Below are 53314 nucleotides of genomic sequence, written 5' to 3'. Positions count from 1 at the left end.
GCGAGGGCGCAGGCCGACGGCCTCAGCCTCAGCGCCTGGCTGTCGCTGCAGGCGCAAAGCCGCAATGGGGCAGCGGCCACGCCGGCGCTGGTCGGCGGCATCCATGTCGTGCCGGAATTCATCGGCAACCGCGCGCCATTCGCCGATCCGGACGCACGCGCGCTGATCGCCGGGCTCGATCTCGACACCAGCCTCGACAGCCTGGTCGGGCTCTATGTCGCCGGTGTTTGCGGGCTCGGCTACGGCGCGCGCCAGATCGTGCGGGCCGAGCATGAGAAGGGCATCCCGGTGGACACCATCGTCGTCAGCGGCGGCGCCGGGCAAAGCCCGCTGGTGCGCCAGCTGCTGGCCGACACGACTGGCATGGTGGTGGTCGCGTCGACCTCGCCGGAGCCGGTGCTGCTCGGCTCGGCGATGCTGGGCGCTGTCGCCGCCGGAACCTACAAGGATGTCGCGACGGCCATGGCCGGCATGTCGGAACTCGGCGAGGTCTATCATCCCGACGCTACGCTGGCCGGCTGGCATGCCAAGCGCTTCGCCGCGTTCGAGCTGCTGCAGCAAGCCGGCAAGGCGATCAGGGGTTAAACGGGCAGCTTCTGTCCGGCTTTGTCAGGAGCCTGGCGAACACCGCTTGGCGATGATGCCTGAAGCTGGCAGCTTTGTACTGTCGTAGACCCTCCTGCGGCTTGCGATGAGAGCAGGGCGACAGGATCAGGAGGCCCCCAATGGCAGACGAGAAAGCGCCCGTGCCATTCGCATCGGATGAGGTACCGTGGACGGAATGGTCCGATGTGCCGCGCTTCGGCGTGCGCTATCGGCATTTGTCGCTGGCCGCCCTTGGCGAAAACTATCATGTCGGCGTGGCGATCGAGGAACTGCCGCCGGGCAAGCAGACCTCGCCGGCGCATTACCATATTCTCGAGGAAGAGCATGTCTTCATCCTCGAAGGGATGCCCACCGCTTATGTCGGCGACGTCGCCTATGCCATGAAGTCCGGCGACTATATCTGCTTTCCGGCGGGCGCGGCGGCGGGGCATTGCCTGATCAACACCAGCGACGCGCCGTGCCGCTACATCATCGTCGGCGAGCGCAACCCGAATGAAGTTGTCGTCTACACCGCCTCCAACAAGGTGCTGGTGCGCGCGCTAGGCAGCCGCGCGATCTTCGACCTCGCGGCAATCCGAACCTACTGGGACGGCGAGAACACCGGCCTTGCCGCCGGCGATCCGTTGCCGTCGGATGTGACGGCCGGTGTCACCAAGGCCCCGGTTGCGCCGATCCCGCCGATCGCTAGCGATGCTGTCGAGTGGAAGGTCGAAGGCGAAGGCCCGCGGTTCGGCGGCCGGTCCAGGCATCTGACCTATGCCGCTCTGGGCCGGTCCGATTATCACGTCGGCATGCTGATCGAGGCGCCGGCGTCCGGCATGCGCCTGGCGCCCCGGCACTACCACATGCTGGAAGAAGAGCACGCGCTGATCCTGGAAGGGCAGGTGACGCTGCTGCTTGGCGAGGAGCGCCACGAGATGAAAGCTGGCGACTATGTCTGCTTTCCCGCCGGCCGGCCGGTTGGCCATTCCTTCCTCAACAGCGGTAGCGGACAATGCCGCTATTTGATGATCGGCGAAAGAAATCCCAATGAAGTCTGCGTCTATCCCGATTCCAACAAGATGGCGGTGGACGCCTTGCGCCGGCGCGACGGTATTTTCGATATGGCGGCGGTGAGGCTTTACTGGGACGGTGAAGAGACGCAATAGCGCCTCGCTGTCTCCCGCTCACAATTGCTTCTCGGCCAGTTCCCTGAATTCATCCGGAACCGAGCGCGCCGCTTCCAGCGCCACCGTGCCGTAGCCGACCGCCTGTTTGCCGAAGCGTTCGCGGATCTTGTCGATGGCGCGGTCGGCGTCGAAGCGTGCCAGGCCTTTCCTGGTACCGGGCCTGCGTTTCTCATCGGCGAGGCCGAAGGGCAGTTCGAGCTGCAGCTCGAAGCTTTCCTCGAGATGCGAGACCGAGATCGCCAGCAGCGAGATCGTTTTGTCGTGCGGGTGGTCGGCGAGCACGCCGCGCACCAGGTCGCCGGCGATCTCGGCCAGCATCGTTGTCGCCGAGATCGGCTGTTCAAGCGTGATCGAGCGCGTAACGGCGCTCAGATCGGCAAAGCGCACGCGCACCGTCACCGTGCGGCCGGGACGTGACTTGGCGCGCAACCGGCTGGCTACGCGGTCGGCCAGATGCAGCAGAGTGGGCACGATGACCCGCGATACCGCCGGCTTCAGGCCGAGCGCCGATTGCGCGCCGGCCGAGTGCGCGCGGCGCTTCGTCTCCAGTTTTCGCGGGTCGCGGTTCCATGACAGGGCGGCGAGCTTTTCGCCGACGGCGGGACCCAGCAGCCGTGTCAGCGCGCCGCTGTGGGTCCTGGCCAGCTGGCCGATGGTCTCGACGCCGATTTCGGCCAGCCGCGCCCTGGTCGCCGGGCCGACGCCCCACATCAGCCCGACGGGCAGATCGTGCAGGAAAGCAAGCTCGCTGCCGGGCTCGACCACCACCAACCCGTCGGGCTTGGCCACCTGCGAGGCGATCTTGGCCAGATGCTTGGTGCGGGCGACGCCGATCGAGATCGGCAGGCCGAGTTCGGCGCGTACCCGGCGGCGGATGATCGTTGCGATCTCTTGTGGAGAGCCGAACAGATGCGTGCAGCCGGCGACATCGGCAAAGGCCTCGTCGATGGAGATGCGCTCGACCAGCGGGGTGAAATCGTCGAGCACTTTGATCGCAGCATCGCCCAGCCGCTGGTAGTGGCTGAAATTGCCGCCGACGAAGATCAGCTGCGGGCAGAGTTCGCGCGCCTTGCGCCCCGGCATGCCGCCGCGCACGCCGAAGGCGCGCGCCTCGTAGGAGGCGGCGAGCACCACGCCGCCGCCCACCGCGATCGGCTTGCCGCGCAGCGACGGGTCGAGCAATTGCTCGACGGAGGCATAGAAGGCGTCGAGATCGGCATGCAGGATGGTGGCTGTCGTTTCCATCCCGAAGGCACATCCGCAGTTGCTGATAGACGCGAACGAATAGAGAACAAAAGGGGGTGATTGTCAAGATGGACATGATCACGCCACCCAAAATCGCGGCGGCAGCGCTGCCCCTCACCTGCCTGCCGGCATCCTCTCCCCGTAAACGGGGCGAGGGACGCTGTCATCGACCGTTTCGCCAATTGGCGGCGTCGCAGGAAAGGGATCGGCGCCGCGACAGCTTCTTTCTCCCCGTTTACGGGGAGAAATGCCCGGCAGGGCAATGAGGGGCGGCACTCACCTTGCAGAAGAGAATAATGCTGCTCTCGGAATTCGCCACTGTCTAGACAATATGCTCCGCCCGCAGCGCCGCCTTCATGGCCTCCAGAGCGGGCTCGCCGCCCGCCGCCAGCTCTTCGGCGATCCGCGCCAGATGATCGTCGGCCTTGCGGTGTTTGCTGCCCCAGGCGCCGAGCGTCGCCAGTACGGGCAGCAGGTCGATGCCGGCCTCGGTCAGCCGGTAGACCGTCTTCAGCCCATGCGTCGGGTCGTCGCTGCGGGTGAGGATGCCTTCGTCCTGAAGGGTCTGCAGCCGCTCGGCCAGCGTGCGCGATGAGATGCCTTCGTCGGATTGCAGGAATTCGCGAAAGTGCCTTTTCCCGGCGAAGACCAGGTCGCGGATGATGAGCAGCGTCCAGCGGTCGCCGACGAGTTCGAGCGACAGGTTGATCGGGCAGCCGGATTTTTCGCGCGTCGACATCTATGGTTCCATTTTTAAATCACTTTCCTATTGACATCATTTTTGGCTTGGCGTCAATGGTTCCAAATGTAAACCAATGGCGAAGCCGTAGCGAACCATGGTTTCGCCCGCATCCGCACAAACCCGAGGAGAATGACGATGAGAAAATTGATCCTTCAGATGCAGATGTCGGTCGACGGCTTTGTCGGCGCCAATGAGGACCATGCCTGGCAGCTCTGGGAATGGGGTGACGAGAGCGCCTGGGACGACGAGCTGAAGCAGGACTTCAACGCCGTCTTCGCCGGCATCGACACCATCCTGCTCAGCCGCAAGATGGCGCAGGAGGGCTATCTAGCCCATTGGGGTAGTGCGGCGAAGAAATTTCCGCGCGATCCCTTCTATGCGTTCGCGCAGCGCGTCGTCGACGCCCGGAAGGTGGTGCTGAGCGACAAGCTCAAGCAATCCGCCTGGGAGCGCACGACAGTGGCCAGCGGCGACCTGCCGCGCGAAATCGGTGCGCTGAAGGCTGGCGAGGGCGGTGACATGGCCGTCTTCGGCGGTGCCGGTTTCGCCTCCTCGCTGATCGCGGCCGGGCTGGTCGACGAGTTCCAGCTGTTCATCAACCCGGCGGTGCTGGGCGCCGGACGCCGGATCTTCGACCAGGGCGGTTTCCAGACCCTGCGGCTGCTCGGCTCGAAGGCCTATGCCTGCGGCATGGTGGTCAACCGTTACGCACGGGCAAGGTGAGGCAGCCCTTCTCTAACAAGGAGAAGAGAGCGCCTCACAACACTCACTTTGCATCATGAAAAATGATGCCGACCGTGTGGCGCATGCCTGAGCGCAGGCGGCTGACGCCGTGGCGCAGATTGACGCGGTAATTGCCCTTGGTTCCCTGCACCGGCCGGTTGTGGACGGCGAAGACGACGGCGTCGCCCTGGCGCAGCGGCACCACCTCGACCCGGCTCTGCATGCGCGGCCGCTGTTCGGTCAGCACAAACTCGCCGCCGGTGAAATCCCGGTCCGGCTCGGAGAGCAGGATCGCCACCTGCAGCGGGAAGGCGAGGTCGCCATAGAGGTCCTGATGCAGGCAGTTGAAGTCGCCGGGCACATATTGCAGCAGCAGCGGCGTCGGCCGCGTCTGGCCTGCGGCATGGCATTGTTCGAGAAACGCCGCATGCGTAGCGGGGTAGCGCATGGCTTGCCCCATGCGCTCATTCCAGCGGTTGGCGACCTCGGCCAGCCTGGGATAGAGCGCGCTGCGCAGGCCGCCCAAGAGGTCGGGCAAGGGGTAGCGGAAGTAGCGGTACTCGCCCTTGCCGAAGCCGTGCCTAGCCATATGGATGTGGCTGCGGAAATGCCGTTCCTCGGGATAGAGGCCGGCGATCCGGCGGCACTCGTCAGGCGACAGCAGCTTTTCGATCACCGCACAGCCGAAGCCGTCGAGTTCGGCGGCTAGGGCCGGCCAGTCGTAACCGGCGACGCGTGTCTTGGCGGCTTCGACCACCGATGTGGCAACCTTGGCGTGGGCGTTCATATCGTAGCCTCCTTGTCGAGCAGGGCGCGCTTGCGCTCGACGCCCCAGCGATAGCCCGACAGCGTGCCGTCGGCGCGGACAACGCGGTGGCAGGGAATGCCGAGCGCGATCGCGTTGGCGGCACAGGCGGTCGCCACGGCGCGGGCGCCATTCGGTTGGCCGAGGCGGCCTGCCAGTGCGGTGTAGGTGATGGTGGCGCCGCACGGGATAGCGCGCAACGCGGCCCAGACCTGTTGCTGGAATGGCGTGCCGTGGCGCATGTCAAGCGCCAGGTCGAGGCCGGTGGCAGGCGCTTCGATGAAGCGCGCTATTGCCGCGAGATCATCGCGCAAGGCGGGCCCGTCTTCGATCCGCATCTTGCCGGGGAAGCAATGGCCAAGGTCCTGCTCCAGGGCGTCGGAATCCGAGCCGATCAGGATGGCGCAGACGCCGATATCGCTGCGCGCCACCAGGATGTTGCCGATTGCGGATTGCCCGATTGCGTAGGTTATGGTGTCGAGGGCGGCATGGACGGTCGCCGGTGCGGCCATTTGAGTTTGCATGAGGTTCATTGCGTTCACTCCTTTGTCTGTGCCTGAACCTAGCCGTGTGCCTTCCGTCTCTCACTCCGGTGCTTGCTTTCAAATTCGAATCTCCAAGGTAGGTGCTCTACGGCGCCCCCCTCTGTCCTGCCGGACATCTCCCCCACAAGGAGGGAGATTGGCAGTTCCGGCGCCGGCTCTCGTCCTGAAACGTTGGAGATTGGCGAAGGCCGCGATGACAGCCAATCTCCCCACAAGTGGGGGAGATGTCCGGCAGGACAGAGGGGGGCGCCGTAGAGCGCTGATGGTGCTCATTCGACGCGTGTGACGAATATCTCGCCAAGCACGAACACCTCGCCGGTCAAAAGTCGCAACTCGATCTCGCCGGTCGCGGTGCGGCTCCACTCGGCTTTGCCGCCATCGACAAGCTCGCCGATGGCGGCCATCACCCGTGATTTCGCGTCTTGGATGCTGCGGCTGGCGGCAGCTTGGGTTTGGCTGTTCGCATCGGGAGAGCTTGCCATCGCGCGCATCGCGGGTCCTCGTCAGGCCCGCGAAGACCGGTACGTGGGTGTCCTCACCACGCTCGATCCGACGGCCGCCTCACGGTCGAGCAACGCGCGCTTGCGCTCTGCGCCCCAGGCGTAGCCGGATAGCGCGCCATCCCTGCGGATCACACGATGGCAAGGAATGGCGACGGCGAGATTGTTGGCGGCGCAGGCGGCGGCGATGGCGCGGGCCGCCTTTGGCGTGCCGATGCGCTGCGCGATCTCGGCATAGGAAACCGTGCGGCCGATGGGGATGTCCTGCAGGGCCTGCCAGACGCGCTGCTGGAAGGCGGTGCCGCGCACGTCGAGCGGCAGGTCGAGGCCGAGTGCCGGCGCTTCCACGAAACCGACGACGCGGGCGACCAGCGCCTCGTAGTCACGGTCGCCGCCGATCAGGCGCGCCTTGGGGAAACGGTCCTGCAGGTCGCGCACCAGCGCGTCGGGATCGTCGCCGAGCAGGATCGAAGCGACGCCCTTTTGGCTCGAGGCGACCAGGATGGTGCCGAGCGAGGATTCGCCGACGGCGAAGCGGATCTTCTCATGGGTGCCGCCGGCGCGATAGCGCGTCGGCGTCATGCCGAGCATGCCGGTCGATTTCTCGTAGAAACGCCCGCTCGAATTGAAGCCGGCATCGTAGATCGCCGTCGTCACGCTGGCGCCGTCTTCCAGGCCCCGGCGGACCCTGGCGGCGCGGTGCGCGGCGGCATACTCCTTCGGCGTCAGCCCGGTGACGGCCTTGAAGATGCGGTGGAAATAGCCGGCGCTGCGGCCGGCGGCGTCCGCCAGCTCACCGAGCGACGGTTCTTCCTCGCTCTGCTCGATCCTGCGGCAGGCGTCGGCGACCATCGCGGCGTTGCCGGCCTCGAGCGAAGGGCCGTCCGGATTGCAGCGCCGGCACGGGCGGAAACCGGTCGCCCTGGCCTGTTCCAGCGTGCCGTGCAACTGCACATTCCTGGGGTTGGCGCGCCGCGACGGGCAGGAAGGCCGGCAATAGACGCCGGTCGTCGCCACCGAATACCAGAACTCGCCGTCGGCAGACTTGTCGCGGGCGACAATGCGCGCCCAGCGCGGATCGTCGGCGACCGGCAGCGGCGCGGATTTCAGATTCTTGGCCAGGGTGATGAACATGGCCGCATTGAAGCCGCCAAAAGCCGGCCCCGCCACCCGTTTCCTGCCAACTGTCAGGAGGATGCAGCCCTATTCGTCGGGATGCACAAAGAGTATGACGAGATTGATCTGGAGAAGGTGTGATGGAAAACATTCGACCCGTTGAGACCGAAGCCGACTACGATTGGGCGCTCGCCGAAATCACATTGGCGATTATCCCTTTGACAAACCCGGATGACCGCTGACCGAAGTTCTGCTACGAACTGTCCATGATGCCAGCGCCCTTTAGCAGTTTCATAGGAACCATGATCCTCTGCTTTGTCGGGGTTTTAGCTTACCGGTGGTTTGGCCGAATCGCGCTGTTTGTTGTCGGCGGCATCGGTTTTCCAGCATTGCTGGCCTTGACCTTTTACTGGGGCGATTTGAAAGCCCGGAAGGTCTTTAACCCGACAGACAAGGACCTATAGCCACTCGCAGGTCTTGTCGCGCTACTAATTCGAGAATGAGCCGGAGGTCGGCTCTCTCGATGGTGATCGCTTCGATGTTCTCGCAACTCTGATCGAGGCTTATGAGGACAAGTACTATCCGATTGAAGCATCCGTTCCTACGCCGCCCGCTTGGGTTCGATCGCGAACGGGCTGAGCCCGAGCCAGGTTTGCATCTTCCTGCCGATGGCCTGGTCGCCGGTCAGGGCGACCTTCGCGCCGGCCTTCTCGACGGTCAGCAATCCCATCCAGATCGCCGTCATCGTGTGCAGGTCGGTCGAGACGTAGAGGTCGACGTCGAAGCCCGGATCGTACCAGCACAGATCGACCTCGCCGTGCTTCTCGACGATCAGCCACCACGACCGTTTGGACGCCGGCAGGTCCTGATACAGAAATTGTATCACCGTGCGCCCCTCGGGCAGCGGCGAGGGGTTCAAATTGCGCCGCATGTCCCACATCAGCAACGACGGATCGAGGTTCTTGAGCGACAGCCGGGACTCGACCCATTTCTGCCCCCAGAAGCCCATCGCCTCGACGACCGGGCGCAGGTCCCGGCCGGCCTCCGTCAACCGATAATCGAAGATCCCCTTCTCGCCCTGAACCTCGCCGCGTTCGACGATACCGGCGATCTCAAGCTCCTTCAGCCGTTGCGACAGAAGGGTTGGCGACATTTTGGGGACGCCGCGGCGCAGGTCGTTGAAGCGGGTCGAACCCGCCACCAGTTCGCGCATCAGCACCATCGTCCAGCGGGTGCACAGCACCTCGGCGGCCATCGATAGCGGGCAGAACTGTTTGTATCCGTGCTGGGTCATTATTGCGCCTCTCCTTCCAACTTGGGCCGAACATTAGGCCCTCATGAATGAGGCGGCCAGTACGGAAACTGTACTACCCCAGTACAGATCGCGGACTGGTTGGCGAGCGCCTTGCCATGCGAGCCCTTTGGCAGGTTGCACGGGATGCTCCTGTGCACCGCAACCAGGAGACTATCATGACCGCTTACGTTATCGCAGACATCAAGATTAACGACCCGCAGTGGGTGCCGGCCTATGCCGCGTCGGTGCATGACCTCGTCCACAAGCATGGCGGCAGATATCTGTCGCGCAGCGGCAATGTGAAAACGCTCGAAGGCAAGCCGCTCGACACCACGCTGATCGCCCTCATGGCATTCCCGTCGGAAGCGGCGGCCCGAGCCTTCACCAACGATCCGGCCTATGCGCCCTTCGTTTCGGCCCGTCAGGGCGGCAGCGACAGCCGTTTCCAGATGATCGACAACACCGATCTGGCCGGAACGATCCCGTATCTGCCGAAGGGATGACCGGCATCCCTGGCATCGTTTTCGGGATCTCCAAGCAACAACAGCCACAGCGCTTGCCCGCCGGGCCTCCGTATTTTCGGCGGCCGGCCAGCTGGGCTTTTTCAAGAAGAATGGAATGAAGATGATATCGAACTTTCGCAACAGACTTCTCATGGCAGGGGCCATGCTGGCCGTCTGCACCAGCTTCGCACAGGCGCATCAGCAAGCGGCCGCGCTTGCGTCCGTCCCCAATCCGCTGGCCGACAAGGTGCGGGCCGCCAACAGCCGGTTTCTCGACGTCAAGGCCGCTACATCGGAGGGCTATGCGCCCATTCCCTGCGCCAGCGGCGTCACCGGCGGCGCCATGGGCATTCACTATGTCAACGGCCAGTATCTGAAGGACGACAAGATCGACATCGCCCGTCCCGAAGCCGTGATGTACGAGCCGATGGCCGACGGAACGATGCAACTGGTGGCGGTCGAATACATCTCCTCGAAGGGGCCGGCATCGTTGGACGGCCAGCTGTTCAACTTCAACAGCGCGCCCAACCGCTATGGGCTGGGTGAATTCTACGAACTGCATGTCTGGGCCTGGAAGGGCAACCCGACCGGCACTTTCGCCGACATGAACCCGAAAGTGTCATGCGAGCACGCGACGGCGCCGAGCCAGTAAGCGCCGAGCCAGTAAGCGCCGGGCCAGCAAGCTATGAAGCCAGGCGGCGCCAATGCCGCCTGGCCGCTCTCCCGCGAAAGTCGGGATGCTCCGGCTTCCAACGATTGCAGGCTGCTTGTCGTCAAGCTCCGATCACGATCCAAAAAGGGGCCGTCCCCTGGGCGGCGATGGCCCCTTTTCAATCATGCGGCTCGATCAGGCGGTTTTGATCAGGCCGAGCTGGGTGAGAGCGGCGACGCCGTCGTCGAGGCCGATCTCCTCGACGATCCTGCCGTCGACCACCTTCAGCACGGTGGTTCCGGTGAAGCGCATGGTGCGGCCGGTGGCGGCGGGCAGCGAACCGACGAGGAAATCGCTGAAGGCCGGGCCGGTGTGCGTGCCGCCGCCCTCCCACTGGCCAACGACATAGTCGCCCTCGGCGATCAGGTCGGCCGTGGCCCAGAAATTGAGGTCCGGGAAGGCGGCGCGGAAGTCGGTCATGAAGGCCTTGATGTCGTCGCGGCCGCGGCGCGGCTCGTGCAGCGAATATTTCAGCAGCATGTCGGGCGCGGCAATGTCGTCGACGACGGACAGGTCGCAGGTTTCACCCCAGAAGTCGGTGAACCATCTGACGACGACGGCCTTATTGTCTTCTTGGCTAGTCATTGGGAGGTCCTCTTTGTCTCTGCAACGCGATCATCGGATTGGCCGACGACCTGGAGCCATGACTAGGACGATCCGGCGCGGGCAAAACTCCGGTTCTTGCCGGCCAATCGAAAAGCGAGAGGGCAGAGGTGGCAGGTCAGGAGGCACGGAACCGCCTGTCTCAGCCCAAGTAACGCTTTCTTCTCTGGTTTTGCCGCAGATTGCCCCGCAGTGGGGATGAGCGAAACAGACGATGGCTGGTCGGGATAAGAAAAGTCGCAATGGAACGTTCTGGGCCAAGGCCCTGGAACGCGCCCATCTTGGCGTCTGGGACTGGGATCTCCGCACCGGCGACTGCTTCTATTCGGCGACCTGGGCGCGGATGCTGGGCTATGACGAGAGCGAACTGGCCAACACCAGCGACCTGTGGCTGCAGTTGACCCATCCCGACGATCGCGAGCGGGCGCTGGCCAGCGGCGACCGCCACATTGCTGGCCAAACCGATGCCATCGAGACCGAACTCCGGCTGAAGCACAAGCAGGGCCACTGGGTGTGGGTGCTCGATCGCGGCGGCATCGTCGAGCGCGACGCCACCGGAAAACCGCTCAGGCTGATGGGTGTGCAGACAGACATCACCAAGCAGAAGGCGGCCGAAGCCCAGCTCGAGCAGGTCAATGTGCGTTTTCGCCTGGCGCTCGCCGCCAGCGGCACCGGCATCTGGCACTACGATATCGCCACCAACAGGAGCTATTGGGACGCCCGCACCAGGGACATATTCGGCCTCGTTGCCGACACCGACGAGGTGACGGCCGGCCTCTGGCACAGTTATCTGCACCCCGACGACAAGGAGGCCACCGAGCAGGCCCACCTGCCGCCGCCCGGCTCGGACGGTGTCACGGCCTCGCAATACCGTATCATCCGGCGGGACGGCCAGGTCCGGCATGTCGAATCGCTGGTGCGCTTCATCACCGGTGCGGGTGCTGCCGGCCAGATCCTCGGTACGGTGCGCGACATCACCGAGGACAAGGAGCGCGAGCAGGAACTCGCCTATGCCGCCCGCCACGACGCGCTGACCGGCCTGTGGAACCGCTCCGCCTTCGACCGGCTGCTCGCCGACCATATCACGGCGGGTGCGCCGCTGGCGGTGTTCTATGTCGATCTCGACTACTTCAAGGCGCTCAACGACTTTGCCGGCCACGCCGCCGGCGACCTGGCGCTGAAGAGCGTTGCAGCCGGCATTCGCGGCTGCCTGCCGGCGACAGCACACGCGGCGCGGCTGGGCGGCGACGAATTCGCACTGCTGGTGCCACATTGCGATGCCGTACAGGCCGAGAGGATCGCCGCTGCCGTGCTTGGCGCCGTGCGCGAGGCGGATCTCGGCCTGGCCGCGTCGACCCGCAAGCTGGCGGCCTCGATCGGCATCGCCTTCATCGACGATGCCAGCACCACCGTCGCCGACGCGCTCGCCTGCGCCGACGACGCCTGTTACGCGGCTAAGGCTGCCGGACGCAACCGTTTCGCGGTGTTCTCCGCGGCAGCGGAAGCGGGATCGGGCGGGCTGAATGCCGCGCGCGTCGCCGCCGACACCGTCGATGCCATGGAAGACGGACGGTTGAAACTGTTCGGCCAGGAAATCCATCTGCTGGGCCGGCCCTGGCAGGAAAGCCGCCATGTCGAAGTGTTGGCCAGGCTCATCGCACGCAACGGCCGGCTGGTGCCGCCCGGCGAGTTCATTCCGGTGGCCGAGCGCTTTGGTATCGCGTCGCGGCTCGACCGCTGGATCATCCGCACCGCGCTGTCGCGCCATGGCGCCGCCTTGCGCTCGGGCGCGCTGACGCTTGGCTTCAACTTGTCGGCGCAGACGTTGAGCGATCCGCAGCTGTGGGCGTTCGTCGACAGCATCATCGAGGAGACCGGAGCGCCGCATTCGGGCATCGGCTTCGAGATCACCGAAACCGCCGCCGTCACCAATTTCGACGCCGCCGAACAATTCGTTCGCAAGGCGCGTGAGCGGCACTGTCGGGTCAGCCTGGACGATTTCGGCGCCGGCATGAGTTCGTTCGAATATCTCAGGCGCTTCCCCGTCGACACAATCAAGATCGACGGTTCCTTCATCGAGCACATCACGCAAAGTCGCTTCGACCGAGAAATCGTGCTGGCCATCACCAGCATCGCGCGCAGCCTCGGCTGCGACGTAGTCGGCGAGAAGATCGAACGGCAGGAAACGCTGACGATGCTCGGCGACATGGGCGTCGCCTACGGTCAGGGGTTTTTGCTGCACCGGCCGGAGCCGCTGGAGGCGATTGTTTCGCGCGCGACCGAGCCGGCTCGCAAGGCATCGTGATCCCGCTGCGCCGCGTTTCAGGTCAGGCCGGCCCAACCTGAAACGCAACACATCCTAACCGGTTCGCCGCGCCGTCGATCGCGGAAACTCCAGCACGCCAGCCTCGGGTCGCCTATGCTGTGCTTCCGCCACCGCTTCGATCAACAGATCCAAGGCGTCACAGGCTGCGCGGCTCGTCTCGTCATTGCCTTGCAGATAGTGATAGGCACGTTCGAGGTGGATGCGGGCGGCTGAAAAATCGCTGGTCAATGGTCCCTCCATGATCCCGCCCTAATTTGCATCTTGCCGGGCCTGGCGGAACGCGAAGTAAATATCCACAGGTGGCTTTTATTCAAATGCCACAGAAGGAGGGCGCGGCGGTGATGCTGCGATCTCCCCCCTCGTGGGGGAGATGTCCGGCAGGACAGAGGGGGGCGCTGTCCCGCTGACCCGAGTAGTCAAATCTTTTCTTTGACCTGCCTCGCAGTAGGTAGCAGTTATGAAGTTAGATCAGAGGGGCTGGCGATCCGTCACGCCCCCCTCTGCCCTGCCGGGCATCTCCCCCACGAGGGGGGAGATTGGCAGTTCTACCGCCGCGCGATTAGATTGCCGCTTCCCTTGTCCGAGGTGAGGCGCACGGCATCGCCGCCGTGCTCGAACGCGCCGGGGTGCGGCGGCCGATCCTGCTGCACGGCGCCGACGTCACCGTCTGGCCGTTCGTCGGGCTTGCGCATCGCAAGCGCTGGTCGACGCGGGTCGGGCTGGAAGACGGCAAGACGCTCGCCGACGGAACTGTGGCGCAGGACAATGCGGAAATCGTCGCTGCTGCCGTAGCAATTTTTCGCGGTGCGCCCGCGGGCTGAGCAGCGGAGAGGCGCCTCAGGTCTGCCCGGCCGGTGCTGTCCAGCTGCGCAAAATGTGTTTCTGGATCTTGCCGGATGCGGTGCGCGGCAGTGCATCGGTGAGCAGGAATTCCTTCGGCACCTTGTAGCGGGCGATGCGCTCGCCGCAGTAGCTTGCCAGATCACCCGGATCGAGAACGCAACCTGACTTCAGCACGACAAAGGCGCGCCCGACTTCGCCCCAGCGCTCGTCGGCGATGCCGATTACTGCTGCTTCGGTGATGTCGGGATGGTCGAGCAGCGCCATTTCGATTTCGACCGGATAGACGTTCTCACCCCCGGAGATGAACATGTCCTTGAGGCGGTCGACGAGGGTGACGAAACCTTCCTCATCGCGCCTGGCAATGTCGCCGGTGCGGAACCAGCCGTCGGCGGTGAAGGCGCGGGCAGTCTCTTCCGGCCGGTTCCAGTAGCCCGGCGTGATGCTGGGGCCGGACAGCCATATCTCGCCTGGCTCGTCGGTGGCGACGTCGCGGCCATCGCCATCGACGATGCGCAGGCCGATCATCGGAGCCGGCAGACCGGCCGAGCCCGGCTTGCCTGTGATCCGGTCGGCCTCGACCGGCATGCCGAGCACGGTGCCGGCCTCGGTCATGCCGAAACCATCGGCCATGCGTACGCCTTGTGCCAGCCACCAGAGGATGTCGGCAGCAGGATTGGGCGCGCCGCCGGTGAAGATAGCAGTGAGCGAGGTCCAGTGCGCAGGCGCGAAATCGGGATGGTCGCGCAGCATCCTGGCCATCTGCGGCACGCAGAAATAATGGGTGATGCCAAGCGCAGGATCGGCGAGGCGGCGGTTGGTAACGCCGGCGTCGAAGCCGGACGAGATCAGCACCGTGCCGCCCTGCAACAGCGGTGGACGCAGGCTGGTGATGAGGCCGATGACATGGAACATCGGCGCGTCGCAGAGGAAGACGCTGGCATTGCCGACCCGCCCCAGCACGCCGAAATTGACCGCGGTGGCGAAGGCGTTGGCCTCGGTGATAACAACCCCTTTCGGCCGGCCTGATGTGCCCGACGTGTAGAGGATGATCGATGGCGCATCGCTGGCCGGCAACGGACGGCGCGCTGCCGGCACCTGCGCCTCGACCGCCGCCGCGAAGGCAGTGACTTCGATTGGCGTGCGGCCCGTGGGCAGCACCGTTTCAAGGACGGTGTCATGCAGCAGCAGGACCGGATCGCAATCGGCCAGGATCGCCTGCCGTTCGGCACTGGCGAGCCGCCAGCTGAGCGGCACGAAGATGGCGCCGAGCCGCATCGCTGCCTGCTGCAGGATGAGGAGGTCGGCGCTGTTGCGCGCAAGCGTGGCGATCCGTTGTCCCTGTTCGATATCATAGCCGGTTTCGAGGACCCGGACGGCGCGCTGGATGGTCTCGTCGAGAGCGGCGTAGGTCCAGCGCCGGCCGGTTGCCAGATCAACGCAGGCAATACGATCCGGCTGCGTCCCGGCGTGCAGGGCCACGGGATCTGGCGTCGTCCAGGCCGGCATTCGCATCTCCTCCCAGATTGCGTCGGTGGGTTATCGCGCCTTGTCGTAGGCGCCGAGACCCGGCTTGTAGCTCTTTTCGTCGATAAACTGGCGGATGCCTTCCTTGCGGCCGTCATTGTCGTGGGAATTGGCCGCCTCCTGTGCCCGCACCAGATAATCCTCGGCATTGTCGTAGGTCATCTCGGCGACGCGGCGGATGGCGTCCTTGGTTGCCTTCAGGGCAATCGGGTTCTTCTTCAGCAGCACATTCGCAACCTCGGTGACGCGCGCCTTGAGATCGGCCAGCGGCAGGCTTTCGTTGACCAGCTTCCAGGCGGCGGCCTTCCTGCCGTCGATGAGCTCGCCGGTCAGCGCGTGGTACATGGCGTCGCGCATCGACAAGAGGTCGACCACCACCTTGGTCGCGCCGCCGCCGGGCAGGATGCCCCAGTTGATCTCCGACAGAGCGAACTGCGCCTCGTCGGCGGCGAAGGCGAGGTCGCAGGCGAAGAGGGGGCCATAGCCGCCGCCGAAACACCAGCCATTGACCATGGCAATGGTCGGCTTGCCGTACCAGCGCAAGCGCCGCCACCACCCATAAGCTTCGGACTGCGCCTTGCGGATGGCCCCAAGCCCCTTGGCTTCGGTCTCGCGAAAATACTCCTTGAGGTCCATGCCCGCCGACCAGGCGCTGCCTTCGCCGGACAGAACCAGCACGCCGACGTCGTCGCGGAATTCAAGCTCGTCGAGAACCTCCATCATTTGCCGGTTGAGCGCCGGGTTCATGCAGTTGCGCTTGTCCGGCCGGTTGAAGCGCACCCAGGCGATGCCGTTCTCGACGTCGAAGGCAACGGTCTCTTCGGTCATGGTCATGTCCTCCCATTCCGCCTTTAATATTAGTAGAAATTGCTATGCTGCATAGCTATCGTGTTTGCTATGTCGCATAGTCTTTTTCGCTTGACAAGGTCTTTGATCGCGGTGATCGCTTGCAGCATGGACGATAAAAAGGTTCACACCAGCCGCAGCGCGCCAGGCGCTATGGCCGAAGACGCACTCGATGCGCAGATCGGCTACAATCTCAGGCGCGCCTCGGCCTTTGCCTTGAATGATTTCGCGGTCGAACTGACTGACGCGGCGCTGCGTCCGGTCACCTATGCCATGCTGGCGCTGATCGACGAGAAGCCCGGCATCCGCGCCGCAGAACTGTGTCGGCTGCTCGGCATGAAGAGCGCCAACATGGCGCCGTTGCTCGCTGAACTGGAAGAACGCGGACTGGTCGAACGCGACGACCATGCGGGGGACAAACGCGTGCAGGTGCTTGCCCTGACGAAGGCCGCCAGAGCGGCCATGCCCGGATGGCGGCAACAGGTTCGCCGGCACGAGGACCGGTTCCTGCACAGGCTGACGAAAAAGGAGCGGGCAACGCTGCTGCGGTTGCTACGCCTGATCTGGACGGACGACGACTGAGGGGGGGCTGCCTCAGCGGTGCGGGATAGTCACTGCGTTATCTCTCACCCAGAACAATCCGGATCGCCTCGTCCACCACCGGGTGCAGCCCACTCGCCTGAAAGGACAGGCGGTTGCCGGAGCCGACATTGCTGGTCATGGCGATGGTCAGGCTTGAGAGCGGGTCATGCAGCATGACGGCGACGTAGCCGGGGATGCTGCCCTGATGGCCGTAGAAGGCGCGGTCGGCGTAGGCGCTCTGGAACATGCCGGCACCGGTCTCGCGCATGCGGGTGCCGGGGAAGCTTGCCGGCACGCGATGTTCGAACATCTCGGCGAAGAAAGGCTGCGACAGCAGTTTTCCGGAAAACAGGCCGCGCATGAAAGCCACCATGTCCGAGGGTGTCGACACCATGTCGCCGCAGCCATAGGCGGCGCCGAACGGGAAGGAATCGGAAGAATCCTGCAATTCGTCGGAGTAGGGCAGAACGCCGTCCATGCGCCACATCTCGCCGCCCGAGGCGATGTCGGTGGGTGCATTCGCCGGCGGCGGCGGCCGGTGGTAATAGCCGCGCACCATCGATTTTTCCGGGAAGGCTTCGGTGGCCGGCGACCAGGTGTTCTTCAGGCCGAGCGGCTGCAGCACGGCGCTCCTGACATAGCCGCCCAGCGACTGGCCGGAGGCGGCCTCGATCACCATGCCGGCCAGCACATAACCGGTGTTGTTGTAAACGGCAGGTCCGTCAGGCGCTTTCTGCTTGTCGGAGGCGAAGGCGATGTCGACCAGTTGCTGCGGCGTCCACTGCCGGCTCGGGTCCATCGGAATGTAATATTCGAACTCCGGCAGGCCGCTGCGGTGGTTGATCAGCTGTCGCACCGAAATGTCGTTGGCGCCGGGCAGATCCGGGAACCAGGAAGAGATCGGCGCGCCGAGATCGAGCTTGCCGTCCTGGGCGAGTTTGACCAAAGCGGCGGCAACGAAGGTCTTGGTGCAGCTGCCGATCTTGAACAACCGGTCGGGCAGGATGGAAACGCCGTGCTCCCGGTCGGCCAGGCCTGCGGTTACGGCGGTCGGTGCGGCGCCGTTCAGGGCGTATGCCAGCGAGGCGCCCACCGCGCCGTCCGCGAGATAGGCATTGAGGAGGGCGTTCAGGTCTTTACGCATGGATTCTGCTTTCGCCGCTAAACTGCTGGTTTCATACATGTCGGTGCGCCCTCGGGCCGAGCCCGAGGGCAGGGTCGCCAAGCTTCACTCAGCCATGTCGACCGCGGCAAAATTCTGCCGGCCAAACGGATCGAGCACGTAGTTGAGCACGCTCTTGCGGATCGGGATCGCCACCACCGAATGCGCGATCGGCGCCACCGGTACCTCGACCTTCAGGATCGCCTGCGCCCTGGCGTAGATGTCGGCGCGCTGCTTGGGATCGGCGGCGACGCGGCCTTCCTGCAGCAGCTTCTCGAAGGCCTGATCGCACCAGCGTGAGCGGTTGGAGCCGCCCTTCACGCCGTCGCAGGAGAGCAAATAACTCAGCATGTTGTCGGGGTCGCCATTGTCGCTGCTGCCGCCGAGCAGGTAGGCGTCCTGTTCGCCCGCGGCGGTGCGCTTGAGATACTCGCCCCATTCGAAGCTGACGATCTCGGCCTTGACGCCGACTTTCGCCCAGTCGGCCTGGATCATCTCGGCCATGCGCTTGGCATTGGGGTTGTAGGGGCGCGACACCGGCATCGCCCACAGGCTGATTTTCAGGTCGCTTTCGTGGCCGGCGTCCTTCAGCAGCTTCTTCGCGCCGTCCGGATCATAGTCGATGCCGGCGTCGGTGACGGCGCCGATCTGCGCCGGCGGCACGACGCTGCCGGCCACCGTGCCGGCGCCGGCATAGACGGCATCGACGATCGCCTTGCGGTCGACGGCCTTGGCCAGCGCCATGCGCACGCGGACATCGCCGAGCGGCTGGTGCTCGACATTGAAGCCGAGGATGCCGATGTTCTGGCCCTTGAGGTCGAGCACGGTGATGTCGGGATCGGTGCGTAGATCGGCGACGGCGCTTGGCGGAGGCGGTGCGGCGACCTGGCACTCATTGGCCTTGAGGCGCTCGACGCGGGTGGTCGGCTCGGGCGTGACGGCGAAGACCAGCGTGTCGATCTTCGGCGCGCCGCGCCAGTAATCCTTGTTGGCGGCGTAGCGGATCTGGCTGTCGGGGACATAGGCTTGCAGCACGAACGGGCCGGTGCCGACGGGTTCAGAATCGATCAGTTCCGGCGTGCCGGCAGCGACCATCTTTTCGGTCTGTTCCAGCGACAGGATGGAGAGATAGTCGAGCGCGATGCCGGGCAGGAAGGTGACGTTGGCCGCCGTCAGAGTGAAGCGCACCGTGTGGTCGTCGACCTTGTCTATCTTGTCGATGAGCGTGCCCATGCCCAGCGCATTAAAGTACTCGTACGCGCCGCCGCCGAGCTTGTGGTAGGGATTGTTGGCGTCGCGCTGGCGATTGAACGTGTAGAGCACGTCGTCGGCGTTGAAATCGCGCGAGGGCGTGAAATGGTCGTTTGACTGGAATTTCACGCCGTGGCGCAGGTGGAACGTGTAGGTTTTGCCGTCGGCTGAGACCTCCCAGCTTTCGGCCAGCGCCGGCCCGACTTCCGTGGAACCCGGCTTGAACTCGACCAGCCTGTTGAAGATCGTCTTGGCGGCGGCATCCATGGTGGAATCGGCGGTGCCGATCGCCGGATTGAAGGTCTCGGGATTGGCTTCCGAGCAATAGACCAGGGTTTTGGCGTAGGCCTGCCCGCCGAGAAGGACGGATGAGGCCAGCAGGGACGAGGTAAGCACTGCGCGCAGAACGGATTTCATCGCAAACGCTCCTGATGACACTTTACGGGTTGAGGAAGGGAAGGTCGGTGGACTTCATGGCGTCGCCGCCGGGGTGATGAAACGGTCGGGCGCCAGCGCCGCCGTGCTGACGCCGCGTGCCGCGAGATCGTCGGGCAGGGGCTGGCCGCGCAGCAGCGCCGAGCCCAGCCGCGCCAGCGTCAGCGAGACCTGGAAACCGTAGCCACCCTGGCCGCCGAGCCAGAAGAAACCGGGCAGGCGCGGGTCGAAGCCGACGACCGGACTGCGGTCGGGTGAAAAGGTGCGGAGGCCGGCCCAGGGCGTCGAGGGACGGCCGATGCGCAGTGATGTCGCCCGCTCGATGCGGTCGACGGCGATGGCGACGTCGATGTCTTCCGGCCAGGCGTCGCAGGGTTCGGAATCGGTTTCGTCGGCCAGCGAGCCGATCAGCCTGCCGGCGTCCGGCTTGAAGTAGAACTGTTCGTGCAGGTCGACCACCAGCGGCCAGTTGGCTATGTCCGTGCCAGCGGGCGGATCGAACAGGAAGGCGGTACGGCGCTTCGGCCGGAAGCCGAGGCCGGGAAGGCCGGCCAGCCCCGCGACGACATCGACCCAGGCGCCGGCGGCGTTGACGACGATGTCTGCCTGATAGGCGCCGGCATTGGTGGCGACGCGGAAGCCGGCCGCCGTGCGAGTGATCTCGCGAACCGCTTCGCCGGTGCGAATAATACCGCCGCCCGCCTTCACCACCGAGGCTGAGGCCGCCAGCATTTTTGCCGTGTCGACATCGAGCGCGCCGGGTTCATGCACGCCGCCGCAGGTTGTTTCGGTGGCGATGACCGGCACCAGCGCGTTGACTTGCGCCGCCGACAGGCGCCGCACACTCGGCACCAGCGCCTGCATCTCGGTCGCCATGCGGTCGACCGCTGCACTGTCCTGGACACCGCCGACATGCAGCGCGCCGCGCCGGTGCGCGGCAAAGCCGCCATCGACGATCGCTTGCCGGCTGGCCAGCGACAACGCCCGCACCAGCGCGTTGCCGTAGGTTTCGGAAAACAGCGCCGCCGAGCGGCCGCTGGCGTGGTAGCCGAGATGCGGCTCGCGCTCGAGCTCGGTGACCTCGGCCCAGGGCTGCACGGCCGCCGCCAGCGAGAGGCCGGCGATACCGCCGCCGATGATGACGATTTTCTGGGAGGACTTCGACTGCATTCGATAGGCGTAGAAATAATTTCGTATCCAGTCAATATTTAGCGTATAAGAAAATTGTTAGCGTTGTTGATAGCGGCAGGGAGTTGAACTACGTAGGGTAGATCAGCGGCGAGAGCGAAGCCGCGCCATGGAGTTGACGATGTCGGAGCAACCCAACCTCGGTGATTGCCTGCGCGGCCTCAGGAAAACGCATGGCTGGACCTTGCAGGAGGTCAGCACGCTGACCGGGGTCGCGGTGTCGACGCTGTCCAAGGTCGAGAACGACCAGATGTCGCTGAGCTACGACAAGCTGCTGCAGATCTGCGAGGGGCTGGGCATCCATGTCACCGAGCTGCTCAGCGGCGACCGCAAGCAGCCGTCGGCGCGCACGCGGCGATCGGTGACCTCGCAGTCCAACACGCTGCGCCAGCTGACCCGCAACTACGACTACCGCTATCTGGCCACCGATCTGGTGCGCAAGCGCATGGTGCCGATCCACGCCTATGCGCGCGCCCGCACGCCGCAGGAATTCGGCCCGCTGACCAGGCATGCCGGCGAGGAATTCCTGATCGTGCTCAAGGGCGAGATCGAACTCCATACCGACCAGTACGCGCCGGTGCGTCTGAAAGAGGGCGAAAGCGTCTACATCGATTCCACCATGGGCCACGCCTATTTGTCTGTCGGCGAGGGCGACGCCGAGATGCTGTGCGTCTGCTCCGGCGACGAGCCTGATATGGAAGGCACGCTGCTGAGTGTGCTGGAGACGGTGGAGGGGTAGGGCGGGCAGGCCCTAACATTCCCGATATTTGCGCCGCCCCTCATCTGGCTGCCGCCATCTTCACCCCGTGAACGGCAGGGCTATCGCATATGGAATTCCTGAGATGTCTGCCCGGCACGGACCCCCACCCCTAACCCCTCCCCACAAGGGGGAGGGGGACTTCCGTTGGCGCTGACCAGGAGAATCGCCTGTCTTTTCGGCGCCAAGAAGAATTAAAGGCACGCGGCAGCGTTCCCTCCCCCTTGTGGGGAGGGTTAGGGTGGGGGTCCGTCTTCGCAAGAATCCGTATGCGATTCCCCCTGCCGTGAACGGGGAGAAGGGAGCTCTTATCGACGGGGCGGCGCTGGCTTCAACAATTGAGCGGCCCCACTACAGCGCAATAACCCGCCCCACTCCTCGCCGTACCGCTTCGCGGTAGGCCAGGTCGGCCGCCACCATGTCCTCCATGGCGACACCCATGGCCTTGTAGACCGTGATCTGATCGGCGCTGACGCGTCCCGGCCGCAGCCCGAGCAGCATGTCGCCGAGTTCGATTCCAGTTTCAGGATCGAGGCCAGCGAGTTCGCAAGAGCCGACCGGCGTTGGGGCAAAGGCCTCCCTGGTCTCGACGAACAGGCTGGCCCTGCCGATAAGCTCGACCGGCAGTTCGCCGCCGGGCGGGGCGACACCGACCGAGGAGACATGGGTGCCGGGCCGTACCCAGTCGGCCGAGATCACCGGTTCGTAGGAATGCGTTGCCAAGCAGACAACATCCGACGAGCGCACCGCGGCCTCGATATCGCTGACGGCGACGACCCCGGGATGCTGCGCGGCAAGCGCCTCGGCATCCGAAAATTCCTTCGAGACGACGCGGATTTCGGCAAAGTCGCGCACCAGCGGCAGAAGATTGAGATGCTGGCCAGCCTGCACGCCGGCCCCCACCACAGTCGCGACCTTGGCGTTGCGCCGGGCGAGTTCGCGCACCGAAAGTACGGCCGAGCCGGAGGTGCGCACGGCGGTGATATAGGTGCCGTCCATGACGCAGACCGGCATGCCGGTATCCGGGTCGAACAGATGGATCGTGGCGAGGTGGCTGGGAATGCCTCTGGCGATGTTGCCCTCGAACACGTTGACGATCTTCACCGTCAGATGCATGCCCGCCGTCCAGGCCGGCATGGCCAGCGAATAGCCGGCCTGCGGAATGTCGAGCTGCGGCCGCGCCGGGCTGGCCACCTTGCCGCCGGACAGTGCCTTGAAGCCGCCGGCCAGAGCGTCGAGAAGCTGGCGCAGATCGATGCAGGTTTTCACCTCGGCCTCGCTCAGGATGAGCACCGACGTGTCGCCCTTGGCTTGGGCGCTGCGGGAAATCGACAGGGCTGATGTCATGGTCTTGCCTTGATCGGGGGTTGCGTTGCCCGTCAACGGTATTGCCACCTGACAGCGTGATGAAAGATGTTGTTTTTGCGATTTTGGCGTGATTATCACGCTTCTCTTGGCTCAAAGGCGTGAATCCTAAAATGGACGATCTCGACCGTATCGACCGCTCGCTGCTGCGCTTGCTACAGGAGGATGGGCGCCGTACGACGCTCGATCTGGCGCGGCGGGTCGGCCTCTCGCCGACCGGGGCGGCGCAGCGCGTCAAGCGGCTGTTCGCCGAAGGTTTCATCCGCGCGGTGCGGGCCGTTCTCGACCCGGCCCGGATCGGGCAGGCACAGCTCGTCTTCATCGAGGTGCGGCTCGACCACACGGCGCCGCATGTCTTCGACCGCTTCGCCGAGGCGGTGTTGCAGGCGCCGGAGATCATCGAGTGCCATATGGTGGTCGGTGGCTTCGACTATCTGGTCAAGGCGCGCATCGCCGACATGGCGATGTTCCAGGATTTTTTGCAGCGGGTCATCCTGCCGCTGCCCGGGGTGCGGGAAACGCACACCTACGCCTCGATCGCCAATGTGAAGCCCGACGCCTTGCTGCCGATCTAGACCGGCGGCCGTTCCCCCGCATCCAGCAGCCACTGCCGCACGGCTTGCGTCGGCTCGGGGTGTCGCTGCTTTCTTGGCATCACGACATAAAAATCCTGCGTGCCGCGCATTTCACCGCTGACGGGCTGGACCAGCCGGCCGGCGGCGAGGTCGGCGGCGACAAGGAAGCGGCTGGCCAGTGCTATGCCCTGGCCGGCGATGGCCGCGTCGATGGCGAGGCTCGTCTGGTTGAAGCGCATGCGTTTCAGCTCCGTCGTCATCTTTAGGCCCACCGCCTTTTCCATGAATTCCGGCCACAGATTGTGGGCGTCGTGCAGCAGGACGTGATGCTGGATTTCTGCGGCCGCGATCCCGACCGTGCCGGCCGGAAGCAGGGCAGGGCTGCAGACGGCGATGATCTGTTGGGGAAACAACAGGTCGACGATGAGGCCGGCGCCGAAGGGCGGGCGGCCCTGGCGCACCGCGATGTCGACGCCATCGGCCTGAAAGCTCGACAGGCTCTCGCTGGCCAGAACGCGCAGGTCGACCAGCGGATTGTGCGTCACAAAATCCTGCAGCCTGGGGATCAGCCATTTGGTGGCGAAGCTTGGCGTCACGCTGATCGTCAGCCGCGCCGGTTCGGGACGAAGCAGCAGTGTCGCTTCCGAGATCAGGTCGAAGGCGCGGCGGATGTTCGGCACATAAGCGCGGCCCTCATCGGTCAGCGCCAGGCCGCGCGGCAGCCGCTCGAACAGTTTTGTGCCGAGGTCCGCCTCCAGCCCGCGGATGTGCTGGGCCACCGCCCCTTGGGTGACGTTGAGTTCCTCGGCCGCGATGCGGAAGTTGAGATGGCGCGCCGAGGCTTCGAAGGCGCGCAGCGCATTCAACGGCGGCAGGCTGAGGAAGGCTTCGGGCATGCAGGAGTTTTTCTACAGGTTGATTTCAGGCATTCTGGTTCGAACCGATGCGGAAAACCAGCTATATCAACGCTCAATTCCCGAAAACACCGTTTGCGGTGCCTGACAACCCGAGAAGGAAAATCCAATGAGTGTAGAAAAAGTGGCTGTTGTCGTGGCCGGCGGCAGCGGCATGGGTGCTGCGGCGGCGAAGCGGCTGGCGGCGGACGGCTTCAAGGTCGCCATCCTGTCTTCCTCCGGCAAGGGCGAGGCACTGGCCAAGGAACTTGGCGGGCTCGGCGTCACCGGCTCCAATCAGTCGAACGACGATCTGCAGCGCCTGGTCGACCTAACGCTCGAGCGCTATGGCCGCATCGACGTGCTGGTCAACAGCGGCGGCCACGGGCCGCGCGCGCCGATCCTGGAGATCACCGACGAGCAGTGGCACACCGGCATGGACGTCTATCTCTTGAACGTCATCCGGCCGGTGCGCATCGTGGCGCCGCAGATGGTCAAGCAGAAGGGTGGCGCTATCATCAACATCTCGACGGCCTGGGTGGTCGAGCCGAGCCCGATGTTCCCGACTTCGGCTGTGTTCCGCGCCGGCCTTGCCGCCTACACCAAAATCTTCGCCAACACCTATGCATCAGAGAATGTGCGCATGAACAATGTGCTGCCCGGCTGGATCGACAGCCTGCCGGCCACCGAAGAGCGCCGTGACAGCGTGCCGATGCAGCGCTACGGAACTTCCGAAGAGATCGCCGCGACCATCGCCTTCCTGGCGTCCGAAGGCGCCGGCTACATCACCGGCCAGAACATCCGGGTCGACGGCGGCATCATCCGCGCTATTTGAGGGCGTCGATCGGACGGGGGGCCGATATCTCCAAGGAGCAATAAATGCGGCTTTTGATACTCGGCACCGGCTGGATGGCGCAGGAACATGCACGGCGCTTCAGCGCCATCGAGGGCGTCGACATTGTCGCCGCCGTCGATGTCGATCGGGGGCGCGTCGGCGACTTCGCCGACAGCTTCAACATTCCCAACCGCTTCACCTCGCTGGAGGAGGCGCTGACGTGGGGCGCCTTCGACGCGGTGGCCAATGTCACGCCGGACCGCATCCATCACCCGACCACCATGATGTTGATCGCCGCCGGCAAGCCGGTGCTGTGCGAGAAGCCGCTGGCCGAAAATTTTAGCAAGGCCACCGAGATGGCCGACGCCGCCGAGGCCGCCGGCATCGTCAACATGGTGAACCTGACCTATCGCAATGTCGCCGCACTCCAGAGGGCCCGGCAGATGGTGCAGGCGGGCGAGATCGGCACGGTCAGGCACGTCGAGGCGTCCTATCTGCAAAGCTGGCTGGTGTCGAAATTCTGGGGCGACTGGCGCACCGATCCAAAATGGCTGTGGCGCCTGTCGCGCGGCCACGGTTCGAACGGCGTGCTCGGCGATGTCGGCATCCACATCCTCGATTTCGCCAGCTATGGTGCCTCGCTCGACATCGACCATGTCTTCTGCCGGCTGCGCAGCTTCGACAAGGCACCCGGCAACCGCATCGGCGACTACGGGCTCGACGCCAATGACAGCTTCGCCATGACACTGGATTTTTCCAATGGCGCTTTCGGCGTGGTGCATGCCAGCCGGTGGGCGACCGGCCATCTCAACGAGCTGCGGTTGCGAATCTATGGCGAAAAGGGCGGCATTGAGGTGGTGCACAATCTCGACGGCTCGGCGCTCAAGGTCTGCGTCGGCGACAATGTCGAGAACGCCATATGGGAAGAGGTCGACGCCGGCACGGTGGCGACCAACTACCAGCGTTTCGTCGATGCGGTGCGAACCGGCGTGCAGGCCGAACCGTCATTCCATCATGCGGCCGAATTGCAGAAGGTGCTGGATCTGGCTGTCGTCTCGGACGAGAAGCGTGCGGAGCTGAGGGCGAGCGCGGATACGCATTGAGGGAAAATAGCCAGCCGCCAGAGGCGGTCAGGAGTGCGGTGGCGCCTGATCTAGCCGCGCGCGTCTGATCAGTGCGCGGCCGATCGGTTTCGGCGTCTCGCTGCGCAGCACCAGCGCTGTCGTGACCGAACCGTGACGCGCCACCGCGTCGACGATGGTTTCGAGCTGCGCCGGCGAGGGAACGAGGACCTTGAGAATGAAGCAATCCTCGCCGGTCAGCCGGTGCACCTCGGTGATCTCAGGCATCTCGGCGAACTGCTTCAGACAGGGGCGGATGTGCTCATGCGTGGTGCGCACCCGTATGATGGCCATCATGCCGAGGCCAAGGGCCGTCGGATCGATCACCGCGGTGTAGCCGGCAATGACGCCACGCTCCTCCAATCGTTTCACCCGCTCGGAAGTCGCCGGCTGTGACAGGCCGACCCGGCGGCCAAGCTCGGACATGCCGATGCGGCCGTTCTCCTGCATCGCTTCGAGAATGGCAATGTCGGTCGGATCGAACGCTGCGCGCTCATCGCTGTTTTTCATGGTCACCTTGAATCCATCGGAAATGCCCGGGCTTCCCCGATGGTTTCGTATTTCCGTTGCCGGAGCAAGGCGTCAGAATGCCCGCTCGATCGATAGGAGCAAGGCGACATGACGCACTTCATTATCCTGCCCGGCAGCGGTGGTTCCGGTCCGGCGCATTGGCAATCGCGCTGGGAAGATGCCAATCCGGCGATGCGGCGTTTCCAGCCGTCAAGCTGGGACCTTCCCGATTTCACCGACTGGCTGGCGGCGCTGGAGCGGGCGGTGAGCGAGGCGCCCGAGCCGCCGGTGCTGGTCGCGCACAGCCTGTCCTGCCTGCTGATCGCCCATTGGCAGAAGATCTCGCGGCGGCCGGCCAAGGCGGCCCTGTTGGTCGGCGTTCCCGACCCGACGTCCGCCGTCTTCCCTGGATATGGCATGGCTTTCGCCGAAATTCCGCAAGGGCGATTGCGCTTTGCCTCGCTGGTGGTAGCCAGCACAAACGATCCGTATGGCTCGCCGGAGTATGCAGAGGCGAGGGCGACGCAATGGGGCAGCCGCCTTGCCGTCATCGGCCCTGCCGGCCACATCAATGCCGAGAGCGGATTGGGAGACTGGCCGGAAGGCCTCGATCTTCTCGAAGGGCTCGTTTCCGAGGCCCAGGGGTAGCGTCAGCCGCCATTCACCAAAGCAAGAATGAGTTTTTGCAGATTGCCGCCCTGGCCGAGTTCGACGCGGTCGAAATCGCGGCTAGCTTGCCGCTGCGCCTGTGACAGCTCGGACAAGCGCCTGGTCATCTCGGTGCGGATCTTGCTGCATTTGGCATCGTCGGCAACGCTGAGGCCGACGGTCGCCGTCTCGATCTTGCGCACCATGTCGATGATATCGGCGCCGTGCACCTTCTCGTGGGCGCTGACGCCGGCGATGAAAATCTCCCAGTTCCTCTGGATGGCCGGCGGCAGCGGCGCCGAAGGGCTTGGCAATGTGTAGGTGATGATGAGCTTCGGCCGCGCCGTCGCCAGCACGCAGGCGCCGGCCCGCGCCTGATAGTCCCGGGTCCAGGTCAGCTTGAAATTGGTGTGGGCAATGGCGCGGGTGATGCCGAGCTTCGGACCGTTTTCGCCGATCGAGCGATAGAGTTCCGGCCCGGACTGGCCCGATATGGCGTAGGTCTCGACCTTCTCGACAGGCTTCCAATCGGCATGGGCGGCGAGCGGCAAGGCTACAAGCGCGGCGATCGACAGACACAGACGAACACAGGCTTTCAATGCCACTCTCCGCGAAATCAGGACCGGCGCCGAACCAGGCGATGCCACCGGATGGCTTTTCCTATATGCTGCCTGCGGGCACCGCAATTGCCGGAGGGGGAAGTCATGAGAGCTGGATATCTCGTCGTCGCCGGTGCGTTGGCGGTCCTGCAGGCCATGCAGCCGGCCTTCGCGGCGTCCTGCGGCGGCTGGGCCGCCAAAATGGAGGAAGACGAGGGCGGCAGCGTGCTCACCGCCTCGGTCTGCGGCGGGCCGAAAGGCGATGCGCATCTGATGCTGACCTGCTTCGACACGCCGGTGCTGAGCTATGACCTCGGCGCCACCGGCCAGCAGCTGGAGCCGGGCATCAGCGGTTCGTTCGAGTTCAACGCCGACGGCAAGGCGGTGACCAAGACCTTGCAGTTGGAGGCCATGTACAACTATTTCGTGGCGGACCTGGCCCGGGCCGATCCGTTGCTGGACCTGCTGCGCGGGAAGGGCGATGTGCTGGTCAGCGCCGCCAAATACGGCCAGACCAGTTTTCCGCTGAAGGGCTCCAGTGCCGCCATCGGCAAGGTGCTGGCGCAGTGCGGCAAGGCAGCGCCTGCGGACGGGGATTGAGCGGCGGGCGGCGGCCCGCGCGCCTTCGTCGCCCCGGCGGTGACTGGCGTATAGCGGAAGGCTTTCAGGCTCTATTCAAATCGCCCGATAAAGCAGATATAGGTCAGCTAGGTTGACCTAAATAGAATTGTCGCGGGAGGCGTGACTTGACCCTTATGAACCTGTTGGCTTCGCGCTCGTCGCGCATGAAAGCGTCCGAAATCCGCGAACTCTTGAAGCTGCTCGACCAGCCGGACATCATCTCGTTCGCCGGCGGCATTCCCGATCCGGCGCTGTTTCCGGCCGCAGCGATCCGCGACGCCTATGCCGATGTGCTGGGTGGCCCGGAGGCGGGTGCGGCGCTGCAGTACCAGGTCTCGGAAGGTTATCTGCCGTTGCGGCAGTGGCTCGCCGGGCAGATGGGCAAGCTCGGCGTTGCCTGCGACGAGGCCAACATTTTCATCACCTCCGGCTCGCAGCAGGCGCTGGATTATCTCGGCAAACTGTTCCTGTCGCCAGGCGATACGGCACTGGTGACATGGCCGACCTATCTCGGCGCGCTGCAGGCTTTCAACGCCTATGAGCCGCGCTACGACCGGCTGACCCCGGCCGGCGGCAACATGACGCCCGATGCCTATCGCGCGGCCGCGGCTTCGAATGGCGGCAAGGCCAAGTTCGCCTATCTGGTGCCGGATTTCGCCAACCCGACCGGCAACACGCTGGACCGAAAGCAGCGCGAAGCGGTGCTCGACCTTGCCGGCGAACTCGACATCGCCGTCATCGAGGATGCCGCCTATCGTGCGCTGCGTTACGACGGCGAAGGCGTGCCGCCGATCCTGGCGCTCGACTGTGCGCGGTCCGGCGGCATCGACAAGGCGCGCACGCTTTATTGCGGCTCGTTCTCGAAAATCCTGTCGCCGGGCATGCGCGTCGGCTGGGTGTGCGCGCCGCGCCATATCGTCGAGAAGCTGGTGCTGATGAAGCAGGCCTCGGATCTGCACAGCCCGTCGATCAACCAGGTGGTGATGCACCGCGTTGCCGAAACGGCGTTCGACGGCCAGGTCGAAAAGCTCATCGGCGCCTATCGCGAGCGCCGCGACGGGCTGCTCGCGGCACTGGAAGCCCACATGCCGGACGGCGTGACCTGGAGCCGTCCGGAAGGCGGCATGTTCGTCTGGGCGACGCTGCCCGAAGGCTCCGACGCCACCGCGTTGCTGGCGCGATCGGTAAAGGAGGCGCGCGTCGCCTTCGTGCCTGGCAGCGCTTTTTATGCCGATGGCACCGGGCGCAACACGCTGCGGCTGTCCTTCACGCTCGCCGACCGCCGGGCGGTGAGCGAGGGCATCCCGAGGCTGGCGGCCATCCTGAAGGAATAGGCTTCCGCCGGAATTCAGCAGGCCCGGTGTGGTTCCTATGCCGGCACGTTCATCAGGTGCTTGAGCTTGGAAAGCCTGGTGCGAGCCAGCTTGCGAAGTTGTTTTTCGAACCCTTCCTCGCCGGTTTCGACGACGAAGACCAATGTCTTGAAGTCCAGCATGAACTCGTCGATCGCTGCTGTGACCTTGTCTGATCTGCCCTTGAAACGACGCAGCAATACGTTCGCTTCTTCGACATCGTCGGCACCAGCTCTGTCGACGAGCGCTTCGAGCCTTTGAAAACTATCCAATTCCAATTCCTCCCGGCCGCGCCACAAAACTTGGCTCCGGACAAAAAGTTCCAAGCTGAACGGGATTTGCCTGCCCGGCGCATCATGCGGCTTGCGTAACAAACAGCTCGCCGGCGGGCTTTTTTCGTTCCGGTGGAACCTCCGCGGCAAATCGGAGTTCTCACCATGTCTGCCCCCCCGCAGACAAATGAAAGCCTCTTGTGTCGGCTTTCCAAAGGCCCGTCGGATCCCCTCCCGGCGGGCTTCTTGTTTGAAAGATGGATCATGGGAACCATCAGTGGGCTTGCGGCGCGCGACGGTCATGCGTCCGCATTGACGGCGTCCTGTCCGAACCTAAATTCGAAAGCCTCACGAGGAGGAGTTTGCATGGAAACCCAGGAATTGCATCGCGGTCGGCTCATCGACCATATCCAGCTGGTGGTCAGGGATCTCCCGGCCAGCCGGCGTTTCTACGAAGCGGTCTTCGAGGTGCTCGATATCCCGATCGGCGGCACCGGCGACGGCTATTTCTGGGCCGACGAGTTGTTTATCTCCAGTGCCGACAGCCCTGCAGCGTTGGGAAAATTCACCGGCCGCCATCATCTCGCCTTCCAGGCAAAGGACCACGCCATGGTCGAGGCCTTCTACAAGGCCGGGCTCGCCGGCGGCGGCAAGGACAATGGCGCGCCGGGCGAACGGCCCTATCATCCCGGCTATTACGCCGCTTTCCTGCTCGACCCGGACGGCAACAACATCGAAGCCGTCCATCACGGTCCGCACACGCGCAGCGCCGCTTCGGTGAAGATCACCTTCTAGGCTGGAGAGATGCCGCTTTGCGTTGCCAATTTGGTGGCGCCGATGCTAACCGTGCAGATGGCGGGCGGGAATCGGCATCGAAGCAACGCGCGCCAACAAATGTCTCGATAAAACTCCCATTACCCACCGTGGAGACTATTTTTATGCATAGCCTAACCAAGGCGATCCGTGCCGGCGCACTTTTATTTGCGATCGGGACCATGGGTTTGCCAACCATATTATCGGTTGCTTATATCTCGTCGGCGCAAGCTCAGGAGGAGTATCTTCCGACCCAGAAGGATTTTGTCGGCAAATGGAAACTGAACGGTGGAGCCATCCGGCCGCCGCGCGACATGCCGGATGCGCCCACGCCGGAACAAGAGGCTGCCGCCAGTGAGTTCCAGCAGACAGTGACCGCGTTTTACGGCGCGTTCGACTATCTGGAAATCACAGCGGACGGCCGCTACAACTTTCACCAGCCCGGTGATCCGGCGTCGGGGCTCTGCGTCTGGTGCGGAACCTGGTCCTTTGCCAGCAGTTCGGCGTGGCTCAAGCTGGAAACGGCGCCCAGGCTGGATATCTACGCCAAGGACGGCGACATACAGATGACCTACACTGCCGAACCTGACGAAAAATCGAAATACGCCTGGCTGGTTTTCGGCTGGACGAAGGTCGAGTAGGCGGCGGCGCTCACTGCATAGACGTTTTGACGGGTCGCTTGCGTTCGCTTCGTCATCCTCGGGTCTGCGCCGCGTCGCTTCGCTGCTGCTTCGCCCGGGATGACGACGTTGGAGCTTTTCATCTATCTCGTATCCTCGTATACGAGATGGCCAGCTGCCCGAGGAGCCCGTTATGAGTCCACTGCCTGAAACCGTGCCGTTTTTCAGCCAGTGGGAAACGCCGGACATGACGATGGACGTGCTCGCCGACGGCGCCCAACTGGCGCTCAGGCGCGATCCCCTATGGCAGGGATCGGGAGCGGAAACGCTGGACGAATATGCGGTCTGGGCCGCTAATATCTGCGGCATGGCATGCCTGAAGATGATCCTGGCGACGCGCGGCGAAATCGTGCCGACGATCGAGCTTGCCAGACGATGCACTGGATATGGCGGCTATGTCGTCAAAGACGGTTCGATCAAGGGGCTGATCTACGCGCCTTTCGTCAGCTTCGTGCAGGAGGTCTTCGGCCTGCGGGCCGAGGTGATGACCAATGTCGCGACAGCGGACATACCGGCGATCCTTTCGCGGTCGCGTTTTTTCATCGCGTCGGTCAGCAGTTCCATCCGCTGGCCCGAGCGCGAGCCGCCCTCGAAGGGCGGCCATCTGGTGCTGGTCACCGCTGCGTCGGACGAGAGTTTCCGTTTCCACAATCCGTCCGGCCATATCAGCGCCACACAGGCAAACGCAGTGTTGGCGCCAGCCGATTTCGACCGTTTCTTCGCCAATCGCGGCATTGCCGTCGCCATTTGATTTTTTGACAGTTGAGGAATTTCGATGACCGCTAAGACAAGGGTAGCCATCCTCTATGGCGGGCGTTCGGCCGAACATGACGTGTCGCGCCTTTCGGCTGCCAATGTGCTGAAGGCGATCGACCGGACACGCTACGACATCGTGCCGATCGCCGTTTCCCGGAGCGGCAGATGGCTGCTGCAACAGTCGGCCGCCAACGACGGGGCAAGGGCGCCGGCATCCGAGGACGGCATCGAGGTCGCCCTGCTGCCCGGCGGCAAGGGCAGGCTGGTCGCCATATCGCCGGATGGAACGCAGCCTGATCCCGTCGATGTCGTCTTTCCCGTCCTGCACGGGCCGTTCGGCGAAGATGGCTCGGTGCAGGGCTATGCGGAAGTCGCCGATGTCGCCTATGTCGGCTGCGGCATCCTCGCTTCGGCCGCGGCCATGGACAAGGAGATCGCCAAGCGGCTAATGCGCGAGGCCGGGCTGGCGGTTGCCCGCTCGCTGACCTTGCGGCGCGGTGAGCGCGTGTCCTTCGAGGATGTCGCGGCAAAGCTCGGCCTGCCGGTGTTCGTCAAGCCGGCGCGCCAGGGCTCATCCTTCGGGGTCAGCAAGGCAACCGACAGCGCCGGCTTCACCGCGGCCGTCGAGGCCGCTTTCCGGCATGACAGCAAGGTTTTGGTGGAGGAGTTCGTTGAAGGCCGCGAGATCGAGTTCTCGGTACTGGAGCGGGCCGACGGCACGCTGACGGTGTCGCTGCCCGGCGAGATCATTCCAGCCGGCAAGCACGGCTTCTACACCTATGAGGCCAAATATCTCGATGTCGACGGCGCGGTGGTCAAGGTGCCCGCCGATGTCCCGGCCTCGGTTGCCGACAAGGCCAGGGAGATGGCGCGGCAGGCCTTTCAGGCGCTCGGCTGCGAAGCCATGGCACGCGTCGATTTCTTCCTGCGCGCCGACGGCAGCCTGCTGGTCAACGAGGTCAACACCATTCCCGGTTTCACCGACATCTCGATGTACGCCAAGGCGCTGGCGGCATCAGGCATCGGTTACAGTCAGATCATCGACGTGCTGATCGAGCACGCGCTGGCAAGGCATGCAGGGCGCTGATCCCGTTCGGGAGCGGAAGGGTCACTGGTCAAGCCTTGAAGGCCATGTGAAGCGTAGTTACATCAATCATTGAGCGTGCGTTGCACGCGAACTTAACGCTTTGGTCAAGCTTCATCTATGGAGGTTGTCATGGCTAATACACTCATGGAAGGAAAGAAGAGCCAGGACTGGCTCAATCTGGTCCTTGCCATCTGTCTGTTCATCTCACCTTGGATAATCGGCTTCGCTACTGCAACCGCTCCCGCATGGAACGCCTGGATTGTTGGCGTCGTGCTGGGCGTCATGGCTCTGGCGACGCTTGCCGCATTCGCCGAGTGGGAGGAATGGGTTAGTGTCGTTCTCGGGCTCTGGCTGATCGTTTCGCCCTGGCTTCTCGATTTCATGGCGAACGGGTACGCGATGGCCACCCATGTCATTCTCGGCGTGCTGGTGGTTGCGGTATCAGGTTGGGCAGTCTGGGACTTCCGTCATCCGCACGCGCATGCGTGACCGGTGAAAGGGTGGGGGTCCGGCGCGCGAGTGGCGGGCTCCTCCGGATTTGAATTTACGCGCCCATGCGTTGCCATCCAGGCCGCGCAGAGCCGGGTTGTGGCTTGCAGTCCTGCGGCCGCGCCATGGATTTTGATGGGATCGGGCCCCATATCCTGCCTAGGGAGTTTTGAGCGTGAACCTCGCGCGGATGGCGGTTCTTGCCGCGGCTCTCACGGCCGCCGCGGTCGCCAGTCCCTCTTCCGTAACCGGAGAGGCGACGGAGAAGCTGGCGTTGCGCGTCGAGATGGACGGCGCCATCGGGCCGGCGAGCGCAAGGCAGCTCAAGGAGGCGCTGGCGAAGGCCGCCGAGCGGCACGCCGAAGTTCTCATCCTCGAGATCGACACGCCGGGCGGGCTGGTCACCTCGATGCGCGAGATGATCGCAGATATCCTTGCCTCGCCGGTTCCCGTCATCGGCTATGTCGCGCCCGCCGGCGCGCATGCGGCAAGTGCCGGAACCTATATCCTCTATGCAACCCATGTCGCGGCGATGGCGCCCGGCACCAATCTGGGCGCCGCTACACCGGTCGAGCTTGGCGGGTTGCCGTCCCTTCCCGGTGGCGGCGACCAGAACAAGGACGACCAGAAGGACGCCACCGGACCGCCGGCGGACGACGCGATGATGACCAAGGTGACGAACGACGCGGTTGCCTTGATCCGTTCGCTCGCCGAACTGCGCGGGCGCAATGCCGACTGGGGTGAAAAGGCCGTGCGCGAGGCGGCCAGCCTTTCCGCCGGCGCGGCACTTCAGGCACATGTCGTCGATCTCGTCGCCCACGACACGGCCGAACTGCTGCAGCTTGCCGACGGCCGCATGGTCGAGGTGGCTGGCAAGAAACAGGTGCTGGCGACCAAAGGCCTCCCGGTCGAGACGCTGGAGCCCGGCTGGCTGATCCGGCTTCTCGCCGTCATCACCGATCCCAACATCGCCGTCATCCTGATGCTTGCCGGCTTCTACGGCCTCATCTTCGAGTTCACCAGCCCCGGCGCGGTGGCTCCCGGCGTGATCGGCACCATCTGCCTTCTGCTCGGGCTCTATGCGCTCAACCTGTTGCCGATCAACTATGCCGGCCTTGCCCTGATGCTGCTTGGCCTCGCTTTCCTCGTCATCGAGGCCTTCAATCCGACCGTAGTGCTTGGGCTTGGCGGCGTGGCCGCCTTCCTGCTCGGCGCCGCCATGCTGCTCAAGGTCGAGGGCCCCGGCTTCGAGATGTCATGGGCGGTCATCGGCACCGCCGCCGCGCTGACGCTTGGCCTGGCGCTGCTGGCCGGCAGCTATCTGTGGGCGGCGCGCAAGCGTCTGCCGCGTGTCGGCGCGCAGGCCATGCACGGACTTCCGGCCAAGATCCTCGACTGGTCGGGCAGCGAGGGCCATGTGCTGGCCCAGGGCGAACGCTGGCGGGCGAAAGCCAACGAACCGCTCGCCCTGGGCGACAGCGTCGAGGTGGCCGATGTCAGGGATCTCGTGCTGACGGTCCGGCGCAGGAACAATGGAGCAAGGCAATGATGATCGGTTATGTGGCCTATCTGATACTCGCCCTCCTCGTGCTGATCTTCCTCTCCGCAGCCATTCGTATCCTGCGGGAATATGAGCGCGGCGTGGTCTTCACACTCGGCCGCTTCACCGGGGTGAAGGGCCCCGGCCTCATCCTCCTCGTTCCCTTCGTCCAGCAGATGGTGCGGGTCGACCTGCGCGTGGTGGTGCAGGACGTGCCGCCGCAGGACGTGATCTCGCGCGACAACGTCTCGGTGAAGGTCAACGCCGTGCTCTATTTCCGCATCGTCGACGCCGAGCGGGCGATCATCCAGGTCGAGGATTTCATGACCGCTACCAACCAGCTGGCGCAAACCACATTACGCTCGGTGCTCGGCAAGCACGAGCTCGACGAGATGTTGGCCGAGCGCGACAAGCTGAACAGCGATATCCAGGAGATCCTGGACCAGCGGACCGATGCCTGGGGCATCAAGGTCTCCAACGTCGAGATCAAGCATGTCGACCTCAACGAGAGTATGGTCCGCGCCATCGCCAAACAGGCCGAGGCCGAAAGGCTGCGGCGCGCGAAGGTGATCAATGCCGATGGCGAGCAGCAGGCGGCGGCAAAGCTGGTCGAGGCCGGCAAGATGCTGGCGCAGGAGCCGCAGGCCATGCAGTTACGCTATTTCGAGGCGCTGCACGACATCGCCGGCGAGCGCTCGTCGACGGTGGTGTTTCCGCTGCCGGTGGACCTGCTCACGATCTTCAACAAAAAGCCGGACGGGGCCAAGTGAAGCGAATGATCATGACCATCGCCAGCGGTCCAGACCGGGACCGTATGCTTGGGCGGCACGTCGTTTTCATCCGGATTGGGGACCGGCTCTTCATCCGGAAGCCTGTCCGGATCCGGCTCGCGCATGGGCTTCGGTTCGGGAAGCGGCGGCGGCGGCGTGGGTACTGGAGCAGGCACTGGGTCGGGGTTAGGCAGAATGGCCATGAAGTAACTCCTGCGTGGGGGCTTGGTGGGTCATGAACATCGGCGGATGCCGACCAACCAGCGTCTCGACCAGGGCTGATGCGGGCAGAACGGTCGCGCTTGCGGATGGTTCCGATGCGGTTTCGATTGCGCCCCGGCCACGCGCTCACGAGCCGTACAGCGGAATGGAGCCATGCCGCCCAAAATGAATCGTCGTAGCGTGCATCTCCGGGTCTTGCCGACCCCACCGGGCGACATAATTCCATTAAAGGCTGAACCGAATTCAGCTGCTGAATAGGAGGCGTCCGTGAAGCATCAAACCGTTGACCAACTGAATGCCGTTGCCGACGTCCACGCCGAGGCAACCCATCTTCTCGCGACCCGAGGCGAACGCCTCGAACGCTGGGCGCAGCTTCTGGAGCAAAATCCCAACAGGTGCCTAGGAGCGCTGACGGGGACCGAGCACCAATCCGTGGAGACGCGCGAAAGAATGCGTTCCGCGGGATCACCGATCACAATTGCTTTCGAGGATCCGCTCTTTCGCGCGCTGGGCCTGAAAGAAGATACCTACGGTGAGGCCAAGCGCTTCTTCGAGCTGACCGATTGGCAGCTCCACGGAATCGTCTGCCATTGTCACGTAGGCGCCACGATGACGGCACGATGGGCCGCATCCCGTGTCCGCGCGGCAATGTCTGGAAGATCCGGTTTCTTCGCGTGGCTGCGAGAAGCGTTTATGCACTGAAGGCCGACGCCCGACTGGCGAACACCGCGCACTATGCCGAGCCGGGCTGAACGACTGCTTGAAGAACGATGAGGCGGCAGCGAGTCTCTCCGCCTCCTCGATTGTGGTGGCTGGCGCCGCTTGTCGGCGAACCAGGGTAGATATTTTCTATATTTTTCAATGAGCTGCCTAGAGTCCACACTTCTGTTGATTTCCACATATGTGTGGACTACGCTATCTATGTGAACGCGAACGAACTCCGGCGCTGGCTCGCCAAGCAGGGATGCACCTTCGAAACCCATCGTTGTGGAAGCGGTCATCTGACTGTCCGTCTCAAAATAGGGTTTCCCAGTTGCCCATGCACGGCGGAAAGGAGCTCGGCACGCGCTTGGTCGAAAAGATCAAGGGGACTTGGGGCTGAAATGGAGGAGCCTTTGTAATGTGGTATGAACTCACTCTCGCGCCCGATGACAATGATACCTGGCTGGTTACAGCGCCTCAATTCGACGAAGTTGTTTCTTATGGAAGTACGCAGGAGGAGGCCTGTGTAAACGGCCGGAACGCTATCGAGGAGGCTATCGCCGCTCGCATCGCGAATGGGGAGGATCTTCCCTTCCCGCTCAAGGAAACGTCAAGCAAGGGGCGGTTTGTAGAGGTTTCAGCGCTCGTCTTCCTGAAATCTGGGCTCTATATGCTCCTGAAGAGCAAGGGGTGGACTCGCGCCGATCTGATGCGTGAACTCAAATGCCAGCGCGAACATGTCGACCGGCTTTTCCGGCTCGATCATAACTCGCGGCTCGACTCGCTCGAAGAAGCGTTTAAGGCGCTCGGCTCTCCGCTGCGCTTTGACATGGAGTTCCCGCAAGCCGCTTGAACTTTCGTTATGAGAGGTGGCAGCGTCCCTTTCCATCATTTCTCACGCGAACAACCCACCTTGTGGAAGGGCGGGTCAAACCTCCGAGTTCGTCGCTTCGCTTGCTCGCACCAATCATATGGCTCCTGACTTTTGCAGGACGTGAAGAATGCTTGAAATCCGCCCGGCACGGGAGGCCGACCAGTCGGCGATTGTGCAACTGTGTCATCAGGGCTGGCATGATGCCCATGCGCATCTGGTCCCAACCGAAATCCTGGCGTACCGAACGCCCGCATATTTTTCGCTCTGGTTGAAGCAGACCACCGATGTGTTCCATGTGGCTGTAAGCGATGAACTGCTTGGCTTCGCCGGCAATGACAGTGTCCATTCGCCAAGCACCCAAACGCCCCCTCGCGGACACTGGAAGCCAGAAGAGCCTTGGTGTGCCGCTGGCAGCCAGCATCTCGGGCGGACATCATGAAACCTTTTGATTTTTAAGCCGTTATCGCCGTTATGTCCGGGGCTAAATCCAAGCCGAAATCGGTCGACGGCGCCAAACCACGCGAGGCTGGAAAGTCGCGCCTGGAAAAGGCATCGGCTGTCGAAGCCACGCCCGAGGTCGATGGCCAGGCCGCGCCGCCGCCGGAGGCCGTCGAACCCGATCCAGAACTGACGCCCGAGGAGGCGGAGCAGGCGCGCAAGCGATATTTGCTGAGGCGTTTCTGGATCAGCGCGCGCGGCTACTGGGGCCGCGGCGGCGATCGGCTCGCCTGGCCGTTCACCATCGGGGTGCTGCTGCTGATCTGCATCAATATCGGTTTCCAGTACGGCATCAATGTCTGGAACCGCTCGATGTTCGATGCCCTCGAGCAGCGCAATGCCCGCAGCGTCTATTTCCTCATCGCCATATTCATGCCGCTGGTGTTCTGCAGCGGCAGCCTTGTCGTCGCGCAGGTCTACCTGCGCATGACGATCCAGCGCCGTTGGCGTTCCTGGCTGACCACCGCGGTCATCGCGCGCTGGCTGGCCAACGGCCGCTACTACCAGCTGAACCTCGTCGGCGGCGACCACCAGAACCCGGAGGCCCGCATGACGGAAGATTTGCGCATCGCCACCGAATCCCCGGTCGATTTCATCGCCGGCGTCCTCAACGCGTTCCTGTCGGCCTCGACCTTCATCGTCGTGCTGTGGACCATCGGCGGCGCGCTCACCCTGCCGATCGGCGGCGAGAGCATCACCATTCCCGGCTTCCTGGTCATCACCGCAATAATCTATGCCGCCATCACCTCCACCTCGATGGTGGTCATCGGCCGCAACTTCGTCCAGCTGTCCGAACGGAAGAACCAGGCGGAGGCCGAACTGCGCTACACGCTGACGCGCGTGCGCGAAAACGGCGAGAGCATCGCCTTGCTCGGCGGCGAGGAGGAGGAGCGCAGCGGCATCGACAGGAATTTCGGCCATGTGCTCAGGCAATGGGCGCTGCTGACCGGTCAGCACATGCGCACGGCGGCGGTGTCGCAGGGATCGAGCCTGTTTGCGCCGGTCGTGCCGATCCTGCTGTGCGCGCCAAAATTCCTCGAAGGCTCGATGACGCTTGGCGAGGTGATGCAGGCAGCGTCTGCCTTTGGCATCGTGCAGGGCGCGTTCGGATGGCTGGTCGACAACTATCCCCGTCTCGCCGACTGGAACGCCTGCGCGCGGCGCATCGCGTCGCTGATGATGTCGCTCGACGGACTGGAGCGCGCCGAGCAGAGCGACGCGCTCGGACGCATCCAGCACGGCGAAACCAATGACGGTGCGATGCTCAGCCTCGACAATCTTTCCGTGACGCTCGACGACGGCACCGCCGTGGTCAAGGAGACCGAGGTTGCGATCGAACCGGGGGAGCGGGTGCTGGTGGCCGGCGAATCCGGCTCGGGCAAGTCGACACTGGTGCGGGCCGTCGCGGGACTGTGGCCGTGGGGCGGCGGCGGCGTCAGTTTCCACGCGGGCAGGCGTTTGTTCATGCTGCCGCAACGCCCCTACATCCCCTCGGGCACGCTGCGCCGCGCGGTCGCCTATCCTGCGGCGGCGGACAAGTGGACGATCAAGCAGATCAAGGCTGCCCTCGACAAGGTGGGCCTTGCTTACCTTGCCGACAGGATCAAGGAAGAAGCGCCGTGGGACCAGACGCTGTCGGGTGGCGAAAAGCAACGCCTCGCCTTCGCGCGCCTGCTGCTGCATCGCCCCGATATCGTCGTGCTGGATGAAGCGACCTCGGCGCTCGACGAGAAGAGCCAGGACAAGATGATGGAGACGGTCATCGGCGAATTGCCTGAAGTCACCATCATCAGCGTGGCGCACCGCGCCGAGCTGGAAGCCTTCCATAGCCGCAAGATCACATTGGAACGGCGCGAGGGCGGGGCAAAGCTTGTCAGCGATATCGATCTTGTGCCGCGCAAGGGCAGGCGGAACTTGCTCAGGCGCGCCTTGTGGGGCTCCGGCGCGCGCAACAGAAGGGCTACGCGACCATGAGCTTCTATCGGTCGACTATCGCCATCGCGCGCTGTCGACGAATTGCCCTCATGCGCCGATGGCCGCAGCCCAGAAAGGGTCTGGCGTCATGAGTCAGGAACCCGCCTTCGTCCTGCTCCCGCTCGGGATCGGTGCGGCGGTTGTGCGAATTAGAATGCGCCTGCTGTTCCCGTACGGTATCCGATCTTTTGAGCAATGATCCCGATCGGGTACAAAACGGCTTGTATTTTGCTCCGGGAGGGATTATGTTCCCGCTCGGGATCAGCATCATGACTAAAATCACACCGACGCCGGCAACCGTACCCCTGAGCGCCATCGAGATTGCGCGCCGCGCCGCGCGAACCGATCCTGCGGATGCCGGCAGGCCGGCCGGATTCGCCGAACAGGGTGATGGGAGCAATGTACCGGACCCGGGTGGGGCGGGCGTCGTCGTCCCGGTGACAGGGGTGACGATCAAAGCCCCTTCGCCCGAGGTTCGGGTCACGCTGTCTCGGATGCTCGGCCCCGATGCCCAGGCCGAGTCCGAACTCACCATCATCGCGTCGCCGCCGGACCTCGGCCGGCTGGTGCGTGCTGCTCGTGAGCAGCGGAGATTTTCGCAACAGGAATTCGCCGACCTTGCCGGGGTCGGCCGGCGCTTCCTGTCGGAACTGGAGAACGGCAAGCCGACGCTGGAACTGGGCAAGGTGTTGAAGGTCACCAATGCCGCTGGCATTGTGCTCTTCGCCCGGGAACGCTGATGGATGCGCTGACACTTGACGTCCGGCTCGACGGATTCACCGAGCCGGTCGGCATCCTGGCGCGCGACGACAATGGCGGGGTCGCTTACGCCTACCGGAAGAACTATGTCGCCAATCCCGACGCTGTCGCCCTATCCTTGTCGCTGCCGTTGACCGACGAACCCTATGGCGATGTCGCGGCCAGGCCGTTCTTCGACAATTTGCTGCAGGAACGTGATGGTGCGCTGGCCGATATCATGGCCCGCGAGGGCCTTGCACGCGATGACATCGCCGGCCTGCTGTTCCATATCGGCAAGGACTGCGCCGGCGCCTTGTCGGTGCTGCCGGCCGGCGCCCCACCGGTCAAGCTGCCCGGAGACTATGGCAGCGACTATGTTCGGATCGGCATGGAACGAATGGTCGACATCGTCGATGCGCTGCACCGCCGCCGCCGCTTGCCGGACGGCACCGCCGACCCATCGCCGCTGGCCGGGGTGCAGAGCAAGATCGCGCTGACCTACCTGCCCGACGGCTCCTTCGCCGAACCGCGGCGGGGTTCGGGCGCACCGACCACACATATATTGAAAGTCCCTGATCAGGGTCATCTCCGCGATGCCCGCGACGAGGCCGAGGCGCTCGCGCTCTCGCGGGTGCTCGGTTTCGACACGACCGACGCCACGGTTATGCCATTCGGCGAGATGGAGGCGCTGCTGATTACCCGGTTCGACAGGGCGCTGACCGGCGACGGACAGATCGTGCGCATCCATCAGGAGGATTTCGCCCAGGCGCTCGGGCTGCCGGCGGGGCTGAAATACGAGCGACGCGGAACGCCCGGCCGGCGCTTCGACGCTCCGGCCATTCGCCGCGTGCTCGAGGCGACGATAGACCCGGCCGGCGAGAAGGATATCTTCATCAAGGCAACGCTGTTCGATCTGATGATCGGCAACACCGATGGCCACGCCAAGAATTTCGCGCTTCTTCACGATAGAGGCGGGCGCATCCGCATGGCGCCACGCTACGACCTGCTGCCGACGCGGCTCGACGCCAACGTGACCGAAGAACTGGCCTTCAGGATCGGCACGGCGGACAGGCTGGCGGCGATCACCGCTGACGATTTCGCTGTTTTCCTGCAAGCGCTGGGTATCGAAAGCGCTGCCGCGCGCAAACGCATTTGTGCCGGCCATACGACCGACATCGCGGCATCCCTGGCGGGGCAGCTCAATGGTCTCGACAAGCGGAACATGAAGCGCTTCGCTGATCTCATTGCTTCGAACATCGGCACGTTGACGGCGGCGTTCGGGATGGCCACGCCAGCGGCGGTGGAACAGCGGGACGCGTTTCTTGACCGAGCCGGCGGTTGGCTGATGACCTGAGAGCTGGCCAGTTCGCAAAGAGCTACAGCATTGACGACTCCGCAAAAAGGGGCGGCGCCGCCCTACCGGTCGACCGTCGCCATGCCGCGCTCGGTATAGCGCGGGCCGGAGATTTTTCCGGGCGCGAGCGCTTCGTCGAGCGCGGCCATTTCGGCGGCGTCGAGTTTCAGCGAGGCGGCGGCGACGTTCTCCTCCAGATATCTGATCCGCTTGGTGCCGGGAATCGGCACGATGTCGATGCCAAAACCGTTTCCCTTCTCCAGCAGCCAGGCCAGCGCGACCTGGCCTGGCTTGACGCCCCGGGCTATCGCGATGTCGCGCACCTTGGCCGCCGCCTCGACATTGGCGTCGTAGTTTTCGCCCTGGTAGCGCGGGTCGTTGCGGCGGTAATCGCCCTCGGCATAGTCTTCCGCGCGCTTGACCGCGCCGGTGAGAAAACCGCGGCCGAGCGGCGAGAACGGCACCAGGCCGATGCCGAGTTGCCTGAGCAGCGGGATGATCTCCGGCTCCAGATTGCGCTCCCATAGAGAATACTCGCTCTGCACCGCCGACACCGGATGCACGGCATGCGCCCGGCGGATATTGGCCGCACCTGCCTCCGACAGGCCGAAGAAGCGCACCTTGCCTTGCGCGACCAGTTCGCCGACGGCGCCCGCGACATCCTCCATCGGTACCGCCGGGTCGACGCGGTGCTGGTAGATGAGGTCGATATGGTCGGTGGCGAGTCGGGCGAGCGAGGTTTCCACGGCCTCGCGAACGTGCTCGGGCCGGCTGTCGGTTCCGACCTGCTTGCCGTTTTCTATGCGGAAGCCGAATTTGGTGGCGATCGTCACCTGGTCGCGCTTGCCCTTCAACGCCCGGCCGAGCAAGGCCTCGTTGGCGTAGGGGCCATAGACCTCGGCGGTGTCGAGGAAGGTGCAGCCAAGCTCGATGGCGCGGTGCAGCGTGGCGATGGATTCGGCCTCATCGGCCGGGCCGTAGGACTGGCTCATACCCATGCAGCCGAGGCCGATGGTCGAGACTTGCAGCCCCTGGCTGCCGAGCTTGCGTGTTTTCAGGGTCATGGTGGGGTCTCCAGGAGGGGATGCCGCGACTATAGCCGCCGCATCGACGTTGGCCGATTCAATCGACACTCTATTCGATCAGGATGTGGGCTTCGCGCGCGGCCTCGACAAGCGCCGACCTGGCGACATCGGCGGCAACCTCGCCGCTCGTCGCCCGGCGGCAGGCGCGCAAAGCCGTTTGATGTTTTGGGCTGCCGGCGTCACGCCAATGTGTCGTGAGCAATTCAATGGCTTGCTGTGTATTGGACAGATGGCGGATGGAACCGGTGACACCGACCGACACCGCCACGGGTTTGGAAAACCATGCGGTTTGCATTGGAACCTCGACCAGGCTGGAGCAATTAACGCGTCTGGCGTCGTAAGGTTTCGTCGGTGCCGATCACTCTGGCGTGAGAGTTCCGAAAACATCGGGAGACGCCCGGGTTGTTCGCCTTTCGACTTGCGCGTCACTCACATGTTCGAGGCGACGTCGCGGGTGGGTGTTGGTTTGGGTTTGTGGGCCGCACGCTGCCTCGTCGCTTGCTGGGCGGGGCGGGGTGCGGCCTTGACCATGTTCACGGTTTCGGGCGCTTGCGCCTTGCGGCGCTTGAGCCAGCTGGACGACAGTTCGGCAAGGAGACTGCGCAGGTCTTTCACGACGTCCTCCTCCGCTAAAGCGACAGGATATCTCATTAGGCCGGACTTGCTCCGCCGGAAAGACCTGTTGCATCGAAAAGATATCAAGGCGCTCGCCCGAGCGTATCGGCTGGCGTGTGCTCGGTCGACGGGTTCCTGCTCTCTATAGAATGTTGGTCGTCACTTCGACGACGATCGCGGCACCTTCCAGCGTGCCGTTGGTGACGTGCACGACACGCGATACCCGTAGATCCTGCGCATTTCCGTCGATCGACAGGGAAACGCTTTCGCCGATCCGGGGAACCGCCTGGAAAATTGCATCCGTGGCCTCCGGCCGGTTGTCGATTGATATGCGGCAGTTGACGGTCATGGGATGTCTCCTGTGTCTGACGGCGCCCCGGCCGTCAACGCAGGGTCCGCGAAATGGTTTCAGGGGGACAGGTGCCTTGGCGGTTCCCGCCGCCGCCTGGCATGTTGGCAGTGAGCACTATGCGCCTCGCGCGCAAGCGAAAATCTGCAAGGCAAACTCCGGGATGTCCGTAGTTGGCCTTGACATTATACGGAAATTCCGTAGTATCGGCCATGCACACAGTCGTCGAAACGCCAGCATATCTTTCCGCCGCCCACGCCGCCGGCATGTCCGAAGAGGAGCGGACAGAGGTTGTCGAACTCCTTGGAGACGACCCTCAGTTCGGCAAGGTGATGAAGGGCACAGGCGGCTGTCGGAAATTTCGTGTTGCCGGTCGCGGGCATGGCAAGAGCGGCGGCTATCGAATCGTGACCGTGTTCGGCGGCGAGGACATTCCGGTGTTCCTCCTAACCGTGTTCGGCAAGGGCGAGAAGGACAATTTGTCGAAAGCCGAGTGCAACGATCTCGCAAAACTGACGAAGATTCTGATCGACACCTACGGAAAGAAGGGAAAAGCGAAATGAGCAAGAGTGCGTTCAACAAGATCAAGGCCGGTCTCGACGACGCCATTGCGTTCGCTGAGGGTGATACCGACGGAGCCGTGATCCATGTGCCGGAGCGGGTCGATGTCCGTGCAATCCGCAAAGTCCTCCACCTCAATCAAGAGGCCTTCGCGGCCCGGTTCGGCTTCGGCCTTGCTCGTCTGCGCGATTGGGAGCAGGGCCGGTCGGCGCCCGACAGCGCGGTGCGCGCCTATCTCACCGTCATCAAGAAGAACCCCAAGGCCGTGGAGCAGGCACTTGGCGCCGAGGAGACCGGGGAGCGGCTTGCCGGCTAGCCATCTGTTGTTGCTGGTTCCCGCTCATGGGCTCGAACCACGATTCACGCCTTCAAAGGGCGCTGTCCTACCATTAGACGAAGCGGGAAAATACAACTGCGCCCACACCCGTAGCCGGTTCGCGCGCCGGGATCAACGCAGTGCGGCGGCAAAGGCGCGTGGCCGGCATCAGTTCGGGAAGTTGTTGACAGGCTCCTCGCAGCGGTGGACCGGGCAGCGGCCGTCACGGGTCGGAACGTAGGCCGACATCGGCACTTCGGGCCAGTCGCATTCGTTGCCGAACTGCCTGACATAGCGGTCATAGGTGTTGGGGCCGGTGGTCAGCACCACGGCGCGGTGGCTCTGGATCAGCCGCTGGAGTTGCTCGCAGCTCATCGTGCGGGTATCGGGCCGGGCTTCAGCGAGGCCGGTCGCGGCAAACAGGATCGCTGCCGTCATCAAAGCAATTCGGCGCATTGGCATGGTGGTTCCCTCGATCTGATGTGTCACGCGAAACTCGCATCCCGGCCGGTGGTTCCGCAATGGCCGGCTGGGCGTTTCCTGGCGGCGCAACCAAATGACGCGTCGCGCATTGCTGGGCATGGCCGGCAGGAAGCCCTACGAGACGCCCCAATTGTGGCCCGGAAACGAGGATCGTGAAGCCATGTGCTGTTCCTTCTGTGGCGGCCGCGACCACCGCTACGAGGATTGCCTGCAGCGGGACGTCCAGGCCGATCAACCGCCTGTTGCTCCGCCTGACGAGGTCGGAATGGAACCTGGTCGCGCCGGATATGGGCATGATGGCCTGGCTACGATTTCCGGCGCGCCGTTCGGTGTGAAACGCGCCCGGCCTTAAGGCCAGGCATGTCTTCGATATTTCCGACACCACGTCCTTGCTGATCCTGCAGCAACCCCGCACCTTGGCGGGATCCGCGGACAGCGGTGTCGCCGGTATCAGCGGCGCCGTCCGCGGAGGCTGAGCGGCACGCCGATTGCAACCAAAATGCCCGTCGCGCATTGCTGTGGCGCTGCGGAAATCGCTCACGCGAGCCGGAAGGCGTGACCGGGGGAAGGTGGGGCTATGACGGAATTGACGGACATCGATGGCCTGATCGAAGCCGCCGCCGACGCAAGGCTGGCGGCGATCGTCGATTCGTCCTTCGATGCCATCATCAGCAAAGATCTGAACAGCATCATCACCAGTTGGAACGGGGCGGCGCAGCGCATGTTCGGCTACACAGCCGAGGAGGCTGTCGGCCGGTCGGTGCTGATGCTCATTCCCGATCATCTCAGGGATGAGGAGACCGACATCATCGGCCGGGTTCGCAATGGCGAACTGGTGGCCAGCTATGAGACGATCCGGCGACGCAAGGACGGTAGTTTCATTGCCGTGTCGCTGACCATCTCGCCGATCAGGAACGTATCGGGCGAGATTATCGGTGCTTCGAAGATCGCCCGCGACATCACCGCGACCAAGGACAGCGAGCGCCGCATCCGGCTATTGCTGCGCGAGGTGAACCATCGCGTCAAGAACCAGTTCGCGGTGATCCTCTCGATGGTCAGGGAGACAGGCAAACGCTCGACCGATCCGCGCGAGTTCGAGGAGCTGATCCGCTCGCGCATCATGGCGCTGTCGCGGTCGCACGATCTGTTGGTGAATTCGGAATGGGCGGGCGCCAGCCTCTTCGACCTCATCCAGGAGCAGCTCAAGCCGTTCGCTCACGAGGAACAGGTATCGCTCTCCGGGCCGCTGCTGACCTTGCAGCCGAACGCCGTGCAAAATCTCGGCATGGCACTTCACGAACTCGGCACCAACTCTTCCAAATATGGCGCGCTGGCGGGTGATACCGGGCGGCTTGAGATCACCTGGCAGATCGCCAATGGTGTTTCGGGACGGCGGGAAATCCATCTCGTCTGGGACGAAACGATGCCGGTGCATGAACGGGACCGGCGGGACGAAAGCACGCGCAAGGGCTTCGGCACCGTCGTCCTGCAGCGGGTCGCGCCGCAATCGCTGAACGGCTCGGCGGTCCTGGAACGCAGCCCGGGCCATCTCAGCTGGTCGCTGACGGCGCCGCTGGAATCGATCGTCGTTCCGCAGCTTGCCGCCGAAATCCCTGCCGCCGAGCCGTATTTCAGCCCTTGACGGTCTATTCAGCAGCGGGAGGCAGCTTCGGCCCCATCAAAGCGAGGGCGAAGGTAAACCCGACCGTTGCGAAATGCCCCGACTGGTTTCACCGAAGAAGCTGGCCAGCGCCTCGGCGGTCTGAGCCGGGTTCTCCTCGGGAAAGAAATGTCCGCCCGGCATCGCCTGGCCGCGTACGTCATCGGCCCAGCCTCGCCACAGCGCAAGCGGCCCGCCTTCGCCGGCATACCAGTCCGCGAGTGCGCCCTGGCCGCTCCACAGCGCCAATAGCGGGCAGCGGATGCGCCGGCCTGCGGCCTTGTCCGAACGGTCATGCTCGCGGTCGAGCATAGCCGCCGCCCGATATTCCTCGCAGATGGCATGGGCGTGGGAAGGCGCGCGCAAGGCATCGATATAGGCCCGCCGCACCTCGGGAGGAAACACCGAGGGCGATGAGCCCCAGCCGCTCAGGGCATTGTCAACGATCGCCTCGGCAGCACCTGCCAGGATCTTTTCCGGCAACGGCTCGGGCTGTGCCAGCAACGACCATGGCCAGTAGCCCAGCGCCAGCCTGTCGTCGGCCCTATCCCAGGCATCGGCCGTGGGCACGATGTCGAGCACGGCAAGCTTGTCGATGCTGTCTGGATGATCGAGCGCCATCCGGTAGGCGACACGCCCGCCGCGATCATGGCCGGCGACCATGAAGCTTGAGAAACCGAGCTTTGCCATCAGCGCCACCATGTCGGCGGCCATGATGCGCTTGGCGTAGGGCGCGTGATCGGGAGCCGACGCCGGACAGGAACTGCCGCCATAGCCGCGCAGATCGGCGCAGACGACGCTGAACCGGTTGGCCAGCGCAGATGCAATATCGCGCCACATCAGATGCGTCTGCGGAAAACCGTGCAGCAACAGCAGCGGCGGCCCGCTGCCGGCACGCAGCGAGAATATGCCGGCATCGCCGGTGTCGATTTCCGCACTTTGAAAGTCATCGAACATGGTCGCCTCCGGCACGCGCAACGGCCGGCGAATGGATTTGGTTGCAACGCAGCGGGGCAGCAGCGGCCAACCTTTTTCCTCGACAGGCGTTGTCCCTGTGAAGGGAAGGCCGCCGCGGGCGGCCGTGACAGGAAGAAGGAGGCTGAGATGAGAATTCTCGCCATCGTGCCATTCAGCCTGATGCTGGCGCTGGCCATGCCGGTTGCAGCCCAGACCGACCAGCAGCAGAACGACAGCCAGGCGGCGCCGGCCGACAAATGCCGGGCCCAGACAGAGCAAGATGCAAAACAGCAGCCTGAACAGCAGGCTGGCGGCGGCAATCTGACGGAGACGCTCAACGATTGCGGCGGCGTGCTGAAACCGCCTCCCACAGGTGACCAGGGAATGGCGGCGCCGGCGCCCGACGAAGGCAAGACGCCGGTGATCAAACCGGGTGAAGTGCCGCCCCAGCCGCCGAAGCAATAAGGCAGGGCTCGCCGGTAGTCGCGGGCGGCGCAACCTCGTTTTGGGTTCGAGACCTCTCACCCGATCGAGCTTCCCGCGGGATAAATTGATTTCGCAGCAAAGACCGCATGCCTTCGCGATTGGCGTAAATGCCCATCGCTTCGTCATCCTGGGGCGAAGCAAGGAGCGAAGCGACGCGGCGCAGACCCCAGGATCCATGCCGTGACTCGGGAGCGCTGCTGCGGTTCAGAATTCTGCTCCGCTGCATTCTTTGGACAAGGTCGCGGCATGGATCCCAGGGTCTCCGCGACGGAGCTTCGCTCCTGCTTCGCCCAGGGATGACGAAGGGAGGGTTGGCTCAGCCAATCTCGAAGGTTGTGGTTGCCATCGAAGCTATACCTCTACCGCACCAGCACGCCGGCGTGGTTGCAGAGCGCCACGAACGCCTCCTGCGCCTCGGCAGCATTTGCCTCGTTTTCCAACGCTGCCTCGACCTTTTCGCGCGCCGCCTGGTAAAACGGGCCGCGTTTTGCCTGCGGCCAGTCGATCAGGATTTCGCTGGCATCCTTCAGTGTGGCGACGTCGCGGATCGTATCCGAGCCATGCAGCTTGATCCGCAGCGGCGTGGGCAGCATCAACTCGGCCATGTCCATGTCCCGCTACTGGAGGAGTTTTGCTTCGCGCGCGGCGTCAATCATCGCCCGCATCGCCTTTTCCGGCGGCGTCCAGCCATCCAGCGCATCGCGACAGCTGCGCAACGCTGCCCGGTAGAGCTGGCCCTGGCCGACCGGCCAGTCGCGGAGGCATTCCAGGCCTTCCCACGCACTGCGGACAACGCGCTCACGCTCGGGGGTGAATTTCAGCCGGACGGGTCGGGGAAACATCTTGTCGTTCAACGGGTCGTCTCCATGACTGATGCATGTCGCCCAAAAGCATGCCGACGGGACTGACCGAGGATGCGCAACGGTTTGGGACAATGACATGCACAAAAAACGAGGCGGCGGATAACGTCGGCAACAGGGCAGGGGTTCCCTTCGCGAGCGATCAAATTTCACTCGCCGGCATCGACGTCCGACAGCGACCTCGGCGTCGGCGCTTCGGCGTTGTGCGCCGTCGGCCGGTCATGCTCGAACTGCTCGGCATCGGGCAAGGCATGCAGCCAGGTTTCGCGCCTCGAGGTCCACAATTCATATTCAGGCACGAGATCGGTCGGCGCGACATCGAGGCTGCCGATCGCCACCTCGGCCTCGTTGTCGTCGACCCAGGCGACGCGGCTACCGCAGGTTGGGCAGAAGCTGCGCGTGCCATAGGAGCTGACGAGGCCAGTGGTCTCGAAGGCCTCGCGCGGCCAGATGGCAAAGGCCGAATAGGCCGAGCCACCGGCCTTGCGGCAATCCTTGCAATGGCAAAGACCAATGCGGAGCGGCGCTCCGCTGACCGAGAAATGCACGCCGCCGCACAGGCAACTGCCGGTCCTGCGTATGGTGTCGGACATGGTCGTGACCTCCGTTTCTGTCAGCCTGCGGCGCTGCCGGTCGGGTGGGGCCGAGACAGAGCCCCGTCCCGATCCCGGGATGAAACAGGCTCTAGCCGCGCGCCGCCATATGGGCGTCGAGCTTCTTGCGCGATGGCCCGTAGCGCTTGATGATGGTCTGCGCCTCGCTTGGCGGAATGCCGTATTTGCGGGCAAAGGCAGCGACCTCGTAGGGCTCTTCGCTCGAGACCAGCTTGCGGTCCTGTTTCGTCTTCGATTTGTCGTCAGCCATCTCGGCCTCGCTTTCTGTTGTCGGGGAAACGCACAGCCGTCGGCGCCCGATCCCGCGATCAACAGGACATAACACAGATCGGCGCCGCGGGTTCCACAAGCACGCCAATAACGCCACCGCTAGGAGCGGTCATGGGCCTGGGCGGAGTTCCCGACCGGCTGGTATCAGGCCGAGGGCCGCATGGGGCCGGCGTCGGAGGGGCGGCCATTGTCACATTCGGTGCATGTGGCGCTGACGCCGGGGCAGCCGCGCTGGTGCGTGCCGGCGGGGCAGCAATGGCCGTTGGAACTTGTCCAGCGCGGGCATTGGAAGACTGGCCGGCGCCGCCGCAGCCGCTGCATTCCAGTGTCGTCGACCGGGCAACCAGAAATTTCGCCCCAAACCTCACGCTCGCGCGCAAATCTCAGCCCACCCAAAATTGCTGCACCGGCATGCCCGTGCATTAGCCCGAGCTAACAGTACCACGATCGCGGTTACCGACAAGTTTCAAATCGCCGGATGCTGGAGGGGCTTCAAGAAGCCCCGGATCCATGGCGGAGCGTTTTGCATCGCGATTGTCGAGAAAAATTGGCCTGATGTGTCGGACCTGGCGTCGGTCGCGCGTCCTTGGGTCGGAGCCCATTGCAAAGCTGGAGAACGAGCATGTCGTCGCAAATCACACAGTCGCAAATCACTCAATCGCCGTGGCAGACCGCGGCACTTCTCATCGCCCGCCTGATCTTTGCCGGCGTCTTCCTGATGGCCGTGAGCTTCAAGTTCATGGGCATGGAGGCGACCGCCGGCTACATCGCCGCCGCCGGCTTTCCGTTTCCGCTGTTCCTGGCCTGGTGCGCAGCGATCCTGGAAGTCGCCCTGGTGCTGTGTTTCCTGACCGGCGCCTTCTTCTCGCAAGCCGCCCTGGTGGCCGCCGCCTATGTGCTGTTCCTCGGCCTTGCCTTCCACGGACCCAGCCACTGGGCCGGCAACCAGGCCGAGTTCGGCTTCTTCGTCGACCATTTTTCCTTCCTGGCCGGACTGCTGTTCGCCGCCGTGCATGGGCCGGGCAAGGTGCTTTCGCTCAATCTGGGATGGCCGGGCAGGGCCTGAGGCGAGGGATCACAGCTGGTCGTTGTAGGGTTCCTTTATCTTGCCGACCATGCGGGCCAGCTTCGAAAAGGAGGGCATGTCGACCTCCGGCTGGCACTGATTGGCGAGTTCCAGCAGCCGGAGCGGAAAGTTGATGGCATCGCGGCTGGACGCGGACATGGCTTCGGATCGCTCCTGGCTGGTTTCGCCGGCCTCGGTCTTGCGCAAGGCTAGGTCTATTTCCTCTGCCGTCAGCACCCCCTTTTGAACCAGGAGTCGGTTGATCGATGCGACGGCCATCAGCAGGCCCTCAAGTTGCAGATTGGCGACATTCATGGCGATTGCTCCCGTGACTACGATCGAAACGCGCGAGCGCCGTTTTCGCTCCGGAGGCGGCGGATTGCCGGCTGGAATGACCAGCGAGCCGGAGCCAGACGGCCTATTCCTGCGTCAGGCGCTCGCCATATTCGCGCCACAGCGCCTTCGCCTCCAGGCTGCCGAGGCGCGTGACCGAAGGATCGCCGCAGTTGATGGCGACGGCGCTGATGTCGTATTGGGGGTACGCGTGGGCGACGAAACGGATCGCTTCGCCGAGCGAACGCACGCGGATGACCGGATCGGCCTGGCCCTGGCCAGTGCTGCGCACACCGGAAACCGTAGCCGGTGCATTCCGCATCCTGAACACCGATGCCATGGCTGGTCTGTCCATCGTCCTCTCCCACAAGGCCGTGCGACGGGAATCATTCCATTAGCTTCGACTAAGATTTCACGGATGCCGGCTTATGACCAGCCGGGCGGTGAAAACCGAATTCCACGGGCTTGCCGGCGCCGGCCGGGGCAGCGGTTTCGACCGAAATAGGAATGTTTTCTCAGAATTCTGTTGACGGGGTGAGTGCAGCTATGCTACATATTTATCCATGGTGCTGATTTGCGCCACCGACCCGCCGCCGAGGCGGGTTTTGTGTTTTTGGCTCCTTTTGATTTGACGTCTGCCTGTGTTGTCGACGCGGAATGTCGGCGGGACAGCACCCCCCTCTGTCCTGCCGGACATCTCCCCCGCAAGGGGGGAGATCGGATGCCACGCCGGCTTTTGCCAATCTTCAACCTCGTAAGATTGGCGGTGAAATCAAAGCTGCCGATCTCCCCCTTGAGGGGGAGATGTCCGGCAGGACAGAGGGGGGCGCCAGAAGCGCGACATTTGCGAGAAAATCATGTCCACACGCTACGCCACCATCATCACCGGCGATG

64 protein-coding genes, 1 tRNA gene and 1 pseudogene (1 of these 66 cut by a window edge) are annotated in these 53314 nt (G+C 64.0%); 34 read left to right on the top strand and 32 right to left on the bottom strand.

Annotated elements, in window-relative coordinates:
- Both NKI73_RS26170 and NKI73_RS26165 read left to right on the top strand, forming a co-directional pair.
- Positions 1 to 585: the 3' portion of an FGGY-family carbohydrate kinase gene (locus tag NKI73_RS26170; RefSeq protein WP_352633887.1), read on the top strand. Its footprint begins 1017 nt before the window's first position; the window shows 585 of its 1602 coding nt (coding positions 1018–1602); its start codon lies beyond the left edge, outside the window; its stop codon occupies positions 583 to 585.
- Positions 586 to 725: 140 nt separating this feature from the next.
- On the top strand, positions 726 to 1754 hold the full coding sequence (locus NKI73_RS26165; RefSeq protein WP_352633885.1) for a cupin domain-containing protein: 1029 nt from the start codon (positions 726 to 728) through the stop codon (positions 1752 to 1754).
- A gap of 18 nt (positions 1755 to 1772) precedes the next feature.
- Here NKI73_RS26165 and dinB read toward each other — a convergent pair whose 3' ends face one another.
- Both dinB and NKI73_RS26155 read right to left on the bottom strand, forming a co-directional pair.
- A complete protein-coding gene (gene dinB / locus NKI73_RS26160; RefSeq protein WP_352633883.1) occupies positions 1773 to 3020 on the bottom strand; it encodes a DNA polymerase IV in 1248 nt (415 codons plus the stop codon).
- A 322-nt stretch (positions 3021 to 3342) separates the two neighbouring features.
- The gene (locus NKI73_RS26155; protein WP_352633881.1) at positions 3343 to 3759 is read right to left on the bottom strand and encodes a winged helix-turn-helix transcriptional regulator; all 417 of its coding nucleotides are present in this window, start codon (positions 3757 to 3759) and stop codon (positions 3343 to 3345) included.
- Positions 3760 to 3897: 138 nt separating this feature from the next.
- Between NKI73_RS26155 and NKI73_RS26150 the strand changes: the two genes are divergently transcribed.
- Complete coding sequence (locus NKI73_RS26150; protein WP_352633879.1) at positions 3898 to 4485, top strand: dihydrofolate reductase family protein; 588 nt, start codon at positions 3898 to 3900, stop codon at positions 4483 to 4485.
- Between the two features lie 43 nt (positions 4486 to 4528).
- On the opposite strand, the gene NKI73_RS26145 is transcribed toward NKI73_RS26150, so the two are convergent.
- From NKI73_RS26145 to ada, 4 genes are all read right to left on the bottom strand, one after another.
- Positions 4529 to 5272, bottom strand: a complete 744-nt coding sequence (locus tag NKI73_RS26145; protein ID WP_352633877.1) for a 2OG-Fe(II) oxygenase — start codon at positions 5270 to 5272, stop codon at positions 4529 to 4531.
- On the bottom strand, positions 5269 to 5823 hold the full coding sequence (locus NKI73_RS26140; RefSeq protein ID WP_352633875.1) for a methylated-DNA--[protein]-cysteine S-methyltransferase: 555 nt from the start codon (positions 5821 to 5823) through the stop codon (positions 5269 to 5271). Before NKI73_RS26140 ends, NKI73_RS26145 begins: the two co-directional genes overlap by 4 nt.
- 281 nt (positions 5824 to 6104) lie before the next feature.
- Positions 6105 to 6239 carry a hypothetical protein gene (locus NKI73_RS26135; RefSeq protein ID WP_352633874.1) on the bottom strand — a complete coding sequence of 45 codons (135 nt, stop codon included), beginning with the start codon at positions 6237 to 6239 and terminating at the stop codon, positions 6105 to 6107.
- A 99-nt stretch (positions 6240 to 6338) separates the two neighbouring features.
- Positions 6339 to 7469 (bottom strand): bifunctional DNA-binding transcriptional regulator/O6-methylguanine-DNA methyltransferase Ada, encoded by a 1131-nt coding sequence (gene ada, locus NKI73_RS26130; protein ID WP_352633908.1) that lies wholly within the window; start codon positions 7467 to 7469, stop codon positions 6339 to 6341.
- 248 nt (positions 7470 to 7717) lie between these two features.
- Between ada and NKI73_RS26125 the strand changes: the two genes are divergently transcribed.
- Positions 7718 to 7915 carry a hypothetical protein gene (locus NKI73_RS26125; RefSeq protein WP_352633873.1) on the top strand — a complete coding sequence of 66 codons (198 nt, stop codon included), beginning with the start codon at positions 7718 to 7720 and terminating at the stop codon, positions 7913 to 7915.
- Positions 7916 to 8052: 137 nt separating this feature from the next.
- Here the strand turns inward: NKI73_RS26125 and NKI73_RS26120 are convergent, their stop codons facing one another.
- Entirely contained in the window at positions 8053 to 8745 is a 693-nt protein-coding gene (locus tag NKI73_RS26120) for a winged helix-turn-helix transcriptional regulator (RefSeq protein WP_352633871.1), read from the bottom strand.
- Between the two features lie 176 nt (positions 8746 to 8921).
- Here NKI73_RS26120 and NKI73_RS26115 point away from each other — a divergent pair, with 176 nt between their 5' ends.
- Both NKI73_RS26115 and NKI73_RS26110 read left to right on the top strand, forming a co-directional pair.
- A complete protein-coding gene (locus NKI73_RS26115) occupies positions 8922 to 9248 on the top strand; it encodes a DUF1330 domain-containing protein (RefSeq protein WP_023813864.1) in 327 nt (108 codons plus the stop codon).
- A gap of 115 nt (positions 9249 to 9363) precedes the next feature.
- Positions 9364 to 9900 (top strand): hypothetical protein, encoded by a 537-nt coding sequence (locus NKI73_RS26110; protein ID WP_352633869.1) that lies wholly within the window; start codon positions 9364 to 9366, stop codon positions 9898 to 9900.
- 195 nt (positions 9901 to 10095) lie between these two features.
- Here the strand turns inward: NKI73_RS26110 and NKI73_RS26105 are convergent, their stop codons facing one another.
- Complete coding sequence (locus NKI73_RS26105; RefSeq protein ID WP_352633867.1) at positions 10096 to 10545, bottom strand: ester cyclase; 450 nt, start codon at positions 10543 to 10545, stop codon at positions 10096 to 10098.
- A gap of 232 nt (positions 10546 to 10777) precedes the next feature.
- On the opposite strand from NKI73_RS26105, the gene NKI73_RS26100 reads away from it, so the two are divergent.
- A complete protein-coding gene (locus NKI73_RS26100) occupies positions 10778 to 12868 on the top strand; it encodes an EAL domain-containing protein (protein WP_352633865.1) in 2091 nt (696 codons plus the stop codon).
- A gap of 54 nt (positions 12869 to 12922) precedes the next feature.
- Here the strand turns inward: NKI73_RS26100 and NKI73_RS26095 are convergent, their stop codons facing one another.
- The gene (locus NKI73_RS26095) at positions 12923 to 13117 is read right to left on the bottom strand and encodes a hypothetical protein (protein WP_352633863.1); all 195 of its coding nucleotides are present in this window, start codon (positions 13115 to 13117) and stop codon (positions 12923 to 12925) included.
- 362 nt (positions 13118 to 13479) lie between these two features.
- Between NKI73_RS26095 and NKI73_RS26090 the strand changes: the two are divergent.
- Positions 13480 to 13710: pseudogene (locus tag NKI73_RS26090) on the top strand (3-keto-5-aminohexanoate cleavage protein); the annotation flags it as partial.
- A 16-nt stretch (positions 13711 to 13726) separates the two neighbouring features.
- Here the strand turns inward: NKI73_RS26090 and NKI73_RS26085 are convergent.
- Positions 13727 to 15244, bottom strand: a complete 1518-nt coding sequence (locus NKI73_RS26085; RefSeq protein WP_502909609.1) for an AMP-binding protein — start codon at positions 15242 to 15244, stop codon at positions 13727 to 13729.
- Between the two features lie 24 nt (positions 15245 to 15268).
- Entirely contained in the window at positions 15269 to 16090 is an 822-nt protein-coding gene (locus NKI73_RS26080; RefSeq protein WP_502905621.1) for a p-hydroxycinnamoyl CoA hydratase/lyase, read from the bottom strand.
- 120 nt (positions 16091 to 16210) lie between these two features.
- Between NKI73_RS26080 and NKI73_RS26075 the strand changes: the two genes are divergently transcribed.
- Positions 16211 to 16684, top strand: coding sequence for a MarR family winged helix-turn-helix transcriptional regulator (locus NKI73_RS26075; protein ID WP_352633856.1), 474 nt, complete (start codon positions 16211 to 16213; stop codon positions 16682 to 16684).
- Between the two features lie 37 nt (positions 16685 to 16721).
- Here NKI73_RS26075 and NKI73_RS26070 read toward each other — a convergent pair whose 3' ends face one another.
- The 3 genes from NKI73_RS26070 to NKI73_RS26060 form a co-directional block, all read right to left on the bottom strand.
- Positions 16722 to 17828 (bottom strand): serine hydrolase domain-containing protein, encoded by a 1107-nt coding sequence (locus tag NKI73_RS26070; protein WP_352633854.1) that lies wholly within the window; start codon positions 17826 to 17828, stop codon positions 16722 to 16724.
- A gap of 84 nt (positions 17829 to 17912) precedes the next feature.
- The gene (locus tag NKI73_RS26065) at positions 17913 to 19514 is read right to left on the bottom strand and encodes an ABC transporter substrate-binding protein (RefSeq protein ID WP_352633852.1); all 1602 of its coding nucleotides are present in this window, start codon (positions 19512 to 19514) and stop codon (positions 17913 to 17915) included.
- Positions 19515 to 19568: 54 nt separating this feature from the next.
- On the bottom strand, positions 19569 to 20702 hold the full coding sequence (locus NKI73_RS26060; protein ID WP_352633850.1) for an NAD(P)/FAD-dependent oxidoreductase: 1134 nt from the start codon (positions 20700 to 20702) through the stop codon (positions 19569 to 19571).
- Between the two features lie 139 nt (positions 20703 to 20841).
- Between NKI73_RS26060 and NKI73_RS26055 the strand changes: the two genes are divergently transcribed.
- Entirely contained in the window at positions 20842 to 21459 is a 618-nt protein-coding gene (locus NKI73_RS26055; protein WP_352633847.1) for a helix-turn-helix domain-containing protein, read from the top strand.
- 369 nt (positions 21460 to 21828) lie between these two features.
- On the opposite strand, the gene NKI73_RS26050 is transcribed toward NKI73_RS26055, so the two are convergent.
- Positions 21829 to 22860, bottom strand: a complete 1032-nt coding sequence (locus tag NKI73_RS26050) for an ornithine cyclodeaminase family protein (RefSeq protein ID WP_352633845.1) — start codon at positions 22858 to 22860, stop codon at positions 21829 to 21831.
- A gap of 95 nt (positions 22861 to 22955) precedes the next feature.
- Between NKI73_RS26050 and NKI73_RS26045 the strand changes: the two genes are divergently transcribed.
- Complete coding sequence (locus NKI73_RS26045) at positions 22956 to 23417, top strand: Lrp/AsnC ligand binding domain-containing protein (protein WP_352633843.1); 462 nt, start codon at positions 22956 to 22958, stop codon at positions 23415 to 23417.
- Here the strand turns inward: NKI73_RS26045 and gcvA are convergent.
- On the bottom strand, positions 23414 to 24313 hold the full coding sequence (gene gcvA, locus NKI73_RS26040; protein WP_352633841.1) for a transcriptional regulator GcvA: 900 nt from the start codon (positions 24311 to 24313) through the stop codon (positions 23414 to 23416). The genes NKI73_RS26045 and gcvA overlap by 4 nt on opposite strands.
- A gap of 127 nt (positions 24314 to 24440) precedes the next feature.
- Between gcvA and NKI73_RS26035 the strand changes: the two genes are divergently transcribed.
- A complete protein-coding gene (locus tag NKI73_RS26035; protein ID WP_352633839.1) occupies positions 24441 to 25145 on the top strand; it encodes an SDR family oxidoreductase in 705 nt (234 codons plus the stop codon).
- A 44-nt stretch (positions 25146 to 25189) separates the two neighbouring features.
- Positions 25190 to 26248, top strand: a complete 1059-nt coding sequence (locus NKI73_RS26030) for a Gfo/Idh/MocA family protein (protein WP_352633837.1) — start codon at positions 25190 to 25192, stop codon at positions 26246 to 26248.
- A 27-nt stretch (positions 26249 to 26275) separates the two neighbouring features.
- Here the strand turns inward: NKI73_RS26030 and NKI73_RS26025 are convergent, their stop codons facing one another.
- Positions 26276 to 26776, bottom strand: a complete 501-nt coding sequence (locus NKI73_RS26025; protein WP_352633835.1) for an Lrp/AsnC family transcriptional regulator — start codon at positions 26774 to 26776, stop codon at positions 26276 to 26278.
- Positions 26777 to 26884: 108 nt separating this feature from the next.
- Here NKI73_RS26025 and NKI73_RS26020 point away from each other — a divergent pair, with 108 nt between their 5' ends.
- The gene (locus NKI73_RS26020; RefSeq protein ID WP_352633833.1) at positions 26885 to 27424 is read left to right on the top strand and encodes an RBBP9/YdeN family alpha/beta hydrolase; all 540 of its coding nucleotides are present in this window, start codon (positions 26885 to 26887) and stop codon (positions 27422 to 27424) included.
- 2 nt (positions 27425 to 27426) lie between these two features.
- On the opposite strand, the gene NKI73_RS26015 is transcribed toward NKI73_RS26020, so the two are convergent.
- Positions 27427 to 28023, bottom strand: coding sequence for a DUF922 domain-containing Zn-dependent protease (locus NKI73_RS26015; protein ID WP_352633831.1), 597 nt, complete (start codon positions 28021 to 28023; stop codon positions 27427 to 27429).
- A 105-nt stretch (positions 28024 to 28128) separates the two neighbouring features.
- Between NKI73_RS26015 and NKI73_RS26010 the strand changes: the two genes are divergently transcribed.
- Both NKI73_RS26010 and NKI73_RS26005 read left to right on the top strand, forming a co-directional pair.
- Positions 28129 to 28623: a hypothetical protein gene (locus tag NKI73_RS26010; protein WP_352633829.1), complete on the top strand. Its 495-nt coding sequence runs from the start codon at positions 28129 to 28131 to the stop codon at positions 28621 to 28623.
- A gap of 155 nt (positions 28624 to 28778) precedes the next feature.
- A complete protein-coding gene (locus tag NKI73_RS26005; RefSeq protein WP_352633906.1) occupies positions 28779 to 29978 on the top strand; it encodes an aminotransferase-like domain-containing protein in 1200 nt (399 codons plus the stop codon).
- A 35-nt stretch (positions 29979 to 30013) separates the two neighbouring features.
- Here NKI73_RS26005 and NKI73_RS26000 read toward each other — a convergent pair whose 3' ends face one another.
- Positions 30014 to 30571, bottom strand: coding sequence for a hypothetical protein (locus NKI73_RS26000; RefSeq protein ID WP_352633827.1), 558 nt, complete (start codon positions 30569 to 30571; stop codon positions 30014 to 30016).
- A gap of 63 nt (positions 30572 to 30634) precedes the next feature.
- Between NKI73_RS26000 and NKI73_RS25995 the strand changes: the two genes are divergently transcribed.
- The 13 genes from NKI73_RS25995 (at position 30635) to NKI73_RS25935 (ending at position 42765) form a co-directional block, all read left to right on the top strand.
- Positions 30635 to 31063 carry a VOC family protein gene (locus tag NKI73_RS25995; protein WP_352633826.1) on the top strand — a complete coding sequence of 143 codons (429 nt, stop codon included), beginning with the start codon at positions 30635 to 30637 and terminating at the stop codon, positions 31061 to 31063.
- 200 nt (positions 31064 to 31263) lie between these two features.
- Positions 31264 to 31722: a hypothetical protein gene (locus NKI73_RS25990; RefSeq protein WP_502905622.1), complete on the top strand. Its 459-nt coding sequence runs from the start codon at positions 31264 to 31266 to the stop codon at positions 31720 to 31722.
- Between the two features lie 172 nt (positions 31723 to 31894).
- Positions 31895 to 32512 carry a C39 family peptidase gene (locus tag NKI73_RS25985; protein ID WP_352633825.1) on the top strand — a complete coding sequence of 206 codons (618 nt, stop codon included), beginning with the start codon at positions 31895 to 31897 and terminating at the stop codon, positions 32510 to 32512.
- Between the two features lie 24 nt (positions 32513 to 32536).
- A complete protein-coding gene (locus NKI73_RS25980) occupies positions 32537 to 33604 on the top strand; it encodes a D-alanine--D-alanine ligase family protein (protein WP_352633823.1) in 1068 nt (355 codons plus the stop codon).
- Positions 33605 to 33733: 129 nt separating this feature from the next.
- Positions 33734 to 34093 carry an SPW repeat protein gene (locus NKI73_RS25975; protein ID WP_352633822.1) on the top strand — a complete coding sequence of 120 codons (360 nt, stop codon included), beginning with the start codon at positions 33734 to 33736 and terminating at the stop codon, positions 34091 to 34093.
- A gap of 175 nt (positions 34094 to 34268) precedes the next feature.
- Positions 34269 to 35642 carry an NfeD family protein gene (locus tag NKI73_RS25970; RefSeq protein ID WP_352633820.1) on the top strand — a complete coding sequence of 458 codons (1374 nt, stop codon included), beginning with the start codon at positions 34269 to 34271 and terminating at the stop codon, positions 35640 to 35642.
- Positions 35639 to 36403: a slipin family protein gene (locus tag NKI73_RS25965; protein ID WP_352633818.1), complete on the top strand. Its 765-nt coding sequence runs from the start codon at positions 35639 to 35641 to the stop codon at positions 36401 to 36403. The genes NKI73_RS25970 and NKI73_RS25965 overlap by 4 nt, the downstream gene beginning before the upstream one ends.
- A 489-nt stretch (positions 36404 to 36892) precedes the next feature.
- Positions 36893 to 37327 carry a hypothetical protein gene (locus NKI73_RS25960; protein ID WP_352633817.1) on the top strand — a complete coding sequence of 145 codons (435 nt, stop codon included), beginning with the start codon at positions 36893 to 36895 and terminating at the stop codon, positions 37325 to 37327.
- Between the two features lie 418 nt (positions 37328 to 37745).
- A complete protein-coding gene (locus NKI73_RS25955; RefSeq protein WP_352633815.1) occupies positions 37746 to 38180 on the top strand; it encodes a type II toxin-antitoxin system HicB family antitoxin in 435 nt (144 codons plus the stop codon).
- A 148-nt stretch (positions 38181 to 38328) separates the two neighbouring features.
- On the top strand, positions 38329 to 38640 hold the full coding sequence (locus NKI73_RS25950) for a GNAT family N-acetyltransferase (protein ID WP_352633813.1): 312 nt from the start codon (positions 38329 to 38331) through the stop codon (positions 38638 to 38640).
- Positions 38641 to 38672: 32 nt separating this feature from the next.
- Positions 38673 to 40673, top strand: coding sequence for an ABC transporter ATP-binding protein/permease (locus NKI73_RS25945; protein ID WP_352633811.1), 2001 nt, complete (start codon positions 38673 to 38675; stop codon positions 40671 to 40673).
- A gap of 269 nt (positions 40674 to 40942) precedes the next feature.
- Positions 40943 to 41413, top strand: coding sequence for a helix-turn-helix transcriptional regulator (locus tag NKI73_RS25940; protein ID WP_352633809.1), 471 nt, complete (start codon positions 40943 to 40945; stop codon positions 41411 to 41413).
- Positions 41413 to 42765: a HipA domain-containing protein gene (locus tag NKI73_RS25935; RefSeq protein ID WP_352633807.1), complete on the top strand. Its 1353-nt coding sequence runs from the start codon at positions 41413 to 41415 to the stop codon at positions 42763 to 42765. Before NKI73_RS25940 ends, NKI73_RS25935 begins: the two co-directional genes overlap by 1 nt.
- 62 nt (positions 42766 to 42827) lie before the next feature.
- Here NKI73_RS25935 and NKI73_RS25930 read toward each other — a convergent pair whose 3' ends face one another.
- The 4 genes from NKI73_RS25930 to NKI73_RS25915 all read right to left on the bottom strand — a co-directional run bounded on the left by NKI73_RS25930 (position 42828) and on the right by NKI73_RS25915 (position 44814).
- Positions 42828 to 43829, bottom strand: a complete 1002-nt coding sequence (locus tag NKI73_RS25930) for an aldo/keto reductase (RefSeq protein WP_352633805.1) — start codon at positions 43827 to 43829, stop codon at positions 42828 to 42830.
- A gap of 70 nt (positions 43830 to 43899) precedes the next feature.
- On the bottom strand, positions 43900 to 44145 hold the full coding sequence (locus tag NKI73_RS25925; protein ID WP_352633804.1) for a DUF982 domain-containing protein: 246 nt from the start codon (positions 44143 to 44145) through the stop codon (positions 43900 to 43902).
- Between the two features lie 134 nt (positions 44146 to 44279).
- On the bottom strand, positions 44280 to 44465 hold the full coding sequence (locus NKI73_RS25920; protein WP_352633802.1) for a hypothetical protein: 186 nt from the start codon (positions 44463 to 44465) through the stop codon (positions 44280 to 44282).
- Positions 44466 to 44607: 142 nt separating this feature from the next.
- Positions 44608 to 44814: a hypothetical protein gene (locus tag NKI73_RS25915; protein WP_352633801.1), complete on the bottom strand. Its 207-nt coding sequence runs from the start codon at positions 44812 to 44814 to the stop codon at positions 44608 to 44610.
- A 266-nt stretch (positions 44815 to 45080) separates the two neighbouring features.
- Here NKI73_RS25915 and NKI73_RS25910 point away from each other — a divergent pair, with 266 nt between their 5' ends.
- Positions 45081 to 45377, top strand: coding sequence for a type II toxin-antitoxin system RelE/ParE family toxin (locus tag NKI73_RS25910; protein WP_352633800.1), 297 nt, complete (start codon positions 45081 to 45083; stop codon positions 45375 to 45377).
- Positions 45374 to 45691, top strand: a complete 318-nt coding sequence (locus NKI73_RS25905; RefSeq protein WP_352633798.1) for a helix-turn-helix domain-containing protein — start codon at positions 45374 to 45376, stop codon at positions 45689 to 45691. Before NKI73_RS25910 ends, NKI73_RS25905 begins: the two co-directional genes overlap by 4 nt.
- A 14-nt stretch (positions 45692 to 45705) precedes the next feature.
- Here the strand turns inward: NKI73_RS25905 and NKI73_RS25900 are convergent.
- Together NKI73_RS25900 and NKI73_RS25895 are read right to left on the bottom strand one after the other, a co-directional pair.
- Positions 45706 to 45779 (bottom strand) — tRNA-Gln (locus NKI73_RS25900).
- An 80-nt stretch (positions 45780 to 45859) separates the two neighbouring features.
- Positions 45860 to 46153, bottom strand: a complete 294-nt coding sequence (locus NKI73_RS25895; protein ID WP_352633796.1) for a hypothetical protein — start codon at positions 46151 to 46153, stop codon at positions 45860 to 45862.
- Positions 46154 to 46751: 598 nt separating this feature from the next.
- On the opposite strand from NKI73_RS25895, the gene NKI73_RS25890 reads away from it, so the two are divergent.
- The gene (locus NKI73_RS25890) at positions 46752 to 47816 is read left to right on the top strand and encodes a PAS domain S-box protein (protein ID WP_352633794.1); all 1065 of its coding nucleotides are present in this window, start codon (positions 46752 to 46754) and stop codon (positions 47814 to 47816) included.
- 36 nt (positions 47817 to 47852) lie between these two features.
- Here the strand turns inward: NKI73_RS25890 and NKI73_RS25885 are convergent, their stop codons facing one another.
- A complete protein-coding gene (locus NKI73_RS25885) occupies positions 47853 to 48791 on the bottom strand; it encodes an alpha/beta fold hydrolase (protein WP_352633792.1) in 939 nt (312 codons plus the stop codon).
- 147 nt (positions 48792 to 48938) lie between these two features.
- On the opposite strand from NKI73_RS25885, the gene NKI73_RS25880 reads away from it, so the two are divergent.
- Positions 48939 to 49256 carry a hypothetical protein gene (locus NKI73_RS25880; RefSeq protein WP_352633790.1) on the top strand — a complete coding sequence of 106 codons (318 nt, stop codon included), beginning with the start codon at positions 48939 to 48941 and terminating at the stop codon, positions 49254 to 49256.
- A gap of 380 nt (positions 49257 to 49636) precedes the next feature.
- On the opposite strand, the gene NKI73_RS25875 is transcribed toward NKI73_RS25880, so the two are convergent.
- The 4 genes from NKI73_RS25875 to NKI73_RS25860 form a co-directional block, all read right to left on the bottom strand.
- Positions 49637 to 49882, bottom strand: coding sequence for a DUF982 domain-containing protein (locus NKI73_RS25875; RefSeq protein ID WP_352633788.1), 246 nt, complete (start codon positions 49880 to 49882; stop codon positions 49637 to 49639).
- 12 nt (positions 49883 to 49894) lie between these two features.
- Entirely contained in the window at positions 49895 to 50131 is a 237-nt protein-coding gene (locus NKI73_RS25870; RefSeq protein ID WP_352633786.1) for a DUF982 domain-containing protein, read from the bottom strand.
- 155 nt (positions 50132 to 50286) lie between these two features.
- Complete coding sequence (locus NKI73_RS25865) at positions 50287 to 50730, bottom strand: GFA family protein (RefSeq protein ID WP_352633784.1); 444 nt, start codon at positions 50728 to 50730, stop codon at positions 50287 to 50289.
- Between the two features lie 91 nt (positions 50731 to 50821).
- Positions 50822 to 51001, bottom strand: coding sequence for a DUF3606 domain-containing protein (locus NKI73_RS25860; protein WP_024501602.1), 180 nt, complete (start codon positions 50999 to 51001; stop codon positions 50822 to 50824).
- 642 nt (positions 51002 to 51643) lie between these two features.
- On the opposite strand from NKI73_RS25860, the gene NKI73_RS25855 reads away from it, so the two are divergent.
- Positions 51644 to 52087, top strand: coding sequence for a DoxX family protein (locus NKI73_RS25855; RefSeq protein ID WP_352633782.1), 444 nt, complete (start codon positions 51644 to 51646; stop codon positions 52085 to 52087).
- Positions 52088 to 52096: 9 nt separating this feature from the next.
- Here the strand turns inward: NKI73_RS25855 and NKI73_RS25850 are convergent, their stop codons facing one another.
- Entirely contained in the window at positions 52097 to 52402 is a 306-nt protein-coding gene (locus NKI73_RS25850; RefSeq protein ID WP_352633781.1) for a hypothetical protein, read from the bottom strand.
- Positions 52403 to 52505: 103 nt separating this feature from the next.
- On the bottom strand, positions 52506 to 52775 hold the full coding sequence (locus tag NKI73_RS25845) for a hypothetical protein (RefSeq protein ID WP_352633779.1): 270 nt from the start codon (positions 52773 to 52775) through the stop codon (positions 52506 to 52508).
- Positions 52776 to 53314: the final 539 nt, after the last annotated feature.

The organism is Mesorhizobium sp. M0496 (assembly GCF_040321205.1).
In the GTDB taxonomy this organism is placed as follows: domain Bacteria; phylum Pseudomonadota; class Alphaproteobacteria; order Rhizobiales; family Rhizobiaceae; genus Mesorhizobium.
Note: the sequence above shows the minus strand (reverse complement) of the source record. Positions and strands in the feature narration are given on the sequence as shown.

Coding starts and splice junctions, on each gene's coding strand:
- NKI73_RS26060 (WP_352633850.1), bottom strand. CDS start 20,702: ATGCAGTCGAAGTCCTCCCAGAAAATCGTCATCATCGGCGGCGGTATC.
- NKI73_RS25850 (WP_352633781.1), bottom strand. CDS start 52,402: ATGAATGTCGCCAATCTGCAACTTGAGGGCCTGCTGATGGCCGTCGCA.
- NKI73_RS25975 (WP_352633822.1), top strand. CDS start 33,734: ATGGCTAATACACTCATGGAAGGAAAGAAGAGCCAGGACTGGCTCAAT.
- NKI73_RS25845 (WP_352633779.1), bottom strand. CDS start 52,775: ATGGACAGACCAGCCATGGCATCGGTGTTCAGGATGCGGAATGCACCG.
- NKI73_RS26005 (WP_352633906.1), top strand. CDS start 28,779: ATGAACCTGTTGGCTTCGCGCTCGTCGCGCATGAAAGCGTCCGAAATC.
- NKI73_RS26135 (WP_352633874.1), bottom strand. CDS start 6,239: ATGGCCGCCATCGGCGAGCTTGTCGATGGCGGCAAAGCCGAGTGGAGC.
- gcvA (WP_352633841.1), bottom strand. CDS start 24,313: ATGCCCGAAGCCTTCCTCAGCCTGCCGCCGTTGAATGCGCTGCGCGCC.
- NKI73_RS25985 (WP_352633825.1), top strand. CDS start 31,895: ATGAGTCCACTGCCTGAAACCGTGCCGTTTTTCAGCCAGTGGGAAACG.
- NKI73_RS26120 (WP_352633871.1), bottom strand. CDS start 8,745: ATGACCCAGCACGGATACAAACAGTTCTGCCCGCTATCGATGGCCGCC.
- NKI73_RS25855 (WP_352633782.1), top strand. CDS start 51,644: ATGTCGTCGCAAATCACACAGTCGCAAATCACTCAATCGCCGTGGCAG.
- NKI73_RS25875 (WP_352633788.1), bottom strand. CDS start 49,882: ATGGCCGAGTTGATGCTGCCCACGCCGCTGCGGATCAAGCTGCATGGC.
- NKI73_RS25935 (WP_352633807.1), top strand. CDS start 41,413: ATGGATGCGCTGACACTTGACGTCCGGCTCGACGGATTCACCGAGCCG.
- NKI73_RS26125 (WP_352633873.1), top strand. CDS start 7,718: ATGATGCCAGCGCCCTTTAGCAGTTTCATAGGAACCATGATCCTCTGC.
- NKI73_RS25880 (WP_352633790.1), top strand. CDS start 48,939: ATGAGAATTCTCGCCATCGTGCCATTCAGCCTGATGCTGGCGCTGGCC.
- NKI73_RS25930 (WP_352633805.1), bottom strand. CDS start 43,829: ATGACCCTGAAAACACGCAAGCTCGGCAGCCAGGGGCTGCAAGTCTCG.
- NKI73_RS26100 (WP_352633865.1), top strand. CDS start 10,778: ATGGCTGGTCGGGATAAGAAAAGTCGCAATGGAACGTTCTGGGCCAAG.
- NKI73_RS26020 (WP_352633833.1), top strand. CDS start 26,885: ATGACGCACTTCATTATCCTGCCCGGCAGCGGTGGTTCCGGTCCGGCG.
- NKI73_RS26150 (WP_352633879.1), top strand. CDS start 3,898: ATGAGAAAATTGATCCTTCAGATGCAGATGTCGGTCGACGGCTTTGTC.
- NKI73_RS26140 (WP_352633875.1), bottom strand. CDS start 5,823: ATGAACCTCATGCAAACTCAAATGGCCGCACCGGCGACCGTCCATGCC.
- NKI73_RS26000 (WP_352633827.1), bottom strand. CDS start 30,571: ATGACCGTCGCGCGCCGCAAGCCCACTGATGGTTCCCATGATCCATCT.
- NKI73_RS25860 (WP_024501602.1), bottom strand. CDS start 51,001: ATGGCTGACGACAAATCGAAGACGAAACAGGACCGCAAGCTGGTCTCG.
- NKI73_RS25950 (WP_352633813.1), top strand. CDS start 38,329: ATGCTTGAAATCCGCCCGGCACGGGAGGCCGACCAGTCGGCGATTGTG.
- NKI73_RS25915 (WP_352633801.1), bottom strand. CDS start 44,814: ATGACCGTCAACTGCCGCATATCAATCGACAACCGGCCGGAGGCCACG.
- dinB (WP_352633883.1), bottom strand. CDS start 3,020: ATGGAAACGACAGCCACCATCCTGCATGCCGATCTCGACGCCTTCTAT.
- NKI73_RS26065 (WP_352633852.1), bottom strand. CDS start 19,514: ATGAAATCCGTTCTGCGCGCAGTGCTTACCTCGTCCCTGCTGGCCTCA.
- NKI73_RS25995 (WP_352633826.1), top strand. CDS start 30,635: ATGGAAACCCAGGAATTGCATCGCGGTCGGCTCATCGACCATATCCAG.
- NKI73_RS25980 (WP_352633823.1), top strand. CDS start 32,537: ATGACCGCTAAGACAAGGGTAGCCATCCTCTATGGCGGGCGTTCGGCC.
- NKI73_RS26070 (WP_352633854.1), bottom strand. CDS start 17,828: ATGCGTAAAGACCTGAACGCCCTCCTCAATGCCTATCTCGCGGACGGC.
- NKI73_RS26145 (WP_352633877.1), bottom strand. CDS start 5,272: ATGAACGCCCACGCCAAGGTTGCCACATCGGTGGTCGAAGCCGCCAAG.
- NKI73_RS25895 (WP_352633796.1), bottom strand. CDS start 46,153: ATGCCAATGCGCCGAATTGCTTTGATGACGGCAGCGATCCTGTTTGCC.
- NKI73_RS25865 (WP_352633784.1), bottom strand. CDS start 50,730: ATGTCCGACACCATACGCAGGACCGGCAGTTGCCTGTGCGGCGGCGTG.
- NKI73_RS25885 (WP_352633792.1), bottom strand. CDS start 48,791: ATGTTCGATGACTTTCAAAGTGCGGAAATCGACACCGGCGATGCCGGC.
- NKI73_RS26115 (WP_023813864.1), top strand. CDS start 8,922: ATGACCGCTTACGTTATCGCAGACATCAAGATTAACGACCCGCAGTGG.
- NKI73_RS26010 (WP_352633829.1), top strand. CDS start 28,129: ATGAGAGCTGGATATCTCGTCGTCGCCGGTGCGTTGGCGGTCCTGCAG.
- NKI73_RS25905 (WP_352633798.1), top strand. CDS start 45,374: ATGAGCAAGAGTGCGTTCAACAAGATCAAGGCCGGTCTCGACGACGCC.
- NKI73_RS26110 (WP_352633869.1), top strand. CDS start 9,364: ATGAAGATGATATCGAACTTTCGCAACAGACTTCTCATGGCAGGGGCC.
- NKI73_RS26055 (WP_352633847.1), top strand. CDS start 20,842: ATGTCGGAGCAACCCAACCTCGGTGATTGCCTGCGCGGCCTCAGGAAA.
- NKI73_RS26030 (WP_352633837.1), top strand. CDS start 25,190: ATGCGGCTTTTGATACTCGGCACCGGCTGGATGGCGCAGGAACATGCA.
- NKI73_RS26025 (WP_352633835.1), bottom strand. CDS start 26,776: ATGAAAAACAGCGATGAGCGCGCAGCGTTCGATCCGACCGACATTGCC.
- NKI73_RS26075 (WP_352633856.1), top strand. CDS start 16,211: ATGGACGATAAAAAGGTTCACACCAGCCGCAGCGCGCCAGGCGCTATG.
- NKI73_RS25990 (WP_502905622.1), top strand. CDS start 31,264: ATGGGTTTGCCAACCATATTATCGGTTGCTTATATCTCGTCGGCGCAA.
- NKI73_RS26105 (WP_352633867.1), bottom strand. CDS start 10,545: ATGACTAGCCAAGAAGACAATAAGGCCGTCGTCGTCAGATGGTTCACC.
- NKI73_RS26155 (WP_352633881.1), bottom strand. CDS start 3,759: ATGTCGACGCGCGAAAAATCCGGCTGCCCGATCAACCTGTCGCTCGAA.
- NKI73_RS26035 (WP_352633839.1), top strand. CDS start 24,441: ATGAGTGTAGAAAAAGTGGCTGTTGTCGTGGCCGGCGGCAGCGGCATG.
- NKI73_RS26085 (WP_502909609.1), bottom strand. CDS start 15,244: ATGCGAATGCCGGCCTGGACGACGCCAGATCCCGTGGCCCTGCACGCC.
- NKI73_RS25890 (WP_352633794.1), top strand. CDS start 46,752: ATGACGGAATTGACGGACATCGATGGCCTGATCGAAGCCGCCGCCGAC.
- ada (WP_352633908.1), bottom strand. CDS start 7,469: ATGTTCATCACCCTGGCCAAGAATCTGAAATCCGCGCCGCTGCCGGTC.
- NKI73_RS25965 (WP_352633818.1), top strand. CDS start 35,639: ATGATGATCGGTTATGTGGCCTATCTGATACTCGCCCTCCTCGTGCTG.
- NKI73_RS25910 (WP_352633800.1), top strand. CDS start 45,081: ATGTCCGAAGAGGAGCGGACAGAGGTTGTCGAACTCCTTGGAGACGAC.
- NKI73_RS26165 (WP_352633885.1), top strand. CDS start 726: ATGGCAGACGAGAAAGCGCCCGTGCCATTCGCATCGGATGAGGTACCG.
- NKI73_RS25955 (WP_352633815.1), top strand. CDS start 37,746: ATGTGGTATGAACTCACTCTCGCGCCCGATGACAATGATACCTGGCTG.
- NKI73_RS25940 (WP_352633809.1), top strand. CDS start 40,943: ATGACTAAAATCACACCGACGCCGGCAACCGTACCCCTGAGCGCCATC.
- NKI73_RS26080 (WP_502905621.1), bottom strand. CDS start 16,090: ATGACCATGACCGAAGAGACCGTTGCCTTCGACGTCGAGAACGGCATC.
- NKI73_RS26045 (WP_352633843.1), top strand. CDS start 22,956: ATGGACGATCTCGACCGTATCGACCGCTCGCTGCTGCGCTTGCTACAG.
- NKI73_RS25925 (WP_352633804.1), bottom strand. CDS start 44,145: ATGCAAACCGCATGGTTTTCCAAACCCGTGGCGGTGTCGGTCGGTGTC.
- NKI73_RS25945 (WP_352633811.1), top strand. CDS start 38,673: ATGTCCGGGGCTAAATCCAAGCCGAAATCGGTCGACGGCGCCAAACCA.